The following is a 42,305-nucleotide window of genomic DNA, read 5'->3' as shown; positions in this document are numbered from 1 at the left end:
ATCTGCCTGGGACGCATCAAGCGTCAATCAAAAGCCTCGCCGTTCCCGGCACGTTCTTCAACATGGCCAAAATCACAGCTTCGGGCCCACTGGGCCTATATGCGCGTTTCTTCTGTCGATGAGCGCCAGTCAGTGGACTTGCAGCGCGATGCTCTGGTGCAGGCGGGCGTCGATGAGCGACACATCTTCCAGGACAAGGCCTCTGGGGCACGCGATGACAGACCTGGTCTTAAAAAATGCCTCTCTTATATAAAGAGTGGTGACACACTCGTTGTCTGGAAGCTGGATCGGCTGGGTCGATCTCTTCCGCATCTCCTGACGATCATAGAAGATCTGAAGGCGAGATCCGTATCTTTCCGTTCCTTAACCGAACAGATGGACACAACAACGTCTCATGGTGAGCTGATGTTCTCCTTGTTTGGCGCCTTGGCTCAATACGAACGCGCTCTGATTCACGAGCGTGTCATGGCAGGGCTTGCGGCCGCAAAACGTCGAGGCCGAATAGGCGGACGGCCTCCGTCAATCAGTCAGGAGCGTTTGGACATGGCGCTCGACTACCTCAACAAGGGTGAGAGTAAGCTCTCCGTTGCGCGACGCCTCACAATCCCACGCACAACCCTGTTGAACACTCTTGAGCGGATAGGCTGGCAACCACGCTCAGAGAGTGAGGAAGGCGACAGTGATGTTGACGAGCGTACCGCAGAAAACAATGAGAAGAAGCCGCTCAACCGCCGCAGACAACAGGCCTGATGAGGATGGGTTAGACCGCAGATACTTCACCCGCGCATACCCGGCCAAGATCAGACTGATCCCAACAATCCCGGATACCATGGCCACACGGTAGGACAATGCCGTCATTGCTGGCGTAGAAATCTGGCTTCTCCTTCAAGGTGTGTCCGCAATGGACACACCAGTAAGTCACATTCCCAAAGCACGACGATAGATGTCCAGAAGGGTTTCCTGTTCCTCGACCTGGGCAGGCTCCATTTTCCGAAGCTTCAGGATCTGTTTGATGGTCTTGACGTCGAACCCGGCCGACTTGGCTTCGCTGAAGATGTCCTTGATGTCTCCGGCCAACGCCTTTCGTTCTTCTTCCAGGCGTTCAACCCGCTCAATGATGGATCTCAGGCGATCCGCTGCAATTCCTCCGGTCTGAACGGTGGTCTCAGCAGATGCTGTGTCCTGTTCTTCATGTGCCAACATACAGTTCTCCTTTCACTCGCCCAATCTGCCACCTCAGTCTGCGACTGAGGCGTCAATGGTAGGTTCGGTCGGTCGAAAGATCCGAGGCCAGCCCATAGAGGGTCCGGTCCAGAGCCAGCGTTCCGTCAAGGTGACGTTCGATCATGGCCCGAAGCAGGCCACCAGCCGACCGCACTTTCCCTTTGCGGGACTTCGCGGAAATCACACAGACGGCGACGGCGGCCTCGTATCGGCCCATGACGCTGCACGCCTGGCGCCAGGCATGAGAGGAAATTCCCAGAGAACCTGTCAGCATCTCGACGGCCTCGATCAGCTCGGCCTCATGTGGGCGACTGCTGGTGCACAGGTCTCGCAAGTCAGGAACAAGCTGGAGCAGGAAATTCGGTCCGGCCTTGAAGCCCCGAAGCGGTGAGGCCTTGGAACGGGAGACACTGTCAGACCCAACTACTCCCTCCTCTATGCCAACGCCGGCGTAGCCGGCTCCGCTTACAGTAACTTTAGTTATAGTATTTGGGTTTGTATCAGTATTGTGGGGTCCATCAGTGCGCCCCATGGGGTCCATTTCCACAGGGTCAGCCCCCGCAATCATGGCCTCCAGACGTTCGACCAAACCCTCCATCTGCTCAACCAGCGGCGACAGGATGTCCAGGTCGTGGTCATTGCCACGCAGTGCCAGGAGCTGATGCCCGTTCTGCTGGATGCTCATGACCGTCGGCCTGTCAGCCGTCGTCTCCAGGGCCGTGGCACAAAGGGCCGTAATGCGGCGACCTAAGACCATGGCTCTCTTATGCAGACGCTTTCCTTCGCGTTCCCGCTCTCTGAAGGCCTCAACGCGTTGGAGCATTTCGTCGTAACGCCGAGACAGCGGCGACAGATCGAACCCGTATCCCTCCAGGATCGCACCATTGCGGCCGTCGCGTCTCAACCAGCGCTGCTGATTCGGACTATCGCGCATGATGATCCAGCCTAATTCGCTGAGGCCGCGAAGCCAGCGTTTGACCGTGGATCTCTCGATCCCGAACCGCTCGCAGATGTCGCGATTGCGCACAGAGCAGATGGTGAGATTGTCATCTTCCCAATCCACAGGCTTCGTGCGGCTGATCAGGAAGCCAAGCAGATCGGACTGGCGCGGCTGAAGGCCAAGCGCCCGGGGCTCCGTATGCAAGGCGCTGAGGATCTGCGCCTTGGTGGCGCCGCTGCGGGGCAGGGCCTCACACTGCATCTCGGCCAGGATCATGGCCGGGGTAATGCGTCTCACCCCGGCCTGATGGGGGTCATGCGAAAGCGAATAGGTCATGGAAAACTTCTCAGGATTTCGGGATTTCCGAAGCCCTGCTCTCCAACCCTTCAAACAAGCCCCGCCCGTTTGCAAGAAACTCTTGCATTCGAAGCTGAAATGTAGGATTGAAAATTCAGCGGAATAAATTTCAATCCAGTTCAATCGGTTTGGCGACCGATGGGACTACGTTCTAGGGCCTCGTGAAAGCGGGGCCTTAAACGTATCTGGGCTCTGGCTAACTCACTCAAACAATTCCTTCTTCAAGCCCAAATAGGCGATTTGCCTTTATGCTTCTCCTGTAGCGAGAAAGAAAGGCCCTTTTCAGAGTCTCCCGGCCTCTGAGACATCGCCACAAGGATCTGCGACTTTCATCTGTAACATGAGTCTGTTCCACGCCCGCAAGGGAGCGATGAGAACAAAAGCGGCCTTCCGTAATTTTTTTTCACAATTTGTTAAGGAAACCTTTTTTCTTTGCGTGAGCCCGTGCTAGAGCGAAAAGGAAGAGAGAGCAGATAAAGTCCATAAAGAGACTGTATCCAGAACTCTGGTACGATCTGGCCTCGGGTTCGTCTAGTAGTTGTAAAGGTGTCGGATGGGTTCGGTTATACGGCAAGAGAGTAATCAGTCAGGTTCTCTAATTACTAGCTTCGATGCATTATCCTTTTGCGCTCGAACACAATCTTGTGTTGATAGCGTTATTCACACTCTCGCCATTATGTCTGGAATGACCTTTACCTCGTCTACTTTGATAAACGACTACGTTAGTCAAGTCGAAGAGTGTGAGCGCCATGTGAGTAAGCTCAAAAATCTGGATTGTGTCGATACCGTATTTCTCGAACTCAAGAGCGAATGTCTGAAGAAATTCAGTGCGTTTGAAGCTGGCAGGGCCGGAGAGCTCTGCGTCGCTCATAAAGAATCAATTTTCGGTTTCAAAGCTTGAGATGCGTTTCCCGTCTTAGTCGCAGATGAGCGTGCCAGTCTTCGTGATATCGAAACGGAGACTGGTCAATGAAACTTCATTTCCTCCCTGTAATCAGCCTTTTTGCTTTGACGGCCTGCTCAGGCAACGTCTCGGCCGATCATGGCCATGGCCCCAAGCCGCCTCCACTCAAACATGCTCGCTATGAGCCGGGTGCGGCCTACGGGTCATCCAGAGCCATCTGGGCACCACCTGTCTATGACCGGCAGGGTCATATCGTGAAAGTGGAAGATCCCCGCAATTCGGGAGGCCGTGAAGACTATGAGCACGCGGCCTGGGCCGTCGGTGGCCCCAACAACAACTCCACGCACCCGCCCGGAACCTTCTAATAGAAAAGCGGCCCTCTGGGGCCGCTTCCTGTTTCAGGACCGTCGAGGAAAAAGGGTGTCGGCCTCTCTGATATAGGCCAGCATCCCCGCCTTCCGCCGCTGCCGAAACTGCCAGTTCATCCACCCATTCTGCAGAATATAGAGCCCCAACGCGAACCAGAACGGCATCATCTCGATCGCAGTCACAAGCGTCTGACTCCGCCATAACCCGCTGAGGCCGACAATGATCCACGCTGCGAGAAGGCAAGCCCCGATGAGGGCTGCGGCCCAGGCGCGCTGATACGTCCTTGTCTGTTGGTTCTGGAGATAGATCTCTACCGCGGCCGGACTGACATCGTACACTTCTGCCGTCGCAACAATGTCGATGCGGCCCGAATCATCAACGCGAAACCCGTCTTCCGCTTCAGGCCTTCTCCGGACAATGCCCCACAGTGTCCGAAGCAGACTGTAGCCATCCCGAATACTCGTGGCCCCAACCGCAACGGATGGAGAACCTACGACAAACCGGGCTGCCCGGCCTGTTTTGGCCAGGACTCCCTTCTTTTCGTTCGCCCCGCTCACTGGCTGACATCCATCAGGAACTTGTTCAGGTCGGGTGGCACCCCGTCGAGACGTCCCAGAGACCCATCATGATGCTTCCAGAAAAAGGTCGGTGTGCCTGTCAGCGACACCGCTTTAGCGGCTGCCATATTGGCATCAAGTCGGGACTGCGCTTCTGGAGACGGTTGATCCAGCACATTCGAGAGGCCGCCAGACGTCCAGGCCTGAACCATACTGGCATCCGCTGGCAGCGAGGTCATGGCCTTGGCGTAACGCGTACTTGCGCCGCCATCCTCGTAGTCCAGAAGCGAAAGCGGCACGACCCTCAGACGCAGCTTGCCGCTATCAACGGCAGGCTGAAGGAGCTGCATGGCGCGGATCGAGAACGTGCAGCGCGGATCAATAAACATGATCACTTCCGGCGCACCCTTCTGGCCGACCACACCGGCATAGATCTGCTCGGACAACGAACCGGCCGGGGCCTTTCCACCTCCCGGGACGTCGATCCGAACCGTGGGAACGGCCCCTGGAATGTAGCGGATCTGCTGTCTTGTGATGTTTTTGCCTGCGGTATCCCACACCGTACCGGCAATCGCGGCCTGACCGTCTGGCGTCGCATAAACTACCTGGAAGCGGTCGCCGTTGCGCACAAACATGCCCCTGGTGCCATGCCAGACCTCCAGATCTGTCGCCCGCTTACCCATCAGCTCATGAAGACGGTCATAGGGGACGGGAATGAGTGTTCCGCCAATGATGAAGCTGTGATTTTCAGGCGTGAAGAATACCAGAAGCTGGTTATCGCCATGAGCAACACCTGTCTGGAGGCCGTGCTGTGGCTCTGCCCACAGGATCTCGCTTCCGGCCTGCACCAGCCGCTGGATCGCGTCAGTCGGCTGCGGCCCAAGCGGAGCAGTTTTTTGAGGTGCTGATGTTTGGGCAGGCGAAGAAGGAACAGCGCATTGGGTCTGCGCCATTGCCGGTGCTGCCAGGAGCAGCGATCCGGCGAGATAAAGAGAGGTACGAGAACGCATAATGGGTCTCCTGAAGAATTAAGGAGACCCTATCGGGATGAGATGCGACTAAGAGCTGCTTTTTGGAGCGTCTGGAAGAGGGCCGTAGAGGGCGCGATACTGTTTGAGTGAAACCTCGGCCTTTTCCGCCCAAGCCTTCAACTCGTCGTAGTTGGCCTCCGACTTGTCGCCGAAATCTTTCCACTGGTTCGTTAGAGCCTGCTGACGCTCCAAATCAGAGCGCGCTTGGACCAGATCTGCTTCAAGAGCCGCAATCTGGTCCTTTCGCTCCTTCATGATCCCTTCTTGCCACTTGATATGATCGAGAAACTCATGCCCCTTATTCACGAGTTTCTCAATACGAGCCTCATAATTGTTTTGAGCTACTCGCTGGCGTGTTCTCGCGACGAAAAGATTTCGTGACTGCTCTGACTCTGCAGCCATCTGGCCTAGGATATATCCCGCCCAGCCACTCATTCCAGAGCTATCACTTCCCATCTTCATGCTCCGTTCAGGTAATCTTGTTCATTGTCGTATCTACCATCTGCTTTTCTTTAGGAGATGTCGAGTTACCAAGCTTTTGCTGTGCCTTCTCCGGCATTGCGCTCGTCAATGAGTTTTGAATGCCTTTCAAGGTACCTGCCATACCTATTACTGCGGCGTCTCGCGAAAACTGATCCAGATCCACCCGGTTTCCTTCATGGAATCCAATCATGGCAGGAACGCGTTCCGGAAGGATACCAATCAGCCTGAAGCACATCAGCGCCAGCGTAATGTGAACCGTCACGTACAGGCCGAGCATCACGACAATGCCGACCAGATTGGTCACGATCCAGCCATGTGACAATACGAACCCTGCGGCTACGCCGAATGTCTGGTGGATCAGCCAGGACATGGCATCAAACACGAAGTAGCCGAGGAAAAGCCCGAACAGCATCAGGGTCGGTCTGAAAAGAACATTGAAGATCAGAGCATACCCTGCCTTCGCGTGCCCATGCAGACCTTCTCCGGACATTGTCATATGGGCCAGCATCCAGAGCGGAACAGCGATCACACCCTCGCACACCAGGATAAGCCATCCAGCGACCGCTGCCATCCACATGATCCACGGGACCATGGGCAGCACGAAAGCCAGCATGAGGCCGGGAACCAAAAGCGCCATGGCACCCGACAGAATGGGCGTACTGAGGAAACTGACCACAACGTGCCCGACCCCAATGCCCGTTGCGGCCGCAAAATTGCCAGTCAGAGCCGCACCAGCCGCTGTGATCGCAGATCCTGTGTCCGAGCTGAGAAGCGCTGCGGATGCCATGACCAAAAGGGCAGTCGTGACCATCCAGTTCCCCAGTCCCATAAGGTTCCCGAAGGGATCCGTCCAGTAACCTTCAGCACCTGACGGTTCGATGAACGCCATGACCGTCTGGAGCGTGTAGTCGGTCAGGTGGAGAGACCGTGCGACCAGCGACAGAACGCCTGCACCATCGCCGGTTGGCGTAACGCCAGCGTAAAGGTCACTACTACCGCCTGGAGCATTCATGCCGTCCTGCGTGGCCACCATATTGGAGATATTGGCCAGAAGTGCGCCAATGGATTGCATCAGGGGCGCAATATCCCCGTGAAGGTCTTCGCCCAGTCCCACATAGGTTGGCGCGCTGACACTCGGCGTGGATGCCATCAGGGACATGGTCTCCCCGTTGAGACGGGCGAACTCAAGATAATAGGCCCCAGCGCCCGTCCAGCCGAGGCTGTCCAGCCGATTTTTGGTGTTTGCCGCGCTTCCGTTCGTCCCGCTGTTCCACGCCTGAAAACTTGTGCTCCGCTGCATCACGGCGGCCTGAACCTGCTGGCGGATACTGGCAGCCTTGGCCGTCAGCTTGCTGGTGTAGTCATTGGTCGCCTGCGTCATAAGAGTCACGAGCGGTGCGAGGCTGGAGGACTTCTTGGTCTGCCAGAACTGCGTTGCAACCTGCTGGACCTGTGGCCGGATCTCCCCGACGAGAACGCTATCAAGGATCTGCTGCTGCATGGCAGCCGTATCCACAGTAATTCCCAGAACCTTGGTCGCGCTCCGAGGAGCCTGAATGGTCACAGAGCCACAAACTGGCTGACCGTCCCCAGTCGTCATCTGGTAAGGGTATGTGATGACGCCCACATCCGCCCCAGGAACAGCCCAGACGCGTTGACCCGTTGGTGCCGGTACAAGGCTGGAATTGGACGAGGCAAGATTGACCAGATCCCGGCACATTTCGTTGCCGATCAAACCCGCCACAATGGTTTTCGTTCCCGGAACCATGGGCTGGGCGATGGTTTTTCCGTCCGGACCAATCGCCTGCACGGCGGAGGAATAGATCGTCTTCGCCATGCCGACACCCCAGAGCGAGCCCTGAACGAACGCAGCCTGACCGGCACTGAAACCGCCTGCAACCGGAAGCATCATGATGGCGCCGAAAGCCATACGCACGATACTCATGGACGTCTGATTGGATCCAAGCACCTTCGACGTCTCGGCCGAGCGGTGCATGTTCATCATCATGACGTAAGAGACAAAAGCCATGGCAAGCGCCATGACGAAGCCGGACAGATCGCCGAGCATGGTCCCGATGACCGTGGCCTCTGTGCCGGTGGACGTCGAGGACGATCCGAAGACCGGAAAGACCGACTTGATCATGGTCGCGGCCCAGTCGTCACCGGGGTCAAGCATGTTCCACGTCACGCCATAGGTGGAGTTTCCCGACGTCGAATTGCCTGTGACCGACTGTGCGTGAGCCATCCCTGTTGCGAGTAAGATGGGCAGGGCGCAGAGCGCCCCGCCTGTTCTTCTGAGCCGTTTGAAGAAGGTCATCAGTTACATTCCCGGGCTTGCGCTGGCGGATGCGGACGGAGACGGCCGGAAGACAGCGGCCACGGCCTCAACCGCCTTTTTTACCAGTTCACGCGCCTTCTCTGAGAGATCTTCGACCATGCTGGTCCCGGCTTCCTTTCCCGGCACCCCCTTGGCGAGTTCACCAATCTTGCTGTCCAGGCCGTTGAAGCGCTGCTCGACCTGAGCCTCTGTCCCACGCTGCACCCCAATATCGGCGGCTTTCTCACGATGAGCACCATAGGCCGCGACGGCTTCACCCGCTTCCTTCAGTTGCGCTGCGAACGCCTGGTTGGTGCTCCGTTCGGCTTGAAATCGCGATTGCAGGCCTTCATGCCGACCTCCCGGCCGCATTTCGCTCAGCACACCATCCATGCCGTTTGGCTCGGATTTTGCGGCCTCCGCGATTTCCCGCATGACTGACGATGCCGGTGTATTCTGCACGGCCTCCAGAGCACTCTGGGCCTTCAGGCCCAGGGCCTCGGTCTGATCCAGATGATTGGCATCGGCCTGCTGGCCATGGGCTGCATTCATCGTCTGGGCCTTGGCCATCCAGTTAGACCCGGGCGTGACGGTCTGCTGCACGGCCTCAGGACGAATGGCCTGTGCGAGACGGGTAAAGAGACCCGGGCCGCGCACCTGATAGACAACCTGCTCCTTCGCTTCGTCTTCCGGAGTTTCTGCTTCTTCCTTCTCCGGCCCAGGTCCGGCCTTCGCCTTCGAGCCAGCCTTTACGTTGTCTGGCGTTTCAGGAGCTGCTTTCTCTTTTGCCTCAGTCCCGGGCGGCCGCCCGGGACGTTGGGCCTGTGGGTGATCTGCACCCGGATCGCCTCCGCCAGGAGAGGCGTGCATCCGTGGATCAGCCTTTTCTTCCGAGGGGTGAGTTGGGGTTTCGCCCTCTTGCACGCGTGGATCCTCACTATCCTCTGACTCAGGGGCGTCCGGAATATCATCGAAAGGTGGTGGCTCAGGACTTCCATCAAACTCGGAAGCCGGTTCCACCGGTCTGACGTCCGCCTGTTCGTCCTGTGTAACGGCCTGCGCGTCAGGGTCGTGTGTCGAGAACCGTGCGGCCGTGGCAACCCGCTCCGACAGGGATTGAAGAACCTCGTCAATCTCAGGATTACCCTGCTGATCGGCCCCCATGGAGGCGACGCGCTCCGACACAGAGCGCACCGTGTCCACCAGTCGCTGATCCATCAGATCGGCGGTCTGCCCCATAAAGCCCGTGAGGGTCTCGGACGTCAGCCCGGGCACGCTCATGGCACGCTGTGTCATCTCGTCGCGCAGCCCATTTTCCTGCGGCAGGATAGGCCCAACCAGACGCTCGGCGTCCTGGAGCACATAGGCCACGTTGGTCCGAAACCGATCATTGGATGCAAGGTCCGGATCCTGATGCTTCTGGGCAAGCAAGGTAATCTGCCCAGCCAGTTGGGGCGCATCCTTCTCAAGTTGGGGCCGCACACGCTCCAGGCTCTGGAAGACGTCCGCAAGGGCAGGGATCTGCGTATCATTCTGGGCCATGTCAGCCTCCGGGATTGACGTTGGGGGATGGGATAGGGGCAAGTCTCTTGGCCTCGCTTTCCTCCTCGTGCTGCGCCACCTGTGTTGCGGCGAGCGAAGACTGGAAAAGGCCGAGACGGTAAGTCTGCAAGGCGAGGTAGTTGGCCTGAGCTTGCTCGATCGCCAGCTCACGCATGACCGTTGCAGGCGGCATCTGCTGAAGGTTCTTGTTCCAGGTCACGCCTGAGACACGGCGGTTGACCTCAAGGCTCATCGACGTCAGCCACGAGGCCTGATCCGCGACGGCCATGCCCTCAGCCTGCATCTCGGTTTTCTGCACATCGGTCAGGTTGATCGACGGGATCTCCAGCGAAGTGATAAAATTCATCACGTAGCGCGAGAGCGACATGCGGGCGTTGTAGGCGCGACGACGCAACGCGGCCTCACGTCCGGACGTGGACGTAAGCTGCTCGCCGCGGAGTGCGGCAGGGGCTACAGGCTGGATAAGTGTGGTGCTGTAGTCGTTGGCAGCGTCCACACCGCCGTCAGCCGACAGGGTGTCCTGCCCGAACAGGGAAATGGCCCGTTGGTCCGCATTGGGCAGACGGGAAAGAGCCGAGCACAGACCGGCTGTGACGTCTTCCTGCGAGCAATACCGCCGCCCGTGCAACGCCATGCTCGATGCCACACCCTGGCCCTTACCATAGTAAGACGGCGTTCCGGCGTCGGCCTCTCCGCGACTGTCCGTGATCATCGCAATCGCGCGGGTTGCCGTTCTGGCTGACTGAGACGCGCCCTGGGTGGCCTGCGCCCCGTCAATCCCCGTGCAGAACTCCGGGTTCATCATATGCTCGTCGCGGATCGTCGTATCCTGCTGGCGGCGAGCAAACTCCGCCATCGCTGTATTGGACGCATCCGCAATACGCTGCTCGGCGGCGACACCCGCCTTTTCGTAGTTACTGAGCTGAGTGAAACCCTTGTTCAGCATCGAGCTAACGGAGTTCGGGTTGCTCAGGCTCTCCATTGAGCTCGTAATCTGGGACGTCAGTGTCTTGGTCATGGAAGACAAAGCGTTGCCGGTAAATTTTTGTAGCCCGCTGATGGCCGCAACCACGGCGGCTTCACCGATGAACGCGTTCGCAGGCTTCGGCATCACAACAAGAACGGTCGTGCAGAGGAGCATCGTTGCGATTGTCGGATTGAGGCGGATCTTCATCAGAATACCCCATCCAGAGAGGTGCTGGTGTAGCCGGTCGGCAGACGTGGCTCCCCCCGGACATACCCGTTTGAGTCGCCATTCCCGAGGCTCCCGGCCGCAAGCTGCGGGCCGCTGCCGCCAAAATTCAGGGAGGGGCACATGAGGCCGTTTCCGCCTGACAGGCCGAGACCGACATTCACACCGTTCAGGCTCAGGCCACATTGTTGCGCGGCCCCGACGGTATTGTCCCATTCGGTCTGGGCGGCCGAGCAGATTTCTCCTTCGACCTGCCCGACAACGTCATTGATCAGCGCTGCCGGGTTCGCAATGTTCGTCAGGAGATTGAGGCCCGTGCCATTGAAAAACTTGTCCAGACAGGAGAGGCCACTGACACTTTCAGGCTGCTTCTCATAAGCATTGTTAGCCTTGATGCGCCCGTTTACGGCGTCCGCTGCCGCCTGCGTGAGGGTGGCGCAGGCCTGGCTACCCTGTGTCGCAGCAGACGCGCTCAAAGGGACCGACAAAACTGCGGTCACGAAAAGAAAGGATGTCCGTTTCATGCGGCCGCCCTCTCTGCTTCTGGATCGAGAAGGTCGCACAGAAGCGCGAGACGATCTTCAGAAAATACCCGCGCGGACAGCTCTGCCCGCTTCTGGCTGTCTGTCCACGAGACCAGTTCAGCACGGCTGGAGACCGCAGATGCTACAAGATCTTCTCCGCCACTAACGGTCGAGACCACTTCGGAAACAAAGATCCGTCGCTCCTCGCTCGGTAAAGACACAAGGAGATCGGCCAGAGAGGTGATGATCGCCCCATCCGTGCCGGAAGTGTGTCCATTCCGGACACGGAAATGCTCAAGCAGGTTGTGCCGTGCAAGAGCAAGGTTAGGGGCCAGAGAACTCTGCGGGGTGTCCCTGTGCGGTGTTGGATCGTCTGGTGACATGCCTCTCTCCTGGGTAAGTCCCAGGAGGAAAGCAGTTCGATCTGCGACTAAGGCTTATTTCTTCAAAATAGTGACGTGAGCGCGCCCAACCTCGATACGCTCGCCAAGCGGGCTGACTGTGGTGGCCAGAACCTTGTTCCATTCCCGACCGCCCTGCCAGTCCACGGCCTCGCCTGGATCAACGCCCGCACCGTAAGTGACACGGACACCTGATGGAACGATCTGCCTCACGGCGAACGACAGCGGCACCTGATGGCCATAGCCAGTCGTCATGCGGAAGTGATGAACCACCTTCGGCGGCTCGGCCTGCACGGATGGCTCTGCGGGAGGTGCCAGAGAGACTGGTCCCGAAGGGGCTGGCGAAGGAAGGGGCGGGGGCGCATGACTGATCTCAAAGGCCGCTTCCGTCAGCATCGCTTTGGGCATTGCTGGAGCTGGCTGCACATGGGCGGGAGGCAACATTACAAACACTCGGTTTCTCCTGAAATAACTTAATATTCTAAATCGCAGATCGACATGCGACTGAGGAGAAATGTTAAATTCGAACTCAGTTGTCAGGGGCGCTCTCGCTGGTATTTTGCAGTATCCGGACCCGAAGTCCGGTGCGTAAGCCTGCCGAGAAAGAGAACTAGCCATGAACAAGAAAACAGAGACGCAGGTAAGTGACGGCCAAACTGACGAATATCTTGTGGACCTAGGACAGAGAATTAAAGAAGTTCGGGAAGGCAAGGGAATGAATGTGGTAAATATCTGTTTCGTAACAGATTTGGCTGTTGGGACGATTTCAAATATCGAGAGGGGGAAAAATGTATCTTATGTGACCCTTCATAAGATACTTCTAGCCCTTAAGACACCTCCCAATGAAATACTCCCCCCTGATGATCATGATATACTTCCGATCGAAGTAAAAATAAGCGATGAAGACACACAGAAGTACCTAGACTTGGTCAGTGCCTTCCAAAAAACGTCTGCATCTTTATCTCTTCTAATACATAAACTCCAGCTAGCCCGTGAGCATGACGTTGCCGAGAGCAAGGATGTCACCTCGTCAGAAACTGACCCACGAGAACCTGTTGTGAGGCAGCTTGGTGAACGAATCAGAGATATTCGACTTGCCCGTGGGATGAACGTCTCTGAGTTAGGCGCGGCTAGCGGGCATCAGACGCCTGCTCTGCAACTAATAGAAATCGGATTGAGAAAGCCCTCAATCGAGTCTCTTCGACGTATCGCAGCGGCCTTGAAGGTCGCTACATTCGATCTATTCCCTGGGCTTCCCAATCAGAAAGATATTTTCAATTCTCTCCGGACGCTCGGACTCTACAGCAACATTCAGAGCGTCCGCGAGCAGGTGGAATTTTTTAAGGATAGCTTCACAGCATTAGACGCCGCCGTTCAGAAACAGGTGAACTAACAAAAAACTTTTTGTCGTTTCTTGTAATAAGACTTGAAACGGATGATCTATCGTCGGATAAGACCTTACACGTTGAAACGCGATAGGGACTTCCGACGATGTTTGCACACACCCGCTGCTCCCCACTTCCGGCTTCCGGCGTCGTAGCAGGTGGGCTTTTCCAACCGTCACTCGTAGAGCGCAGCAATACGCATTCCCCGATTTCCCTTGGGAAAGCTCCTGAGGAAATCAGAACGCTCGTCATCACGATGGCGACCAAGGGCGTAAATGCTGCACACATCGCGGCCGCACTTTTCATAAGCCGCCTGGAGATTGAAGCCATTGCGCGAGAGGAAGGACTTCCTCTCAAGCGCACCCCGCTCAGAAATGGGCCTCGGGCATGGTCTCTTCTCGACATCAGCCGCCTGAGCCGCGCATGGGCCGAGGGCGAAGACCTTCCCGCCATAGCAAAGCGTCTTGACCGCACAGTCATGGCCGTTCGCAAGAAGCGCGCTGCCCTCGGCTTGCCCGCACGGGAACGCTATGCCGAGGTCGTCTGGACTGACGCAGACGTTGCCACTCTTCTGGCTCACCGTGAGCGTCGCATCGGGCTCCAGCGCATTGCCAAACAGATGGGCCGCAGTGTCCGCAGCCTGCAACGGAAGCTCGTCAGCCTCCGCCCAGGTGCTGACTCTTGCGCCATCCCCGCCGACCCATCCGTCGTCCTGACCTGGGAACAGGCGTCACGCCTGACGCCAGAAGAGCGTCGGGGCCGCAGATGGCAGGTCCGGAACTCACCAACCGGGCTGATCATCGGCTTCAGCCGGAATGCCTGCACCACCCGGTGGTCCGTGGAAATGCAGCACGAGCTGGCCATGCGGCATTTTGCCCACCAGTCTCCTGACGCAGTGGCCGAGGACTTTCTCCTGACCGATCGCACCATCGTCAGTCAGTCCGGATGGCTCCATCTGCCGCGCCGCTCCAAGAAAGACATGCGCAACACGTTCGATCCGGACCTGTATGAGGTCTATCTGAAGAAGATGGATTACGTGCGCCGCGAATGCCTCGGTAAGGCCGGGTTCTATTTCTGGACCACCCGCCGTAACGGCCGCCGTATCAGCCGCTTGCACCAGCAGACCGCCGTCATGCGCTCGGGCGATTAATCCGCAAATTTCTCCATTTTTTCAGCTTCAGTCGCAGATCAACGGGTCACGGTGACGATGACACAGTCATCATGAGGTTTGAAATGCCATCCGCAGCCCCGCTGTCGTTCCACGGAGACATCGCGCCATGAGCCGCTCCTCGGGATCCCTGAGCCGACGCCTGACCGATCCTGATTTTCAGGGAAAGATCGTTGAGCGTTCCTTGCAGACGTCCATCGCCCTCGCGGCTGTCGTGGTTGTTCTGGCCGTTCTTCTGGCCCGCGCCTGGTCGTATCATCCACTCCCGAAGTATTTCTTCGTGGATGGGATCAACGCCCCTCGCCCGGCTATCGCGCTAAACAGCCCGATCCTCAGTCAGGAAGATTTCCTGTCGTGGGTCATCAAGTGGTCGCTCAAGCCCTACAACATCAATTACCGGGATTATCCGTCGCAGCTTAACGCAGCCGGTGCGCATTTCACCATGAATGGCTGGAATACGTTCGCGCAGTCCTTCGTCCAGGACGGCAATCTGGCGAAAATGAAAGAGGCCAAGCTGCTCTGCTACGCGCAGCCGACGCGTGCCGCCACCATTCGCCAGCAAAGCATGGTCAACGGTCATCACCATTACGTCGTGCAGTTCCCGTTCGTTCAGACCTGCGAGAACGTCAATGTGGAAAGCTCCCAGACCCTGATTGCAACCGTGCATGTCGAACGTGTCGATGACGCTGATCACCCTGACGGCATTGCCATCACCCAGCTTGTGGCCAGCCCGCAGTGAGGATCCGTGCCATGAAAACCCGTTCCTTTTCGTTAGCCCTTCTTGGCCTCATGGGCTTCATGCCCTTCACCGCGCTGGCACAGTCGGCAGCCCCTGGTCCGGAGACCCCACCAGCGTCTCCCCCTCTCTCTGCCGAGCAACAGGATCAGCAGGCCGCCGAAGATGAGGCCATTCCCCTGACGCCGGAGATGATCCGTCGTCTCGGCAACCGCCTCAAAGAGAACCAGAAGGCGCGTGAGGATGTCGCTACGGAAGTCGCGGCTCCGACCAGCCGCCCCGCCATTCGCGTGTCTTTCGCACCCGGCCAGCAGACATCGCTGATTTTCACGACCAAAGGTTATCCCACCGCCGTCTCGTTCGTGGACCGCTCCGGAGCACCCTGGCCGATCGCGTGGAACACGACCAGCACGTCCGCCAATCCGGATGGTCTGAAGAACTGCTCGTCTGACGGGGGCAAAGGGGGGTCCCCTGCCGTGCAGACCACGGGTTTTTACACCTGCGTTCCTTATGCTGGCAGCAACACCATCAACATCGAGCCACTGTCGCTGTCTCCGCGTGGTGGCCTGCTCGTCACGCTCAAAGGCGCCATCAAGCCGATCTCGTTCCTGCTTCTGGCCGGTCGGGGCACCTATGACGACAACCTGACAGTGCGCGTGAACGAAGACGGCCCTAACGCCAGACAGGAAATGGGACCGGAAGCCGCCCCTGGCACAGCAGAGCCCTTCATGAATGCCATGCTGTCGGGGATCGCTCCGGCCTCTGCCGTTCCCCAGAGCGTCGAAGGTCTCTCCCCTGACGATGTGCGGGCGTGGCGGATGGGCAACGAACTCTACATCCGCACGCGGCTGGCGCTCATGACGCCTGCCTGGGACAGTTCTGAGCGCGGTGAAGACGGCTACACCCTCTACGCCTTCCGCCAGACCCCCTACATTCTCCTGTCGGATTCCGGTCGGACCGTGTCCGCGTCTCTCAAGGACATGACGCCATGATGCCGAAGCTTCCCAAGTTCAAATCCGTCCTGTCGAGCGCGACACGCGGCGGAAACCGCCGCCTGGTCCTGCTCGGCGCCTCGGCCGTCTCCGTGATCGCTCTGGTGCTTGTCGTCTCACATCATGAGACCAAGCAGATGCCCAAGTCTGACCCGGGTCAGATCGCAGAGATGAACGCTCTGCCCGCTGGAACCAACACCAATCCGGAACAGGATCGTCTGCGTCATCTGCAGAACACCGAAACCGCGCAGAAGTCCGAAGGCGCTGGCCAGTCTTACACGCCGGATCTGGCACCGGCCGTTACGCGCGCCGACAAGGGCGAGAAAAAGGATGCCGTCCTGTCCTATGATGGCGCGCATGGTCAGCCGCAGGAAGTCGGGTACAGCGCGCCAATTACCCCTCCTGCACCGCCGCCAACGCCGCCGCATATCGAAAATGCACCGCAGGCACCGCTTGTGCAGACCGATCCGGCCTATTCCTCTTCCGGCAATGGCGAAACCTCTCAGGCCGAACAGCAGGAGCGTGAAAAGCGCCGTGCGCGCTACGTCGCCGAGATCGCGCGCATCGAAAGCGGACTTCAGACCCGGCCCCCTGTCTCTGACCTTCAGGAGGCGGTCTTCAAGCCAGAGCAGGAGGGTCAGCCTCAGGCCGAGAAGACAATGGCCACGCGTGGTGCAACAGGCGCATCCGCAGCGGCCACGGCCTCACACGATACGGCAGCTCCACCAGCGCTGATTCCGGCCGGTCGCGGGATCTATGCCCACACCGTCACCGCAACGGACAGCGACCTGTCCGGTCAGATCGTTCTTGAGGCCGATAGCGGTCCGATCGCTGGCGACCGCATGATTGCGACAGTCGCGAGGGCACCCGGAAACGAGCAGCTCCTGGTCGTGCAGGTCAACAAGATCATTCATCAGGGCCGCAATCTGGCAACAAACGGCGTGGTGATGGCGCCTGACACCATGAAGCAGGGTGTCGCTTCCAGCGTCGATCCCCTGATTTTCCAGCGGTTTGTCATGCCAGCGGCGGCTGCATTTGTGCAGGGCCTCGGCCAGGCCATCGAGACGACATCGAACGTCTCCGGCAGCTACAGTGCTCTGGGTGGCATGAACTATATCCAGCGTCTGAACATGGGCCAGCAGCTCGGCGTCGCGGCAGGCAGTGCCGCCTCGGCCGTCAACAGTGCCCTCACACAGGACACGCCAACGCGCTCGCGCATCATTCTGGCCGCCAATGTAAATGTCGGCGTCATGTTCATGGATCCCGTTGTCGATAAGCCCTGAATTTCCGCACTCAGTCGCAGATCGTTCCCCGATCCTTCTGGCAGTCTCAGCCAGAAGGATCTTTTTTATGAGTTCCACAGTTCATCACCTGAACACCGAAACCACTCCGCGTCGGATGGAGCCCGCGTCGGCCGCTCCCCCGCTGCCTTCTCAGCACGACACCGTGGCGGACGATCTGGAAGGTCACGAAGCCGACCCAACGGCCCACGCTGACAGTCACACGGTCGAACCGGCATCATCCGGCTCCCCTTCTTTTCTCACGCCCCTGATCTCGCGCTACGAGGCACTGACACCCCGCCAGAAGCTCTACGGCGGTTCGGGTCTCGGGATCTGCGGCGTCCTGCTCGTGGGGATTCTGGCGGCCAGCGGGCACCACCATCGCCCTGTCTCTGCCCCTGGTCAGGAAGTGGGTATGGATCAGGCGGCAGCGCCCGTGGCTCAGGCCCCTGAACCGGCTCCGGTGGCGGCCCCTCCTGCAACCGCCGATCTTGCAGAAATGCAGACCCTCGGCCACCCGAAAGCTGCGGCGAACCCGCCCGCCTCTGCGACCGCCCCGAAAGCGCCTCCTGCGGCCGCTGTTGCAACGCCTTCAGCCGCATCGCAGTCTGCGCCAGCCCAGACTGACGCCCCGGTCGTTGCGCCGCCCGCACCGCCTGCCGATCCGGTCAAGACAGCCCAGACCCTTCAGGCCGCGCCCATGGCGACGCAGCAGCAGATCGACGTGCTTCAGCTCGTCACGGCTGAGGCCCGCGTGATTGAACGCGAGCGTGGCGAAGTTGAAGACCTGCGCCAGTCTCTGGCCGGACAGCGCAAAGCTGAAGAAGACCGCCTGAACGATCTGACGCGCCGCATCTCTCTGGTCGAAGCCAATCATGCCGTGACAGGCGCAGAAAATCCCGGTGCCGATGAGGCTGCCCAGGCCCATGCGGCTGCCGAAAAAGCGCGTGCGGCCCTGAGTGCTGCCATGAACAGGCCTGCGGCTGCGGCCCCGACGTCTTCGACCGCTCCACCCGCTCCGGCCGCCGTGGCCGGCCCGGCTCCAAAGCCTGCCTGGATCCATCACTACCGGATCGTTGCGGCCTCACCGCAACTCGCCATGATCGAAGACAGCGCGGCCCCAAGCGGACAGGCCCGTCAGTTCGAGGTTGGTGTTGGCACGGTCATTCCGGGCTACGGCGCAGTCCTGACCATCAGCCAGCAGGGCGCGACCTGGGTTCTGCATACGGCTCATGGCGACCTGAACTGAGGAGGCCAGCATGGAAGGCCTTGTCAATCTCGTCCATGAAATCGCCGTTGCCATGGGCTGGCTTCTGCCCACGGCCTGCTATGCGGCGGCCGTGAGCTGCCTGATCTTCAGTCTGGTCGGGATCTATCAGTATTACCACCCGACCATCCAGGCGCTGCAGGACAAGCCGTGGCTGCCCTACCTGTCGCTCGTCCTGTGCGGTGTCTTCGCCTCGTTCAACGTCATCCTCACCAAAAGCACGGCCTCGGCCGGAACGGATGTGCAGGTCACTCTGGGCGACGCGGCGACCAGTTACAGCACGGCGGACAGCCTGATCACCGGCACCGGCCCCAAAGACGCGATCCTCGCGATCGTTAAGGACTTCGCCCTGTTCTTTCAGATGTTCGGGGCCTGGACGTGCTTCTTCGCCGTCCTGACGTGGCTTGCCATCCAGAGAGGACGCTCCAACCGCGAGCGCCTTGGCTGCGGCATCCAGTACGTCTTTGGCGTCATGCTCCTCAATCCCGTCAAGGACGCCACCTGGATCCTCTCTTTCTGGCCCTGAAACGGGCTGACGAAAAAAAACACCCCTCGCCCGCCTCAGTCGCAGATCACGCGGTCAGATTGGTTGGCAGAGGGGATTGTCCCTCACAACGGAGAAACAACTCATGACATCCCAGACAGCCCCGTCTTCTTCCCGCGCGCTCACCAAGATCGGCGCAACCGTCGCGACAGCAACCATGCTGCCGATGGTGATGGCTGGCACCGCCCTTGCTGCCGCAGGGGGTACGGCCTCCAGCAACGGTCTTGGCCATCAGATCCAGAACATGGCGCAGGAAGGTACGGACACCATCGGTGTCGGTTCTGCCGCAGCCCTCTACGCATTGGCCATTGTCGCGCTCGTGACGGGTATCGTGCTGTTCTACAAGTCTCAGAAGGAAGAGACCAAGCGCCCGGGCATGGCGATTGCCGGCGTCGTCTGCTTCGTTCTGGCCGGTGTGGCGGCTACAGGCCCGAAGTGGATCAACAACTCTGCGAACACGGCCTCCAACGGGAATGCTGAAATCAGCAATACCGCCAAGAGCTACCAGTTCCAGTAAGCTGACATGACCTCCGATCCGTTCTTCCTCCAGCCTGGTCTCGACCAGGAGATCCGGCCCGGGAAAGACGGGTCGGATGGCTCGTTCACCTGCTCGTGCTGCGGTTTGCCGTCGCCCGGGGCAGGTCTTCCCTGGACTGGTCCCTCCTCAGGGGCCGGTCTCAGGGTCTGCGAGGTGTGCAATCTCCTGCAGGACACATCGCGTGCGGCCATTGACGCCGAGGCCATGCTGGTCTGGTGGCCGGAAATGTCCCAGTCACGCCTGATGTTTCTTGTTCGCACGGCCCACCAGACGCTCCGCCTGATGGCCAGACAACAGGGCCAGTCTGACAGCCAGTTCTGGAACACCGTCCTGAGGGCCATTCCGGACCCTCTGCTCGGCACGCAGTTTTCCCCCTCTTTCCGGACGCCCATGACGCTTCTGCGTCTGCTGGAATCCAGACGTGCGGAAGCCGAGCATCGCCTGCAATCCGGCTCCATCCGTCAGATCACAACGGCCATGCGCCTGTGTGGCAGCGCCGATGAGGCCGTCCAACGCAATCTCGCTCTCCTCCGCGCAGGCCTGCGCATTCTGCCGACCGGCAGGCTGCTTGACGCTGGCGCTGACGTTTACCCGGCCTTCCTCGACAAGGCCCTCGCCCTCACCCCATCCTGACGCGGAGTTTCCAATGTCTGGCTTTTTGACCGAACTGCTTGCCAGCGCGAGCCTCTTCCTTCGTCAGCCCCTCGAATCCTTTTGCGATGTCGAGACCAATCATACGGACGCCGTCCATCAGGACCGGCTCGTGACACTCCGGGGCGAGTACGTCTCGGTTCTGCGCGTGAATGGTCTGCGCACCATGTGCTCGCGTGCAGACGTGGAGGCCGTAGCCGAACAGCAGCGCATCGAACTTCAGGGCCTGCTCGAAGGCACCGGTCATGTGATCGAAGGCTGGTATATCTCCGACCCGGATCAGGCCCGCGTCGCCGTGGATCTGCTGGCGCTCAACGGATGCGAGCAGATTTCACGCATGATGAACGCTGACTTCCACGACATCATCAATGAGCGCCGCCTGCGGTGGCCTCAGGTGATGCGGTGGGAAGATGCCTGCTACATCCTGTGGACCCGACCGGCCGTTCTGACCCGTGAAGAAAAGAAGCAGGTGGCGGCCGAGAGAAAAGAGCAGGTCAAGGCGTGGCCAAAAGCGGGAAGCGGTCAGCGCTTTACCCTGCGCTCCGAACTCATGGCAGGCCGACATGATGCGTTTGTGGCGCGTGTGCAGGACAGCATGTCCAATCTCGGCATCTCCACGACGCTGCTACGGGCCGATGAATCCATCACGCTGGCGCGTGAAACGCTCTATCGAGAGACGGCCGGAAGTGGCTGGAAGCCGACGCTGGTGGGCGACCCTGTCATGCCGCGTCTTCCGGATGACGAAAAACAGAGCAAAAAGACCGAAAACCTGCTCTGGCCGTCCCTGCGCGATCAGATTTTCAACGCGGATGCCGAAAATCAGGGCGGTCAGCTCGTGACGGTCGGTGACTACACCTATGCCCCCGTGGACATGCTTCTCGGCCCCGAGGATCCGCGCCCGTTCTCCGAACTGCTCAACACTCTGGGCCGCAAGCGTCTGCCCTGGCGCAGTTCCATGATCCTCGAAGGCGGTGGCAAAGCCGCGTTCGCCATCAAGGAAACAGGGGCCACCATGCTTGGCATGTTTCCGGGTAACAAAGACATCACGCGGGCTTTTCAGGCCATCAAGCGTATGCGCGAGACGGAAAACCATAATTCCGTCCGGATGCGGATGACCGCCAGCACCTGGGCACCGGTCGGCGAAGACAAGCTGCTGCGTCGCCGTGCGGCCGATCTGTCTCAGGGCCTCGAAAGCTGGGGCGGCTGCAAGACCACCCGTGTTCCGGGCGACCCGCTTGAGGCCGCCATGGGGTCGGTCCCCGTGCTCTCTCTAGGCTCCACAGCCACCCCGGCTCTTGCGCCTCTGGGGGATGCCATGGGCATGATGCCGTGGATGCGAAGCGCCTCCCCCTTCCCGCAAGGTTCCATCCTCTTTCGTAAGCCCGATGGCGGGATCTGGCCGTTCGATCCGACTGGCGGCGGCGTACGTGAGCATATCGCGGATATCATCGTCGCCCCTCCAGGCAGCGGCAAGACCGTGCTCGGAAACACCATTCTTCTCGGCCTGCTCCTGAGTTCTGCTGCCATGGGTAATAATGGCGTCAAGCTGCCGCTGCTGGCGAAGCTGGACATCGGCCATGCGTCTCTCGGCTTTATCGAAATGGTCCGCAACGCGCTCGGGCCGGATCGTGCCCATGAGGCCATCTTCGTGGAAATGCAGATGGCACCCGGCTTTGAGGTCAATATCTTCGACCTTCAGGTGGGGCTCGAATATCCGCTGCCGCTTGAAGAAGTCGCCATCGACAACTTCGTGTCCCTGCTGGCCACACCCCTTGATGGTCAGCCTTTCGAAGGGATGGACCAGCTCGTCGGCGACGTGATTGCGGAGGCCTATCGTCAGTGCACGGGTGTTGCAGGCGGCAATCCGAAGCACTACCGCGAGGGCATCGAGCCTCTGGTGGATGAGGCTATCCACCGCCTCGGCCTCCAGCTCCCGCACCACGCGGCGGCCGAAGGCGATCTCGACAGTGCGGATCCGACCTGGTGGCGTGACGTTGTGACCGCCCTGATCGCTGCGGGCGAGCATCGTCTGGCGGGGATTGCCCAACGTCATGCCGTTCCGGTTCTCCAGGATCTGATTGCAGCGGCCCGCGCGCCGGAAATCTTCAATCGCTATTCCAAGATCGTCCTGCCTACGCACGAGACGCTCATTGATGCGTTCGAACGCTACATCATGGCGGCGATCAAGAAATATCCGACGCTCTCCGAGCCGACCCAGCTTGATCTGGGCGACGCCCGAATCATCGTCCTGGATCTGGCCCGGGTCGCTCCGCAGGGGTCAGAGAGTGCAAACCGGCAGACGGCCCTGATGTATATGCTCGGCCGCTACCTGATCGGCCGGAACTTCTTCCTGCACCCGGAATATGCAGATCTGCCGGTCATGCCGGAGAATGTGCGGGAATATCATCGCAGCCGTTTCACCGAGATGAAGGAGACGATCAAGCGCCTCGATTTCGAAGAATGGCATCGTCCCAAGGAGGCCCCGCAGGTCGATAAGCAGGCGATCCGGGACGTTCGTGAAGGCCGTAAGCACAATGTGCAGCTTTCGTTCATCAGCCAGCGCAGCGGCGACTTCAGCGCTGATCTCGTGGGTCAGTCCACGGCCCGCTGGATCCTGAAATGCGGAGACGAGCGGGAGGCCAACGAGATGATCGAGAACTTCAAGCTCACACCTGCCAGCGCCTATGTGGTGCGCAACCGCCTACCCGGTCCAGGCCGCAACGGTGCGCCGTTCTTCGTGGTGATGAACGCGGCTGAAGGCAAATATGAGCAGCTTCTGGTCAACGTGCTCGGCCCCATTGAACTCTGGGCCTTCTCCAGCACGCCGAACGACACCGCTCTGCGCTCGCGTCTCTTTGCCCGAATGCCCTCAAGCCGCGCGTTGCGGTGCCTTGCCATCGTGTTCCCGGGCGGGAGTGCGGAAAAGGAACTTGCCCGCCGCAAGGCCCTCGCGATGAAAAGTTCGTTTCTTCAGGACGAGCAGGCACAGCAGGGCGTCATGGACGCTCTGGTGGATGAGATCCTGTCCGGCCAAGGCATTGCAGGGGGCTTGTACGAGCGCCTTGAAGCCATGGATGAGCAGCAACGGGCCGCTGCCTAGTCCTAAAATTCAAAAAAAGCCGCATGGAAAGCTCCATGCGGTTTTTTATTCCTGGCCGCCCAGGACAAAGTTATAAATAGTTTGATATCGAAGATAAATTGTTTCTAATAGTAATCAGACGCATCCTCGATATTCGCCTACCATTGAGAGATTTTAAATATGCATCAAGAACAATATCATTGGGTATGGCCCTCAATCGTATCAATCGCATTTATTGTTCATTACGTATCCTCAACCGTGAACATGTTTAAGGAAGCCCAAGATACCGCTCTTGACGCTTATGCTTCGAAAAGCGGTAAGACTTTCTCGGATCGCAAAGAACTTGAGAAACATATGCGAAACGACAAGAATATTATAGATAATAAAATTGTTCTTCCTCCACAAGGGCGGAATACATATGTGGCGAAGACTCTAACTTACTATGCAAGCTGTCTCGTTGTAGCTATTTCAGCTATTTTTTTCGAATTTACGAAACTCAGTGAGCATAGTAAGTTAGCAAATAATCCAGAATTACTAAAACATATACGTCACAATATTATTGGATATAGTTGTTTTATCTTTTTGTTTTTTGTGACAGCTTGTGTAGCTTTTTCTGCCTTCAAATATTTTACGCGAGATGAAAAAGTAACCGCAATAAATGGTCCTGTCGTCAAGTATCTTTACAGGTGGATGCCTTATCTCGATGAATTCGCATTCGCCGTTGTGGTTGGTGAATTCGCTCTTTTCTGGTTTGAGTAGAGAATTGAGTAGCGACTGATTTTTCCGTCTAAGTCGCAGATCGAGCCGCGATGATCCTTCCAACATCTGGAGGGATCCATGCGACACCACTACCTACTGACACCCGTTCTTCTGCTGGCCCTCTCGGCCTGCGCCACCAAACCGCCCGAGCCTGTGGCGACAACAGGCATGGCCAACCCCGAGCTTGCGCTGCAACGCGCCATTGCCACGACCGACGCGGATCTGGCCCAGCTCGGCACGTTGCGGCCAACCCCGCCTCCCATGACACCGGATCCCGGCCTGCCCGCCGACCTCAAGCATCAGGTCTGGTTTGTCTGGCAAGGCCCGCTTGAGCCTGCGGTCCGCAAGCTCGGCAAAGACATCGGCTACAGCGTGACCGCATTCGGCCCGCATCAGAAGGTCATTGTCCAGATCAATGCCGTGGCTCCTGTGATTGACCACCTGCGCACGCTTGGCGAGCAGGCAGGAGATCAGGCCACCGTCTCTGTCGATCCCCTCTCCCACGCAATCTCGGTGACGTACCATGGCTGATCGCGCCCTGCTCTGCGGCCTCGCAACGGCTGCCTTCCTCGCATTCCCGTCTCTCGCAGGTGCGGCCGATACCGGCACCATCATGCCGTCCACAAGCTCCCTTCCTCCGCCAGCCCGGAGCGGAACGCTCGTTTCCATGCCCAGCCCCCCTGAACCGGGCGCGGATCAGGTCAACGCCAACGATGAGGCCCTTGGGAATCCTGCCAACACCCCGGTCACAGGCGCGCTTCAGCTCGACCGCATCACAGGCGGTGAGGCCCCACCGTCACTCGAAGCGTTGCAGGACGCGCGACCAAACGATGAAGCCGGCGACGACCTCAAGCCGGGCCGACGCGAGCAGATCCGTCAGGCCGCGCTGACCTACGGGGCACAGGGCGGACAGGCCGCACGGTCTTTCGCCATCAATGAAATGCTGCGCCACAACGAGCCCATCCTCGACACCACGTTCGATTTCCGCCCCTTCGTCCTGCCGGTTGGTGATGGTCAGACGCTGATGCAGCCCCCGATCGTGAGTCAGGCACAGATGGCCTTCGCTCTGAACGACACCGGCACCATCGCTCATGAAAGCCGCTGTGTCTTCGAGATTACCCGTGAGGCGCAGCTCACCTCTGCCGCACCGAACTGGCGGACCTATCTCGTCCGCTCCTGGAACAAGCCACGTCATCCGGCCTCATCTGCTCTGCCTCACACGGACAAGGAAGTGCGGCACTGGAACGACTGGGTGGCCGAAGGCTGGGCATCCGGAGAAAAGGTGGCTGATGAGATCTACCTGTCCGATCTCTCCCGTCTTCAGCGCGACATCACGGGCATGGCCCGCTACCGCGTGCTTCTGCGGGCCGGTCGTGTCGAAGAGCCACGCGTGGTCTTCGAGAACCGTCAGGCCGTGGGCGGCGGCGACAGTCTGCATCTCGGCGACCGTGTCATCCGGATCACCGGACAGCCCGGCCTTCAGGCCCGCACCCGCGTTGCCTATCCGGAGGACTGCCGATGAGCGCCGTTCTCAAACTGCGCGACACCGAAACCTGGGTACACGAACGGGCGAAGCGCGAGTACCCTTGGGTTGCTGAAGCCCGGAAACATGCACCCGGTCTCGATGACTTCCTGAAATGGGCACATGGCCTCGGCGCGTCGCGCATCGACCTGCTGACCGGACATCGGGCCACGCTCACGGTTCATGGCCGCAACCGCTACGCCACCATGGACCCCACGACATCGCTGGATCTCAAGCAGATCGTGGATCACGTCTATGGCGCGGACGGCTCGGCGCGCGTCCTGATCAGCCTTCAGCTTGATACGGCCTATAGCGTGACGCTCAACCGTCGTGAGTCCCTGCGCTTTCGTATCAACATCTTCCCCGTGCAGACCATGCGCGGTCCGGGCATGAATCTTGTCCTGCGGCCGATCCCGACCCTGCCGAAGAGCCTGGACGAGCAGCGCGTCGAGCAGGAGATCCGCGACACGAACCTGCTCAGAAGCGGCATGGTTCTCACGGGAGGATCGACCGGATCGGGCAAGACCACGTTGCAGTTCGGGCTGATCCACGAGCGGCTGATGGATCCGACCGTCTCATGCAACATTTCCACGGGCGAGCAGCCGATCGAGTTCCTTTTCGACAGCCTCAAGCCTCCCAACGGCAACCGGATCACCCAGACGGAGATCCGGCCGCCAAACATGACGCCGCCGCTGTTTGTCGAAGGCTCCATGCGCCGCGAAAACTCGGATCTGGTGCTGGGCGAGTGTCGTGACGGCCCGACCATGGAGGCGGCCATCAACTGCGCCATCACGGGCGGCAAGCTTTCCACCACCATCCATGCCGACAACGGCCCCCTCATGATCCAGCGCTCCATTGCCCTGTGTCCCCGGGCCGAACGGGACAATCTCGTCAGCGCTCTGGCGCAGTCGCTGCGTTTCGTCATCAACCAGCGTCTATTGGACCGCGTCGGCGGCGGACGTATCGCGGTGCGCGAGTTCCTGACCTTTCATCAGGATCTGCGCCGTCAGCTCATGCGCACCGAAAGCGAGCTTTGGCCCGATCTCGTGGCTCAGGCCATCGACAGCGACGGCCAGAGCTATGCGGTCGCCATTCGCAAGGCCCTGGAAGACGGGCTGATCACCGAACAGACGGCCAATGAGGCCTGGAGGAGAGACGCCTGATGTGGCGCGCAACCGCAAAACCTGTCCGTCTGGCCATCCTTGATGGCCGGGCCTGTCTGCCGCTTCTCGTGACGGTCACGTACTGGAGCTGGACGACGCTGTATATTGGCGTTCTCGGGACCGCCCTGTTTGCAACGATCAGCTTCTTTGGGCTGACGCTTCCGGCGGCCCTCAGAACCGTCCGCCGCCTCATCACCGGTCCCGTCCGGTCCGGTCGGCCGACCTGGAAGCGGAGGCGCTACGGATGACCGCCTCTCCTGCCATCGGCCTGCTTTCAGACGTTCTGGTCCGTGCTATCGACCGCAAGGGCCTCAGCGTTCTGTTGAGCGATGCCACCAACTCGACCCCCTGCGCCAGCACGGTCGCGGCGTCCAGCAGCGGCTTCCTGCCAGCCTTCCTGATCACCGCAGAGGCGCTCTGGTTTGAAATGACCCGGCACGGCTTTGGCCTGACGCTGGCCGATGATCCAGAAGCCGCTCTTGGCGTGACCGTCATCGACCATGATGCGCAGTCAGCCGTCACGGTCCTGCTTTGCCTGCTCGATGTGCTGGATGCGCTCCCAGTTCAGAACGGCCAGATCAACCTGTGCGATCTGAACGGCCTCTGGCAGGCGAGCATGGCGCGTCTTCAGCCGGTCTCCGTCCAGAAGGAGCAGGCCGCATGAAAACCCGCCTTTTCTTTCCGTTGGCCCTTGCGGCCCTCATGGCGGCCCCGGCTGCCTCGGCCGACGACGGCGGACGCCAGATCGCGGCCTGCCTGAAGGAGTCCGCTCATAACGCGCATGTGCCAGCGGGCGTCATGCTGGTCCTGCTCTATGTCGAAGGCGGTCATCCCGGTCAGGCCGTGCAGAACACCAACGGGACGTCCGACCTTGGCCCCATGCAGGTCAATACGATCCATGTTCCCGAGATTGCGCGCCACTGGCACACCACCCCGTCCCGCGCCTATGCGGCCTTGCGGAACAATTCCTGCGCCAATCTTGAAGCGGGCGGCTGGATCCTCGGGCAGGAAATGACCAAGGCCCGGGGCGATCTCTGGCAGGCCGTCGCAGGCTATCACTCCCATACGCCTCGTTTTGGCACGGCCTACCTGAAGCGCTTTTACGAGATTTCCCAGACCCTGATCCGCACCAGCCATCAAGGAGACCCGGCATGAGTGGCACAGCTTCGCGGTCCTCAGGCACGCGCTCGTCAGGGGAAATCACCCTGATGCTGGCCGGTGTTGCACTGTTGGGCATGGTTGTCCTGGCCTATATGGTCTGGTCAACATTCCACACCGAGATCAGCCGCTTCTACTGTAAGGCCCTGATCTGGCAGCTCGGCATCCTCTCGCCGACCCCGGAGCTGGCGCATCTGAATGTCCAGCTTCATCAGGCCCTGCACCATCCGGCGTCCATTCGCCTGATCCAGCTCTATTACGGCCTGTCCATCGTCGGGATGCAACTTCGGTGGGTTGCGGTCCTGGTCGGTGGAATCTGCGCGGGCCTGTGCCTCTTCTTCGGGGAGAACAAGGCGCTGCGGGCCGTCCTCGATCTCGAAGGCCTGATTGCCGTGCAGGCAAAAATGTTTCCGACCCTGCGCGGGTTTGCAAAGCGCCGCATCACCCGACTGGTTGCGCCGTCCACCGGAGCCCCCCTTCCGGCCGATCCGGCCCTGACGGCCGACGAATGGCGCAGCCGCTTTGCCACGGCCGCTGATGGCAGTTTCAGTGAGGTTTGCGCGCAGGAAGCTTTCGAGCGTCAGCTCGGCCCGCACTACACAACAGCCGGACCCGTCGCGACCCCACCTGCGGCTCAGGTGCTCTTTGCGGCCTTTGCGCTGCACAAACTCAAACGTCGCGATGAGGCCATGACCCTGCTCGGGCAACTGTCTGAAGGTCTGGCAGACGCAGGCCTTGATGGCGATACCGGCCCGAAGGTCAGCCTGAAGGTGCCCGCAAACGTCCTGAAGGACGCGCAGGACTTCCTTGCAGACCCTGACGTCCAGGCCACGATCGCCAAGAGCTGTGACCGTCACGGATGGACCACGACCGCCCTCATGACGCTTCTGTGCGATGCCCGATTTGAAGCTGGCGTCCTGGCGCCTCCGGCCTTTGCCATCGTCAAGCTGATCGACCGGCCGCTTTGGTACGCCCTGCACTCCCTGGGCTACCCCAGTGAAAACCCCAACGAAGACGTGCATCCCAATCCCCGGATCGAAGCCGCTGGCGCCCGCGCCCACTGGTCCGAGGAACAGCGCCTGCGTCGCCCCCTCTACATCCCGGTGCTTGATCGCGCCCTTTCCACGCTCCGCTCCGCCTGAAGGACAGTTTCATGACCCGCATCATTCTCCAGCATGGCCAGAACGCACCCCTCACGCTCGACATCGAGGAGGGCAGCACGGCTCCGATCCATCTCCATTTCTCGCAAGCCCTGCCTGTCGCGGCCCCTCAGGCAGAGATTGCCCCGGTTGGATCTCAGGCCGCTCCGGCCAGCAGGATCCGCCGCTTTCTGCCGGTTGCCGCGACAGCCGCCGTGTGCGCAGGTCTATTGTACACCTTCGGCGGCCTGCACGCCTCCGCGCCTGTGATGCCTGAATCCGCGCCTCTTCCGCCGTTGCCTTCCAGCGGCCCGCTGGAGACGCAGCCGCAAGCTCAGGCACCCACGGCACCACAGCAGATCCTGAAGGCGCTGCATCAGCCCGCCCATGTAGAGATGCCACCGTCCGCTCCCGCACAGGCTGGCTCGCCGTTCGGTCTGGAGAACTGAGGCCATGACGGCTCGTAAAATTGGCGCACCGCTTGGCCACCAGCAGGTCGAGCGGGGAAAGACATACCGCGATACACGCCCGTTCTGGACAAAGACGGAGGAAGAGCTTCGCTCGCCTTTGGCCGGTTGGCTTGGACTTGTGGGGGTCGGTCTGGGCTGGTTCGTGCCTGCGATTGATGGCGCGCTGATCCTCGTGGCCCCTGCCGTGGCAGCCTGGGTTGTCCTCCGTCCTGATCGTCTTCCGCTCCATATGCCGCGCTACAGCGGGCTGAAGGATGCGAACGATCTCAATCCCAAGGATCGCAAACCCCGCAAAGCCAACGGCATTCTTTATCTCGGCACCGAGGCGCGCACCCGTCGCCAGCTCTGGATGTCTTCGGATGCGGCCCGTCAGCACGCGGCCATTCCGGGCACCACCGGGTCTGGCAAGACTACGGCCATTGTCTCCCTGATGACGAACGCCCTGGCCCATGGCTCGGGTTGCATTCTCGTGGACGCCAAGGGCGACAACACGGTCTATGGTGACGTGCTGGCCCTCGCACGGCGGTTCGGGCTCGATGACCAGGTGCTGGCGCTGAACTTTCTCGCCGCCTCCGGCACGCGGGATTCCAACACGTTCAATCCGTTTGCCACCGGAAACGCTGATGCCATCCGCGAAATGCTCGTCAGCCAACTTGGCGAGCAGTCGGCCAATGATTCCAACGGCGTCTTTCGTGACCGTGCTGTCGGCCTCATCGGAACGGTGGTTCCGGCCCTCGTCTGGATGCGCGACACCCACGGCATTCCCATCAATATCGACGCGATCCGCTATGCCACCGACCTCCGCTGGATCGGCACCCTTGCGCGGCACAAGGTCTTCCTTATCCGCAATCCCGGATCCAATCAGGCTATCGAGCGCAGGGTCGAGGATATTCCGGACGATGTGCTGTGGCCGCTTCAGGCGTATCTCGGCGAACTGCCCGGCTATGATTCCTCACTGGAATGGAACGCGCAGAAGGAAAACAAGCCGTCCGAACAGCACGGCTATGCGAAGATGTATTTCTCGCGCGTCTTCACCCAGCTTGGCGTCAGTCTCGGGCATATCTTCAGCGCCGAGACGGCCGACATCATCATGCGCGATGTGGTGGTGAACCGCCGCATCCTGATCGTCATCCTGCCGTCTCTGGAGAACTCCTCGGACAGTCTGGCGGGCCTGGGCAAGATTGTCGTGGCCTCTTTGCGCGGCGTCATGGCCCAGCTCCTCGGCGCCAAGCTGCACGGCTCTGCCAGCGAAGTGTTCAAGCTAAAGGCCGGTGCTGGCGATGCACCGTTCCAGATCTTCTTCGACGAGTTGGCCGCCTATGTGACGGACGGCATGGACCGGATGCTCGCCATGGGCCGTGGCCTGAACTGCATGTTCTGGATCTCGTTTCAGGATCTGCCCGGCCTGACGGCCCGGATTGGCGAAAAGGCCTTCTCCCTTCTCGGCAACGCGAACCTGACCCATGCGCTGCGGCTTCAGGATGCCATGAAGACCCGTGAATGGCTGGAGCAGCAGGCCGATAAGGTCGAGGTGACACAGGCAACCCGCGTGGAGAACGACGGCTATGGATATTACAACGGCTCAGGCGCTGAGGTCCGCGAAGTCTCCCGCCTCCCCTGGAACGATCTGCAAAGCCTGATCGAGGGTGAGGCCGTGACGATGTTCGGCGGCCGGGTCATTCATTCCAAGACGTTCTTTGCCGACATCAATGGACGCTCAGGCGAGGTGCGGCGCGCTCGTCCGGTCATGCTGCCCTCGCCCAAGTCCGGGCATGGTGTGGATCCGGATGCCGAGACCTGGGGCATCGTCGAAACGCTGGAAAACGGCGACTTCCAGATCGAGACCGCCAGCTCGGGCGTCCCGCCATCGGTCGAAGCCTTGATTGGTAAGATTGCAAACGAGAACCAGCGGAACAGTTTTGCCCTCATGGATGACGTTAGCTCATGTCTGACAGAACTCACGGATTACCTTCGAGCCACGACGACACATGGCCATGGAGAAGGGAATACACCGTTCGCAGGCATGTTGGCCTGGGGCCGCGTCCAGCGCGCCGACAACAAGGACGACAGTCTTGCCCCTGCCCTACCCATGGACGGAGCGTTTCTGGGGCAGATTGAGCAACTGGAGCGGCTTGTGGGCAGTCAGACCGGTCGGACGCCTCGTCGGCGCGCTGTGCTGGTCCTGGCGACCCGCGACAAGCTCCGAACACTCCCGGCCAATACCGCTGGAGCGAAAGGGGAAAGCGAAAAAAAGATCCTCGCCGCCTTCCGTAGAGTCAGGGACAGGCTTCAGGCATAGGAGCGTGTCGGGCTTCCTTTTCATCACGAAAACGACGCCCGACATTCTTGAGAGGACCTGAGAGACCAGAAGGTCTAAAAATTCATGTTAAAGAGGATTGTGAGCGATCTAACCAGAGTTCAGTAAAAATTTGCTCAAGACAGTCAACGTCTCTCAGATCGAGACCTTCCAGTGTGCGAAGGCGACTTAGCGCGGGCTTAAGGTCTTTCTGAGACGCAACCGATTTCAGGCTTGGCTCACTACTGATAAATCCAAAGACGCTATCAACAATTTCTTGGGCGTCATATGGCTCTGTGACAAGCAGAAGAATAGCCGCCGCAACTTCACGACTTCCATGAACACCACGCTTTTCGAGTAGAAGTGCGACGAACTTGTGCTCAAGCTTCAGAATACCATCGAATATGTCCTGAGGGTAATTCTGTGGAAACGTGGTAACACTTATTCCTTCGTGGAATACTGCATGACCTATCAGTGCAGATAAACTCATAAATATCCTTTTTGGTTTGTGAGATTCTTTACAGGCTCGAATTGTCCCCTGCTTCTTCATTCAAGTCTAATGTGGATTCAGCTCGTGCAGACCGTAACAAGACATAACCAGCCTGACGTCTAGATAGCTCGAAAACGTGCTAAAATGCTACAACAGTCGGGCGGCGTGTAGTGCACCAGCGGCCTCTTCCTCCACTCTCATTCTGGATTTCTCTCATAGTTCAGGAGAGATGCTCTTCATGAGTTTCGCGACACGCTCCAGGCGCACCTCATGTTCCTCCCGAGACATAGCGCTACTATGACTGATCATCAGCGCTTCGATCTGGCTATCGAGATCTTTCAGCCTCGGCGCCGCGGACTTCTCAACAGCGATGGCCTGAACGCGGTTGGCCACCTCGCGCCCATAGTCGCGGCCCTCCTGCGCCATTTCCTCCTGCATCTTACCAAGGCGGATCAACTCCTGAACGTGCTTCTCCCGTTCCTCCTGCGAGGTGAATGGGAGATCCATGCCAAGCGCCTTGTAGGGCTTGTTGGACATGCCTTTGGCCACATGGTTCCACAGATCATCACTGGTGATCTCCGTCGTATCACCGAGCGCGCGCCCGTTGCGGACGGCCTCAAACGTCGCGCCGTCTGAGATCATGGTCCAGGTCGTGCCCTTGGCTCGGCTCTCTGCCACGTAAGACGTAAACCCGGTTGCCGTCGCCACGCCTCGCGGAAGCGCGTTGATATGTTCGTCTGAGGTGAGGCCCTGGGCGGCATCAATGGTCATCGCATGGCCGAAGCCAAGCAGGATCCGGCCGGTCTTGTGGTCCTTCAGCCGACGCCATTCAACATCTGCCTCCCGCCCGTCCTTCATCCGGACTTTCAGGCCGTCCTTGCCGTGCGAGACAACCTCCACGACATCGCCGTTGTTGCCAACGGTGGTCCCCTTTCCTTCGACCGCCCCCCAGGTGCGCCGGAACAGGCGCAACCTGTCGCCGGCTGCAACCTGAAGCTCATAGGTTTCGCCACGCTGATCGACCGCATCCAGCTTCACTTCATCCCGGGAGATTTCGCCACGGTTCTGCAGGATCCTGCGCACGGCGCGACTGAGGTCGGCCGCGTCCTGGTTGGTCAGGGCCGACATGCTGATCCCGCGATTTGATCCGGATGCGGCCAGAGCGTCGCGGCGCGTAACATAAAGCTCGGCAATCTTTTGCAGAACCTCGTCCTGATCGCCGCCGACCAGGCGGATGGTGCCGTCTTCGCGCTTCATGTCGATGGCGCGGCGGACTTCCTCAAAGTGAAAGGCGTTGCGCGGATCGTCCGCATTTTCCTGATCCCGGTTGGCATAGGCGGCCTTTCCTTTGGGTCGAAGCGCGTCCAGTGCATCCGCATCTGGTGTCTCGCCACGGAACAGTCCGGCAATCTCACGATTGCGGGCCGTTGTCTGGCGGACCGTGGACAGCAGCTCCGGCATATCCTCCTTGGCCAGAACCCTGCGCAGGATCTCGACAGTATCACCGGCCTCAATGGATTGGGCCTGCTCCCGATCGCCCAAGGCCTTGATGGTGCAGCCGCTCGCGCGTTGCAGCTCCAGAAGCTGAAGCATCTGGCGCGGTGCGATCTGGCCGACCTCGTCAATGACCAGAACCGTGTTCTCGTCCACGGCCTGCTCGCCTTTCTCAAGGCGGCTGAGGAAGGGCATCATGGCGTAGCGCTGATGGATCCCGGCATCACCAAGCGCATCGGCCTGTCGCCAGGCCGTCGCAAGGCCGATGATCTCACGGCCCTTCTCCGAGAACCGGGTATCCCGCTTCCAGGCATCCACGAGCGGCTGAAGCAGCGTTGTCTTGCCGGAGCCGGCAACACCCGTGAGCATCGAAATCTTTCCGGCCTTCCCCAGGGCGTAGATCGCCGCCTTCTGGGACTGGCCGTGTTCGTTGTCGAAATCGAGGTCGCATCGCGCGATGGCCTCTGTGAGTTGGGCGTCCGAGAGGGAAGCACTGCGATCTGCGGAGGCCCGAACGGCCTCCTTGGCAAGGGTCTCCTCGACACGGATCTGTGCCGTGTTGGTCACGCGGACCCGGTCAATCTTCACGCAGGACACAAGACTGACCTGTTCGCCCCGAACCTCAAGGCCTTTGTCCTCGATCAGTTTGACGACCTGGTCGATGTCTTCAATGCCCCCGGAGATCCCCGCGCCGATGAGGCCGCGAGCGGCGTACATCCTCAGCTTGTCGTGATCGAGAACGGCTGCCGTCTCAAACTCCTTGCCGAGATGCCTGGCCGCGAACGCATAGGCCTGCTCATGCCGGTCCGCGACAGATACCTCCGTGGCCTCAGCCGTGCCCATGACGCTGTGATGCTCCCAGCCAATCGCGGCGGCCCGTTCGCGCCAGGCCTGAACGTCGTCAGCGGATTCATTCTTCTTCTGCCTGTGCGCCAGACTGGCGGCCTTGAGCATCTTGTTTTTCAGCTCGGCCGTCATGGTATTCCAGTCGTGCCCTTCCTTCTCGGCATAGGCCCGAGCGGATCGCGTCACCTCGGCCGTGCGGCTGGAGAAAGCGTCACAGGCCTCCTGCGGAACGGCAGAGATAACGGTTGCCTGCTCCTTGGCGTCGTAGGATTGCGCGATCCCGAGCTTGCGAAGCTCATCCGCCAGTTCCGCCTGGAAGAAGGCGCCAAACTCGTGCACACGGGAGCGCAGGCGCTTCGTGTCCAGCGAACCCACATGGCCGCTCTCGGTCACAACAACATTGTAGAGCGAGTTATGGATGTGCATCTGCGGATCGCCCCCGGTCGGGGCCTCACGCAGATAGGTGGTATCGGTCTCGGCATCATGCAGGGTCAGGGTCGGGCGCGACGTGCGGTGACGGTAGGAAGTCCAGGCGACCTCCCCGGCTTCTTCTCCGTCTTCCCCACCGTGACCGCGTCGGGCAAAGCCCAACTCGCGGGCCACATACTGCATGGTCGCATCATTGGCCCGCTGCACAGCGTTCCAGATAGCGGCGCCTTCGGCCTGTGTTGGCGCGAACTCGGCAGCCAGCGTGACCGACTTGTGCGGGGCCATGGTCAGGTCGTAGGCGCTGATCTTCCGCTTGGCCTGAGACCATTGCTCACCATTGTCAGCGCGCTTGCCCTCGAACAGGGCCGCAAGTGTTTCGGTGGTGGGCATGGCCCGCCGATCCACGCCGAGGACGTCCGCCATCTGCTGGCTCATGCCCGGATTGAACGAGGCCCGGCCATCACGGCCGAGGTAGTAATTCGTGAGGCGCTGACCATCACCGTCAGGCACCTTGCCGGTGTCCGTGCGGAAATCGTGCTCCGGATCCGGTGCCCCTTCGGTGAAGTAGGCGGCCACGAACTTGCCGTTACACTCCGCCGAAATCTTGCGGAAAGTCATCATGGCGTGTGGCCGTCCTCTGTCTTCGGACGAACCTTACGGCCTTCAAGGAGGTCGTTGTTTCTAGCGGTCGTGTGGTCGATGCGCCTGATGACCGGCTCCTGATCCTTCATCAGCTCGACCAGGCGCGCGAGAATGTCGTCCAGTGTCGGGCCGTCCCCCTTCTCCGAGGGGGTAAGAAGCTCGATCAGGATACTCAGCTTTTCGCTGATGAACCGGATCTCTTCTCCCTGCTTGTCAGAGCGGGCGAGAAGGTTCTGAAGAAGCTCCCGATCCGAAACGTCGGTCTCGGGAGGGCGGTCGGGGGTCTGGGTCTGATCTGTCATGAGGGCAGGATAGAAAGCCCTCGTGCGACTGAGATCATCTCATCATGGCGGCAGGTCGATCCGGTTCCTCTTCCGATCGCCCCCCTTTCGTCAGGCTGCTCTACGACCCACGAACGACCTCAGAGCAACCGAATGAGGGGCCTCACTCATCGTCCCTCATCCTCTTCCTTTTTCCCTGCGCGGCGAAGCCGTCCGCACCAACGGTGCAATGGTCTATGAAGAGCCTTATTTTTGTGTAGTCGTTGTGTAGTCGTCTGGTAGGTCGTTATGGGGTTGCTCTGAGGTCGTTCGTGGGTCGTAGGTAGGTCGTAATGCCGTCGTAGGCAGGTCGTAGGTTGGTCGTGAGTATATCGCTATGTAGTCCCCGTGGGGTCGTATGTGTATTATGGAGGTAGCGCTTTGTAGTCGCACACAATGCGCTAGGCTCTGTGTAACGTTGGCGCACTCTAGATCAGTGCCGTCGCCGCAGTGGATCGAAGAACATCGTGTCCGAAACGGACACACACAAAAGAGAAGTGTCATGACGAAAACCCTGTCCAAAGGCCTCGCCAGACTGGCCGAGACTGATCCCGGAAGATCATACCGAGCAGACACTTCGCCTCTCTATCTGTGGATCGACGAACACTGCGAGGAAATCGAAGCTCTCCGATACGAGAAAGGATGGTCCTGGGAGAAACTTGTTAGTGCGGCGATCGAGGATGGTCTCTCGCTCGAAAACACTCCGGCCACATGGAAAAAGTGCAGAGCACGCTTTACGCGGATCAGGGCTCTTAGAAGGAAAAGAGCGCTGCGGGCTGAACGGCCTGACGAGGCCTCACACAAACCAAAACCCGTCTCACCCAGTCGTGTCCCGGCAGACTGGCGTCCAGCTTCTGTTGAAGAAGCCTATTCAGACCGCCCATTGAAAAAAAATGAGACCGGCTCGGAAAGGACAGTCTCAGTCGCAGATCAAACGGAGACACTCCGAAGCGATCTGGAGGACCGAAAGGAAACTCCGGAGGAGAGAGCTGCGAGGCTCACAAATGAAATTGAAGAGAAGCTCTTTGCTCAAAAGCGAGCAAGAGGACCGGGCTTCCTGACGGAGTAAACCATGACTGCCACGGCAAAGACGTCCAAGACCGAACCAGCAGCCGAAGCCAAACCGCGCCGCCCTCGCCTGATCGTAGCAATCGGACGCCAGAGGGTCGGAAAGACGACCATTCTTAAAGCTATCACCGAGATCACCCTGCAACAGGGCGGAGACCCACAAGTCTGGAATACAGACATCATGAACAAGTCTCACGCCATCGACACGGTCGGTGTGGATGTTCTGACCCCACCCGAACAGCACGCAAGTGGACAGGCCGCATGGCTCGAAGAGCAGATTATGGGTATGGCCCAGACAGGCCGCGATGCTGTGCTGGATATTGGCGGCGGTTGGACGGCCGTTCATGAACTGATTCAAGGCTCTCCACTCCTCGGTGCGATGAGGCGAATGAAAGTCCGCTTGATCCCCTATTTCGTCATTGGTTTTGAACCCGCCGATTTGGACTATCTTGACGACCTGCATCGGCGCGATTTCAACCCGCCAGGAAGCGTCGTCATCATCAACGAAGGTCTCGCATCTTACAAAGCGGACTCAAAGGAGCACACACGGGCGATCATTCGACACCCCGCCGTCCAGCAGGCTCTCACGAACAAAGGGACTGTCGCGACCTTCCCCGCTGTCAACGGGCTTCTCAAGGTGGCCGAGCGCAATCAATCGTTTTTTGATTTCGTAGCGGGCAAGCCGGTTCCAGGTATGCCCACTCCTTCATGGTTCGATACGCTCCGCTTCGATTTCTGGCTACGCCATTCCATTCCTGCGTTCATGAGAGACTTGGGGGCCGATTTCCTACCAAACATGCCAAACGGCCTGCCCCCCGTTGTCTCGAAAGATGAGATCGAAAATGGCGACGATGGAGACGACGAATGACGCTCTCCTGCAGGGCCGAGCAGGAAGAATTTCGCAAACGGATAGCAGGCCTCAAACAGGCCTGCGAATACTGGGTGCAAACGCCGCGCAAGCCTGAAGCACAACTCATGATGATGATGGTCGATAGTATGGAAGCCATGGGAGAGCGCTGTCTTGCTGCTCAGCGTTCCTGTGAGCAAATGGCAGAAGACTGCCGCCGTGCAAGCGCGGAAGAGATGGCTGCCGTGCAAGGCGTTCTTCGCAGTGCTATCGCTGTCTCAGATCAGATGAAGCAGATCGACGAAAAGACAGTCAAAGCAAAAGTCGCCGAGATCCTGAGCACCGTAAAACATGAAATCGCGGCCTCAATGAAAGCGCAGATCGTGATGGCGGGCACTCGTGTTCGACGGGACGAAATCAGCAAGCGGGCCGGATGGTTCGCCACCATGATCGTGGGCGGAACCGTCTTCGGAATTATCCTCGATCACCTGATTTAGGTGTGTCCAAAACGGACACACCGCCTCGCGCCAACAAGAGCTGTTCAGACAATACTCAAAGTCGCAGACTACAGGCGGATACTGACCACCCCAACACAGGAGTGCTCAATGCCGCCGCCCTTCAAACAATCCTTTTTGATTACAGGTCTGGCTTTCTCGGCCGGACTTGGCCTCAGCGGTTCGTGCCAGGCACAGTCGATTGAAGTGCCGAACGGCCTGCCGGAAGTCCCGCATGTCGTCTATCCGGAAGTCGGCCTGCCGAACTTCACGGTACCAGCAGGGACCGTCCAGCAGATCGGCGGAGACGGCAAGGTCATCCAGACCACTCAACCCGTTTCGAATGGATCGGACGCCCTGCAAACACTTTATAGTCGCGCATGGGGCTATCAGGCCGCTGACAACGCATCTTCCCTCGGCGTCAATCCGGCCGCCTTGGCCGCAACCTGTCAGGTCGAATCAGGCTGTCAGAATGTCTATACGGCGAACAGCTCAGGAAACACGATTACCGGTGCGTTCCAGATGTCCAATGGAACCTACAGCGAAGAAATGAGCAAAGCACTCGCGGCCAACCCCGGCCTCGCCAGCACCATTACGTCCGGAACGGCAGGCCAACAGGATCCGGCAACACAAGCAGTAGCAGCCGCTCAGTACCTGAAGGACGGCGCGACCTATCTACAAAATCAAGGGATCAGCAACCCCACCTCCGTGGATGTCAGAGGTTACTATAATTTCGGGCCATCATCGGGTCGGGCCATCGCTCAGGCCAATCCGGACGCAACCATGGCCGAAACACTTCCTTCGTACAGCGCGTCTGCACTCGCAAAAAATGGCATTTCCGCAGGTGAGACGGTCAGTCAGTGGAGGCAATCAGTCGCAGACAAGATGGGATCAGGCGCAACATTGCCTGTTCTAAACTCTTAATAAACGCTAGGATTCAACCATGAAACGGACACTCTACTTCCCTTTGCTTGTCGTCGCGGCGTTTACATCGTCTCACGCCATGGCTGCCGCACGCCACGTAGTGAAGACCCTGCCGGGGTATAGCTGTGCGATGCTGAATTTGACCCACGAGCAGGAGATGGATTTCAACCATCCACCTATGCTTTACAGCGAACCCCGTGATGGTGCGCAGACCATGGGCGGAGCCGCTGAAGTATTGGCCGTAAAATCAGATACGGCACCGGTAAACGGCTATATTCCAGCGCTGCAAATGAACATGAAGTCAGGCTGGATAAAGCAGGCACTCATCAAGCCTTACGCAGCGGCAGCCGACCCGACAGCCCGCTGTGAGCCGGTTCTCATGTCAGATGGTACACAAGGTTTCAGCTATCATCACGACTGATAACAATGAGGCAGCCTCCGGGCTGCCTTTTTCGTATTCCCTGAGCCTGGACGTGGAGACACCGGAAGCCACCACGTCGCGGGCAATGTCACCCGGCTTTGCGGATCTCGGCGAGAATGGGATCGGCCTTTCTCTGCCGGGGACAGGGATGGGCCACATGGGCCGCTTCCAGATCCAGTAGCCACAAAGACAGATCAGCCGGAAGAGAGGACGTGCCCTCCAGGCAGCGCCGGAACTGGTTGCGGTGCATGTCGCATTTCTCGGCGGCCTGACGCTCGGACCATCCGATCCGGAACAGGGCAAGAGACAGGCGCGGCCCGGTCAGGTGCTTCGGGCGGCTATCGAGAGGGGAAAGGCTCTTCGTCATAAGGGTATCGTGCCGCCGCGTTCTGCGACTGAGCGTAAATAATCGCTCCTTCAAAATACGCATCCAGAGAGGCCGCGAAGCCCGGAAAACCTTGCCATTTCTCGCAAAAACCGCTAATTTCTTCCTATGAGTTCAGCCAAAACCCTTTTCGCTCCGACGCCTTTTTCCGCCCTTTCGGATGAAGAGCGCGCGCGCCGTCAGGATGCGGTCGAATGGACCCTCGCGGCCCAGAGACGGCAGGGCTACACGCATGATCCCCTTATCGAGGATGCCTGCCAGTCGTTCGTCGCGGGACAGATCGACCTCGCCGAACTGGGGCGGAGACTGAATCCCGCCCTCTGACGCGTCAATGCCTCCCGCCCACGGTTACACCTACCCAAATGTCTCGGATGATCCTGACCAGACGGACGTTCTGCGAAACCGTCTCGGCCTGCGCCGCCATTCCGAGCTTCACCCCGAAGAGTACCGCCGCACCAGTCACAGGATTCTGGAAATCCGGATGGGTCTGGGGCCGTCCGGCTCTTTCGATGCCGACCACCTGAAGGCCATCCATCGGCATATCTTCCAGGACGTCTATGAGTGGGCCGGTCACATGCGCCACGAAAGGCCGGTCGTGGACGGAGCACGGGTCGAACCGATCGGCTCCATGCGGAAAGGGTCAACAACCTTCCTCCCCGGCTCCCATATCGACATGGGGCTAAACGAGGCCTTCAAGCCCATCCGCAACCCGGATGTGCTGAAGAACTCCACGCCGGAGCAGTTCGCGGCCGTTGCCGGAAAGGTTCTAAACGAACTCAATTATGTCCACCCGTTCCGAGAAGGAAACGGCAGAACGCAGGAGGCCTTTCTTTCAGAACTCGGCCGTCATTACGGGCATAACGTGGACCTTTCCGTCATCACAAAAGCCCGCATGGTGTCCGCGTCCATTGCCGGCACGCAGGATCCGGATCACCCTGCTATGGGGGCCTTGCTGACAGATGCCACCGATCCCACCCGTGCGCGTGCCCTTAAGGAGCTGATGCAGGACATGGGCTCTGGCCCTGCCGCAAGGCCGCTGGATGACCTCGTCATCCGCACGGCCGCGCCTGGGGAAACGGTCTCGGGGATCTTCAAGGCACGGACCAGCCTCTCCGGTGCGTTCGAAACGCCTGACGGGATCGTGGCGGTGCCTGTCGCGGATTTGCGAAACGCTGTCCGACAGAATGGCGGATACACTGTCACCGTGCAGTCCGATTTTTTGACGGCCTCTGCTGCTCCAACGCTTCGGCCCGTGCCCCGTCCGGTTATTCCGGCCGTCTTCGGGCCTGCGGAAGAGAAGCGCGAAAGCGCGCTCCTGGCACAGGCCAAGGAAGAAGGCCGTAAGGCCGCCGCCTCTCTTCATGCGTTCTGGTCGGCCCCGCCTTCCCTCGTCTGCCGCGACATCGAGGCCGCGATCCGCCAGGAGGGCGGCGATGCAGCACAGGCCTTCACCGGCATGAAGGCCGGAGGCCGTCATGCGGCGCTCGGGAAAGAGATCGAAAAGGAACTGCGCCACAATCCCACCTTCGCCCGCGAGCTGGGCAAGGTGCAGAAGGACATGGCAGCCTATGGCGACAGTCGGGAAAAGGCTTTTGCGTTTGGGGCCGCTCACGGTCGGGAAACAGAAATCCTGACAGACCTGGCCGGGACGGATCGGGAAATCGCCCGCCATGCCAGCCGGACTCCCACCTCTGAACCGGGCCGCGCGCTGATTCAGACCCTGACCGGCCAGCCCGCCCTAAACGCCAACGAAGACCCTACAGGCCGCCCGTCTCTTTCGTCCGCCCGAACACCCGGCCCCGGCTGATCGCCCCCTGTTTTCCTAGACCCATCCTGCCCGTGCGGCGAGCACACTGACGGCGACGAGAGTGGAACGACGGTGGCGTTTTCCTGAGCCCATCCTGCCACCGGCCAAGACGGGCGACGGGACAGGCCG

The 42,305-nt window shown here is 59.6% G+C and carries 43 protein-coding genes; 28 read left to right on the top strand and 15 right to left on the bottom strand.

Features of this window, described 5'->3' with window-relative positions; all coding sequences use genetic code 11:
* The first annotated feature begins 99 nt into the window (after positions 1 to 99).
* Positions 100 to 750, top strand: coding sequence for a recombinase family protein (locus JN414_RS14370; protein ID WP_202208526.1), 651 nt, complete (start codon positions 100 to 102; stop codon positions 748 to 750).
* Between the two features lie 168 nt (positions 751 to 918).
* Here JN414_RS14370 and JN414_RS14365 read toward each other — a convergent pair whose 3' ends face one another.
* Both JN414_RS14365 and repC read right to left on the bottom strand, forming a co-directional pair.
* A complete protein-coding gene (locus JN414_RS14365) occupies positions 919 to 1,203 on the bottom strand; it encodes a DUF2312 domain-containing protein (protein WP_202208522.1) in 285 nt (94 codons plus the stop codon).
* A gap of 52 nt (positions 1,204 to 1,255) precedes the next feature.
* Positions 1,256 to 2,500, bottom strand: coding sequence for a plasmid replication protein RepC (repC, locus tag JN414_RS14360; RefSeq protein ID WP_202208521.1), 1,245 nt, complete (start codon positions 2,498 to 2,500; stop codon positions 1,256 to 1,258).
* Between the two features lie 990 nt (positions 2,501 to 3,490).
* Between repC and JN414_RS14355 the strand changes: the two genes are divergently transcribed.
* Complete coding sequence (locus JN414_RS14355) at positions 3,491 to 3,790, top strand: hypothetical protein (RefSeq protein ID WP_202208519.1); 300 nt, start codon at positions 3,491 to 3,493, stop codon at positions 3,788 to 3,790.
* A 33-nt stretch (positions 3,791 to 3,823) separates the two neighbouring features.
* On the opposite strand, the gene JN414_RS14350 is transcribed toward JN414_RS14355, so the two are convergent.
* Genes JN414_RS14350 through JN414_RS17000 form a run of 9 tightly spaced genes read right to left on the bottom strand, consistent with a single transcriptional unit; the run spans position 3,824 to position 12,315 of the window.
* Entirely contained in the window at positions 3,824 to 4,351 is a 528-nt protein-coding gene (locus JN414_RS14350) for a hypothetical protein (RefSeq protein WP_202208517.1), read from the bottom strand.
* On the bottom strand, positions 4,348 to 5,361 hold the full coding sequence (locus JN414_RS14345; RefSeq protein ID WP_202208516.1) for a thiol:disulfide interchange protein: 1,014 nt from the start codon (positions 5,359 to 5,361) through the stop codon (positions 4,348 to 4,350). Before JN414_RS14345 ends, JN414_RS14350 begins: the two co-directional genes overlap by 4 nt.
* A gap of 48 nt (positions 5,362 to 5,409) precedes the next feature.
* Positions 5,410 to 5,838 (bottom strand): hypothetical protein, encoded by a 429-nt coding sequence (locus JN414_RS14340; RefSeq protein WP_237390093.1) that lies wholly within the window; start codon positions 5,836 to 5,838, stop codon positions 5,410 to 5,412.
* A 13-nt stretch (positions 5,839 to 5,851) separates the two neighbouring features.
* Positions 5,852 to 8,182 carry a DotA/TraY family protein gene (locus tag JN414_RS14335; RefSeq protein WP_237390091.1) on the bottom strand — a complete coding sequence of 777 codons (2,331 nt, stop codon included), beginning with the start codon at positions 8,180 to 8,182 and terminating at the stop codon, positions 5,852 to 5,854.
* 3 nt (positions 8,183 to 8,185) lie between these two features.
* Complete coding sequence (locus JN414_RS14330) at positions 8,186 to 9,724, bottom strand: hypothetical protein (protein WP_202208515.1); 1,539 nt, start codon at positions 9,722 to 9,724, stop codon at positions 8,186 to 8,188.
* A gap of 1 nt (position 9,725) precedes the next feature.
* Positions 9,726 to 10,919 carry a hypothetical protein gene (locus tag JN414_RS14325; RefSeq protein WP_202208514.1) on the bottom strand — a complete coding sequence of 398 codons (1,194 nt, stop codon included), beginning with the start codon at positions 10,917 to 10,919 and terminating at the stop codon, positions 9,726 to 9,728.
* Positions 10,919 to 11,461 carry a hypothetical protein gene (locus tag JN414_RS14320; RefSeq protein WP_202208513.1) on the bottom strand — a complete coding sequence of 181 codons (543 nt, stop codon included), beginning with the start codon at positions 11,459 to 11,461 and terminating at the stop codon, positions 10,919 to 10,921. Before JN414_RS14320 ends, JN414_RS14325 begins: the two co-directional genes overlap by 1 nt.
* Positions 11,458 to 11,844, bottom strand: coding sequence for a hypothetical protein (locus JN414_RS14315; protein WP_202208512.1), 387 nt, complete (start codon positions 11,842 to 11,844; stop codon positions 11,458 to 11,460). The genes JN414_RS14320 and JN414_RS14315 overlap by 4 nt, the downstream gene beginning before the upstream one ends.
* Positions 11,845 to 11,898: 54 nt before the next feature.
* Positions 11,899 to 12,315 (bottom strand): hypothetical protein, encoded by a 417-nt coding sequence (locus tag JN414_RS17000; RefSeq protein WP_145995626.1) that lies wholly within the window; start codon positions 12,313 to 12,315, stop codon positions 11,899 to 11,901.
* A gap of 163 nt (positions 12,316 to 12,478) precedes the next feature.
* On the opposite strand from JN414_RS17000, the gene JN414_RS14305 reads away from it, so the two are divergent.
* The 20 genes from JN414_RS14305 (at position 12,479) to JN414_RS14210 (ending at position 32,012) form a co-directional block, all read left to right on the top strand.
* A complete protein-coding gene (locus tag JN414_RS14305) occupies positions 12,479 to 13,255 on the top strand; it encodes a helix-turn-helix domain-containing protein (RefSeq protein WP_202208511.1) in 777 nt (258 codons plus the stop codon).
* A gap of 98 nt (positions 13,256 to 13,353) precedes the next feature.
* Positions 13,354 to 14,397, top strand: coding sequence for a hypothetical protein (locus tag JN414_RS14300; protein ID WP_202208510.1), 1,044 nt, complete (start codon positions 13,354 to 13,356; stop codon positions 14,395 to 14,397).
* Positions 14,398 to 14,524: 127 nt separating this feature from the next.
* A complete protein-coding gene (locus JN414_RS14295; RefSeq protein ID WP_202208509.1) occupies positions 14,525 to 15,154 on the top strand; it encodes a DotI/IcmL/TraM family protein in 630 nt (209 codons plus the stop codon).
* Positions 15,155 to 15,165: 11 nt separating this feature from the next.
* Complete coding sequence (locus JN414_RS14290) at positions 15,166 to 16,143, top strand: DotH/IcmK family type IV secretion protein (RefSeq protein ID WP_202208508.1); 978 nt, start codon at positions 15,166 to 15,168, stop codon at positions 16,141 to 16,143.
* Complete coding sequence (locus JN414_RS14285) at positions 16,140 to 17,426, top strand: DotG/IcmE/VirB10 family protein (protein WP_202208507.1); 1,287 nt, start codon at positions 16,140 to 16,142, stop codon at positions 17,424 to 17,426. The genes JN414_RS14290 and JN414_RS14285 overlap by 4 nt, the downstream gene beginning before the upstream one ends.
* 67 nt (positions 17,427 to 17,493) lie before the next feature.
* The gene (locus JN414_RS14280) at positions 17,494 to 18,672 is read left to right on the top strand and encodes a hypothetical protein (RefSeq protein WP_202208505.1); all 1,179 of its coding nucleotides are present in this window, start codon (positions 17,494 to 17,496) and stop codon (positions 18,670 to 18,672) included.
* Between the two features lie 10 nt (positions 18,673 to 18,682).
* On the top strand, positions 18,683 to 19,216 hold the full coding sequence (locus tag JN414_RS14275) for a hypothetical protein (protein WP_202208503.1): 534 nt from the start codon (positions 18,683 to 18,685) through the stop codon (positions 19,214 to 19,216).
* Positions 19,217 to 19,319: 103 nt separating this feature from the next.
* The gene (locus JN414_RS14270) at positions 19,320 to 19,751 is read left to right on the top strand and encodes a hypothetical protein (protein ID WP_015074963.1); all 432 of its coding nucleotides are present in this window, start codon (positions 19,320 to 19,322) and stop codon (positions 19,749 to 19,751) included.
* Between the two features lie 174 nt (positions 19,752 to 19,925).
* Positions 19,926 to 20,405, top strand: coding sequence for a hypothetical protein (locus JN414_RS14265; RefSeq protein ID WP_237390089.1), 480 nt, complete (start codon positions 19,926 to 19,928; stop codon positions 20,403 to 20,405).
* A 13-nt stretch (positions 20,406 to 20,418) separates the two neighbouring features.
* Positions 20,419 to 23,523: a hypothetical protein gene (locus JN414_RS14260; protein ID WP_016738530.1), complete on the top strand. Its 3,105-nt coding sequence runs from the start codon at positions 20,419 to 20,421 to the stop codon at positions 23,521 to 23,523.
* A gap of 159 nt (positions 23,524 to 23,682) precedes the next feature.
* A complete protein-coding gene (locus tag JN414_RS14255; protein WP_202208500.1) occupies positions 23,683 to 24,261 on the top strand; it encodes a hypothetical protein in 579 nt (192 codons plus the stop codon).
* 78 nt (positions 24,262 to 24,339) lie between these two features.
* Entirely contained in the window at positions 24,340 to 24,792 is a 453-nt protein-coding gene (locus tag JN414_RS14250; RefSeq protein WP_202208499.1) for a DotD/TraH family lipoprotein, read from the top strand.
* Positions 24,785 to 25,783, top strand: coding sequence for a type IV secretory system conjugative DNA transfer family protein (locus JN414_RS14245; RefSeq protein ID WP_202208498.1), 999 nt, complete (start codon positions 24,785 to 24,787; stop codon positions 25,781 to 25,783). Before JN414_RS14250 ends, JN414_RS14245 begins: the two co-directional genes overlap by 8 nt.
* The gene (locus JN414_RS14240) at positions 25,780 to 26,946 is read left to right on the top strand and encodes a type IV pilus twitching motility protein PilT (protein WP_202208497.1); all 1,167 of its coding nucleotides are present in this window, start codon (positions 25,780 to 25,782) and stop codon (positions 26,944 to 26,946) included. Before JN414_RS14245 ends, JN414_RS14240 begins: the two co-directional genes overlap by 4 nt.
* A complete protein-coding gene (gene icmT, locus JN414_RS14235; protein ID WP_015074953.1) occupies positions 26,946 to 27,194 on the top strand; it encodes an IcmT/TraK family protein in 249 nt (82 codons plus the stop codon). The genes JN414_RS14240 and icmT overlap by 1 nt, the downstream gene beginning before the upstream one ends.
* Positions 27,191 to 27,610, top strand: coding sequence for a hypothetical protein (locus JN414_RS14230; protein WP_202208496.1), 420 nt, complete (start codon positions 27,191 to 27,193; stop codon positions 27,608 to 27,610). The genes icmT and JN414_RS14230 overlap by 4 nt, the downstream gene beginning before the upstream one ends.
* Positions 27,607 to 28,101 carry a lytic transglycosylase domain-containing protein gene (locus JN414_RS14225; protein WP_194258214.1) on the top strand — a complete coding sequence of 165 codons (495 nt, stop codon included), beginning with the start codon at positions 27,607 to 27,609 and terminating at the stop codon, positions 28,099 to 28,101. Before JN414_RS14230 ends, JN414_RS14225 begins: the two co-directional genes overlap by 4 nt.
* Positions 28,098 to 29,246 (top strand): hypothetical protein, encoded by a 1,149-nt coding sequence (locus tag JN414_RS14220; protein ID WP_202208495.1) that lies wholly within the window; start codon positions 28,098 to 28,100, stop codon positions 29,244 to 29,246. The genes JN414_RS14225 and JN414_RS14220 overlap by 4 nt, the downstream gene beginning before the upstream one ends.
* A gap of 11 nt (positions 29,247 to 29,257) precedes the next feature.
* Positions 29,258 to 29,692, top strand: coding sequence for a hypothetical protein (locus JN414_RS14215; RefSeq protein WP_202208494.1), 435 nt, complete (start codon positions 29,258 to 29,260; stop codon positions 29,690 to 29,692).
* A gap of 4 nt (positions 29,693 to 29,696) precedes the next feature.
* A complete protein-coding gene (locus JN414_RS14210) occupies positions 29,697 to 32,012 on the top strand; it encodes a type IV secretory system conjugative DNA transfer family protein (protein WP_202208493.1) in 2,316 nt (771 codons plus the stop codon).
* A gap of 82 nt (positions 32,013 to 32,094) precedes the next feature.
* On the opposite strand, the gene JN414_RS14205 is transcribed toward JN414_RS14210, so the two are convergent.
* The 3 genes from JN414_RS14205 to JN414_RS14195 all read right to left on the bottom strand — a co-directional run bounded on the left by JN414_RS14205 (position 32,095) and on the right by JN414_RS14195 (position 36,212).
* On the bottom strand, positions 32,095 to 32,499 hold the full coding sequence (locus JN414_RS14205; protein ID WP_061507296.1) for a hypothetical protein: 405 nt from the start codon (positions 32,497 to 32,499) through the stop codon (positions 32,095 to 32,097).
* 213 nt (positions 32,500 to 32,712) lie between these two features.
* The gene (mobF, locus tag JN414_RS14200) at positions 32,713 to 35,889 is read right to left on the bottom strand and encodes a MobF family relaxase (RefSeq protein ID WP_202208492.1); all 3,177 of its coding nucleotides are present in this window, start codon (positions 35,887 to 35,889) and stop codon (positions 32,713 to 32,715) included.
* On the bottom strand, positions 35,886 to 36,212 hold the full coding sequence (locus JN414_RS14195) for a hypothetical protein (protein WP_202208490.1): 327 nt from the start codon (positions 36,210 to 36,212) through the stop codon (positions 35,886 to 35,888). Before JN414_RS14195 ends, mobF begins: the two co-directional genes overlap by 4 nt.
* Positions 36,213 to 37,302: 1,090 nt before the next feature.
* Between JN414_RS14195 and JN414_RS14190 the strand changes: the two genes are divergently transcribed.
* The 4 genes from JN414_RS14190 to JN414_RS14175 all read left to right on the top strand — a co-directional run bounded on the left by JN414_RS14190 (position 37,303) and on the right by JN414_RS14175 (position 39,984).
* Complete coding sequence (locus JN414_RS14190) at positions 37,303 to 38,166, top strand: FAD-binding oxidoreductase (RefSeq protein WP_202208488.1); 864 nt, start codon at positions 37,303 to 37,305, stop codon at positions 38,164 to 38,166.
* The gene (locus JN414_RS14185) at positions 38,163 to 38,642 is read left to right on the top strand and encodes a hypothetical protein (RefSeq protein ID WP_202208487.1); all 480 of its coding nucleotides are present in this window, start codon (positions 38,163 to 38,165) and stop codon (positions 38,640 to 38,642) included. The genes JN414_RS14190 and JN414_RS14185 overlap by 4 nt, the downstream gene beginning before the upstream one ends.
* A 108-nt stretch (positions 38,643 to 38,750) precedes the next feature.
* On the top strand, positions 38,751 to 39,563 hold the full coding sequence (locus JN414_RS14180; protein WP_064273028.1) for a hypothetical protein: 813 nt from the start codon (positions 38,751 to 38,753) through the stop codon (positions 39,561 to 39,563).
* 19 nt (positions 39,564 to 39,582) lie between these two features.
* Positions 39,583 to 39,984 (top strand): hypothetical protein, encoded by a 402-nt coding sequence (locus tag JN414_RS14175; protein ID WP_202208486.1) that lies wholly within the window; start codon positions 39,583 to 39,585, stop codon positions 39,982 to 39,984.
* Positions 39,985 to 40,072: 88 nt separating this feature from the next.
* Here JN414_RS14175 and JN414_RS16995 read toward each other — a convergent pair whose 3' ends face one another.
* Complete coding sequence (locus JN414_RS16995) at positions 40,073 to 40,351, bottom strand: hypothetical protein (RefSeq protein ID WP_225198652.1); 279 nt, start codon at positions 40,349 to 40,351, stop codon at positions 40,073 to 40,075.
* A 126-nt stretch (positions 40,352 to 40,477) separates the two neighbouring features.
* Here JN414_RS16995 and JN414_RS16990 point away from each other — a divergent pair, with 126 nt between their 5' ends.
* A complete protein-coding gene (locus tag JN414_RS16990; protein ID WP_063905511.1) occupies positions 40,478 to 40,693 on the top strand; it encodes an antitoxin VbhA family protein in 216 nt (71 codons plus the stop codon).
* 7 nt (positions 40,694 to 40,700) lie between these two features.
* The gene (locus tag JN414_RS14165; protein ID WP_202208485.1) at positions 40,701 to 42,176 is read left to right on the top strand and encodes a Fic family protein; all 1,476 of its coding nucleotides are present in this window, start codon (positions 40,701 to 40,703) and stop codon (positions 42,174 to 42,176) included.
* Positions 42,177 to 42,305: the final 129 nt, after the last annotated feature.

This window comes from Gluconobacter sp. Gdi (genome assembly GCF_014132155.1).
Taxonomy (GTDB): Bacteria; Pseudomonadota; Alphaproteobacteria; order Acetobacterales; family Acetobacteraceae; genus Gluconobacter.
Note: the sequence above shows the minus strand (reverse complement) of the source record. Positions and strands in the feature narration are given on the sequence as shown.

Excerpts from the sequence above, each read along its gene's own strand:
- JN414_RS14335 (WP_237390091.1), bottom strand. The coding sequence starts at position 8,182 with ATGACCTTCTTCAAACGGCTCAGAAGAACAGGCGGGGCGCTCTGCGCC.
- JN414_RS16995 (WP_225198652.1), bottom strand. The coding sequence starts at position 40,351 with ATGACGAAGAGCCTTTCCCCTCTCGATAGCCGCCCGAAGCACCTGACC.
- JN414_RS14210 (WP_202208493.1), top strand. The coding sequence starts at position 29,697 with ATGACGGCTCGTAAAATTGGCGCACCGCTTGGCCACCAGCAGGTCGAG.
- JN414_RS16990 (WP_063905511.1), top strand. The coding sequence starts at position 40,478 with ATGAGTTCAGCCAAAACCCTTTTCGCTCCGACGCCTTTTTCCGCCCTT.
- JN414_RS14175 (WP_202208486.1), top strand. The coding sequence starts at position 39,583 with ATGAAACGGACACTCTACTTCCCTTTGCTTGTCGTCGCGGCGTTTACA.
- JN414_RS14315 (WP_202208512.1), bottom strand. The coding sequence starts at position 11,844 with ATGTCACCAGACGATCCAACACCGCACAGGGACACCCCGCAGAGTTCT.
- repC (WP_202208521.1), bottom strand. The coding sequence starts at position 2,500 with ATGACCTATTCGCTTTCGCATGACCCCCATCAGGCCGGGGTGAGACGC.
- JN414_RS14190 (WP_202208488.1), top strand. The coding sequence starts at position 37,303 with ATGACTGCCACGGCAAAGACGTCCAAGACCGAACCAGCAGCCGAAGCC.
- JN414_RS14250 (WP_202208499.1), top strand. The coding sequence starts at position 24,340 with ATGCGACACCACTACCTACTGACACCCGTTCTTCTGCTGGCCCTCTCG.
- JN414_RS14325 (WP_202208514.1), bottom strand. The coding sequence starts at position 10,919 with ATGAAGATCCGCCTCAATCCGACAATCGCAACGATGCTCCTCTGCACG.
- JN414_RS14240 (WP_202208497.1), top strand. The coding sequence starts at position 25,780 with ATGAGCGCCGTTCTCAAACTGCGCGACACCGAAACCTGGGTACACGAA.
- JN414_RS14285 (WP_202208507.1), top strand. The coding sequence starts at position 16,140 with ATGATGCCGAAGCTTCCCAAGTTCAAATCCGTCCTGTCGAGCGCGACA.
- JN414_RS14320 (WP_202208513.1), bottom strand. The coding sequence starts at position 11,461 with ATGAAACGGACATCCTTTCTTTTCGTGACCGCAGTTTTGTCGGTCCCT.
- JN414_RS14195 (WP_202208490.1), bottom strand. The coding sequence starts at position 36,212 with ATGACAGATCAGACCCAGACCCCCGACCGCCCTCCCGAGACCGACGTT.
- JN414_RS14245 (WP_202208498.1), top strand. The coding sequence starts at position 24,785 with ATGGCTGATCGCGCCCTGCTCTGCGGCCTCGCAACGGCTGCCTTCCTC.
- icmT (WP_015074953.1), top strand. The coding sequence starts at position 26,946 with ATGTGGCGCGCAACCGCAAAACCTGTCCGTCTGGCCATCCTTGATGGC.
- JN414_RS14260 (WP_016738530.1), top strand. The coding sequence starts at position 20,419 with ATGTCTGGCTTTTTGACCGAACTGCTTGCCAGCGCGAGCCTCTTCCTT.
- JN414_RS14230 (WP_202208496.1), top strand. The coding sequence starts at position 27,191 with ATGACCGCCTCTCCTGCCATCGGCCTGCTTTCAGACGTTCTGGTCCGT.
- JN414_RS14355 (WP_202208519.1), top strand. The coding sequence starts at position 3,491 with ATGAAACTTCATTTCCTCCCTGTAATCAGCCTTTTTGCTTTGACGGCC.
- JN414_RS14345 (WP_202208516.1), bottom strand. The coding sequence starts at position 5,361 with ATGCGTTCTCGTACCTCTCTTTATCTCGCCGGATCGCTGCTCCTGGCA.
- JN414_RS14290 (WP_202208508.1), top strand. The coding sequence starts at position 15,166 with ATGAAAACCCGTTCCTTTTCGTTAGCCCTTCTTGGCCTCATGGGCTTC.
- JN414_RS14295 (WP_202208509.1), top strand. The coding sequence starts at position 14,525 with ATGAGCCGCTCCTCGGGATCCCTGAGCCGACGCCTGACCGATCCTGAT.
- JN414_RS14330 (WP_202208515.1), bottom strand. The coding sequence starts at position 9,724 with ATGGCCCAGAATGATACGCAGATCCCTGCCCTTGCGGACGTCTTCCAG.
- JN414_RS14280 (WP_202208505.1), top strand. The coding sequence starts at position 17,494 with ATGAGTTCCACAGTTCATCACCTGAACACCGAAACCACTCCGCGTCGG.
- JN414_RS14225 (WP_194258214.1), top strand. The coding sequence starts at position 27,607 with ATGAAAACCCGCCTTTTCTTTCCGTTGGCCCTTGCGGCCCTCATGGCG.
- JN414_RS14270 (WP_015074963.1), top strand. The coding sequence starts at position 19,320 with ATGACATCCCAGACAGCCCCGTCTTCTTCCCGCGCGCTCACCAAGATC.
- JN414_RS14180 (WP_064273028.1), top strand. The coding sequence starts at position 38,751 with ATGCCGCCGCCCTTCAAACAATCCTTTTTGATTACAGGTCTGGCTTTC.
- JN414_RS14165 (WP_202208485.1), top strand. The coding sequence starts at position 40,701 with ATGCCTCCCGCCCACGGTTACACCTACCCAAATGTCTCGGATGATCCT.
- JN414_RS14255 (WP_202208500.1), top strand. The coding sequence starts at position 23,683 with ATGCATCAAGAACAATATCATTGGGTATGGCCCTCAATCGTATCAATC.
- JN414_RS14220 (WP_202208495.1), top strand. The coding sequence starts at position 28,098 with ATGAGTGGCACAGCTTCGCGGTCCTCAGGCACGCGCTCGTCAGGGGAA.
- JN414_RS14365 (WP_202208522.1), bottom strand. The coding sequence starts at position 1,203 with ATGTTGGCACATGAAGAACAGGACACAGCATCTGCTGAGACCACCGTT.
- mobF (WP_202208492.1), bottom strand. The coding sequence starts at position 35,889 with ATGATGACTTTCCGCAAGATTTCGGCGGAGTGTAACGGCAAGTTCGTG.
- JN414_RS14205 (WP_061507296.1), bottom strand. The coding sequence starts at position 32,499 with ATGAGTTTATCTGCACTGATAGGTCATGCAGTATTCCACGAAGGAATA.
- JN414_RS14185 (WP_202208487.1), top strand. The coding sequence starts at position 38,163 with ATGACGCTCTCCTGCAGGGCCGAGCAGGAAGAATTTCGCAAACGGATA.
- JN414_RS14215 (WP_202208494.1), top strand. The coding sequence starts at position 29,258 with ATGACCCGCATCATTCTCCAGCATGGCCAGAACGCACCCCTCACGCTC.
- JN414_RS14300 (WP_202208510.1), top strand. The coding sequence starts at position 13,354 with ATGTTTGCACACACCCGCTGCTCCCCACTTCCGGCTTCCGGCGTCGTA.
- JN414_RS14370 (WP_202208526.1), top strand. The coding sequence starts at position 100 with ATGCGCGTTTCTTCTGTCGATGAGCGCCAGTCAGTGGACTTGCAGCGC.
- JN414_RS14340 (WP_237390093.1), bottom strand. The coding sequence starts at position 5,838 with ATGGGAAGTGATAGCTCTGGAATGAGTGGCTGGGCGGGATATATCCTA.
- JN414_RS14305 (WP_202208511.1), top strand. The coding sequence starts at position 12,479 with ATGAACAAGAAAACAGAGACGCAGGTAAGTGACGGCCAAACTGACGAA.
- JN414_RS14275 (WP_202208503.1), top strand. The coding sequence starts at position 18,683 with ATGGAAGGCCTTGTCAATCTCGTCCATGAAATCGCCGTTGCCATGGGC.